Consider the following 56,475-nt stretch of genomic DNA (forward strand, 5'->3'; position numbering starts at 1 on the left):
CGGAGCAGCTGTTCGCCGAGTTCGGCTTCACCGTGGACAACGTGGTGGCCAAGGCGCAGGCGCTGCTGAAGTAAGCCGCCGGGCGCAAGCCGATAAAAAAGCCGGTCATCATGACCGGCTTTTTTTATGGGCGGAAATCGCGATTACGACGCGGCCTTGACGCTTTCGGCGCTGCGCAACCGGTCGTAAGCCGCCGCCAGCAACAGCACCAACAGCGTAGGCTGCAGCCAGACCAGACCCTGCTCGGCCAGCGGCAGCTTATCGAACCAGGTGGGCAGCAGGCCGCTGAAGCTTGAAGCCTTCAGGCCATCGGCCAGGCCGAACACCAGGCTGGTAGCGATCACCGGCGCGAAGACGCGTCTGGCGCTGCGCCAGCGGTTCTGGCTGAAGCTGAGCAACACCAGCGCGATGCAAGGCGGGTAGATCGCCGTCAGTACAGGCAGTGAGACGCGGATCAGATTGGCCAGCCCCATGTTGGAAACCAACATGGCGAAGAGGGCGAGGATGACCACCAGCGTGCGATAAGAGAGCGGCAGGTAGCGGGAGAAGAAGTCCGCGCAGGCGCAGGTCATGCCGACCGCTGTCACCAGGCAAGCGATGAACATCAGCACCGCCATAAAGACGCTGCCCAGATCGCCGAAGGTGTGCTGCACATAGGCGTGCAGGATTGCCGCGCCATCCTGAGCACCGCTGCCGACCAGGCTGCCGCTGCCGGCGCCGAGCTTGAACATGCAGATATAGACCAGCGTCAGGCCGACGCCGGCGATCAGGCTGGCCCACAGGGTGTAGCGCAGCAGCAGGCCGCTGTCGCTGACGCCGCGCGAGCGGGCGGCGGTGACGATAATCGAGCCGAACATCAGCGCCGACAGCGTGTCCATGGTTTGATAACCCTGCACGAAGCCGGTGGAAAACGCCGCGGCCTGATAGCTGCCGACGGCGGAGACCGGCGCACCGGCGGGCCACACCAGGGCGGCGATGCCGAGCGCGGCCAGCGCCAGAATTTTCAGCGGCGCCAGAATATGGCCGACGTTATCGAGCAAGCGGCCGGGATACAGCGACACAACCATCGCCAGGGTAAAGAACAGCAGGCTGTAGATGAACTGCGGCAGGTCGCCGTCGCCGGTGAAGGGCGCGATGCCGAGGGCGAAAGAAACATTGGCGGTTCGCGGGGTGGCGAACAGCGGGCCGAGCGCCAGATAGCAGACGGTCGCCAACAGCAGGCCGGCGGTGCGGCCGATGGGGCCGGTCAGCAGGCTGATGCTGCCGCCGACGCGCGCCAGCGCGATCACGGCGATCACCGGCAGAGCGACGGCGGTCACCATAAACCCGAGGGCGGCCGGCCACAGATGTTCACCGGACTGTAGCCCCACCAGCGGGGGGAAAATGATGTTGCCGGCGCCGACAAACAGGGCGAAGGTCATAAAGCCCAGGGCGATAATGTCTTTCGGGGATAAACTCTTGGTCATAACGGTATGGCACTGCCTGTATTCATGAAATAAACGGCCTGGCTGCGAAATGAAGCGCTGCAGAAGGAGGCGCGTGGGGCTGCGTACGCCCGCAAAAATTTTCGTCCGGCAGGATATAATAATTCGGCGACAAAAACCTGATTAATACAGCGCTGTTTATCCTGGCGTGAACCGGCTGCACAGAGGGATCATGGCGGCCGACCCGGCAGCGCGTTAGCGCGCCACCCTGTCTATCGACAGCGGAATTTCGATGTGCGGCTTGAAAGAGACGTGGCCGTCTTCGACCGGTTTACGGGGGAAAAAGATCGGCATATCGCGGGTCGAATGCCGGCTTTGTTCTGACGTTGCAGGGTCGCCATCGTACAGCGAATTCGCCTGCTGCGGCGTTCTCGCCTGGCCGAATAGTTTGCGACAGGAAGCGCCGTAAAGCCCGCGCCGCCGGGCGTGGGTATTGACTGAAAAACGTCCAACCTCACAAAACCGAAAGATAACAAGCAACGCCGTTGCCTCGTCGCAATTATTAACTGTATGTTAATTTTTGGTTTATTAAATGTGATCTGGGGATGGATGATGATGAAAAAAATCAGCGCTACCGTGGCTGCAATCACCTTACTGGGCTCCGTTTCCGCCTATGCGGCCTTCCCGGCGGGCTACCCCGCCGACTACCAGAAACTGGTCGACGGCGCGAAGAAAGAAGGCAAGGTGGTGATTTACTCGACCACCGACACCAAGGCGGCGGCGCCGCTGATCCAGGGGTTCGAGGCGTTGTATCCGGGCATCAAGGTCGAATACAACGACATGAACAGCACCGAACTGTATAACCGCTTTATCAGCGAGCAGGCGGCCGGCGGCACCAGCGGCGACGTGGTGTGGAGTTCGTCGATGGACACCATTTTGAAACTGGCGGGCGATTACGCGCAGGAATACGCCTCTCCCGAGCAGGCTCAACTGCCGAAATGGGCGGTATGGCAAGATAAGGTGTATGGCACCACCTATGAGCCGGTGGTGTTTATCTATAACAAACGCCTGATCCCGCAAGGCGATGTGCCGGATTCGCATGCGGCGCTGGCCAAGCTGATCGCCGGCCAGACGGACAAATTCAAGAAGAAAGTCACCACTTACGACATCGAAAAATCCGGCGTCGGCTTCATGCTGTCGGTGCAGGACTTCAAGGCCGATCCCAACTACTTCAAAACGCTGGCCGACGTGGCCAAGGGTGGCCTGGCGGTGCAATCCTCCACCGGCACCATGATGGAACGCGTTTCCTCCGGTGAAAACCTGATCGGCTTCAATATCCTCGGTTCATACGCCGAGGCCCGCGCCAAGAGCGATCCGTCGCTCGGCATCGTCTATCCGAAAGACTATACCCTGGTGCTGTCGCGCGTGAGCTTCATCAGCAAAGAAGCCGGTCACCCTAACGCCGCCAAGCTGTGGTTCGACTACGTGCTGTCGGAGAAAGGGCAAAATATTCTCGCCAATCAGGCTGATATCCCTTCGATCCGCAACGATGTCGAAGGCAAGAACGACATCGACGGCATGACCAAGCTGCTGGGCAACGCGCTCAAGCCGATCCCGGTCGACGACAGCCTGCTGGAGTATTTGCAGCCGGCCAAGCGTCTCGACTACATCAAACAATGGCGCGCGCCGCGGCGAAATAACAGGGACTGCATTCGGACGCGCGCCTGACGTACAGGCGCGCGCCCTTTGGTCGTCGTTTACAACCATAGGGAGCATTTATGCAAGCATGGCGCAGAAAGTGGCAGAGCCTGCCGCGCGGCCTGGTGGTGTTGATAACCGCGCTGGTTATCTATGTCCCCCTGTCGTTTATCATCATTCAAAGCTTCCTCTCGGCACCGTTTTTCTCTCCCTCCAAGGTCTTCAGCCTGGAGGCCTTCGAGTTCATCTTTACCGACCCGGATTTCTACAAGGCGCTGAAAAGCGGTTTTATTCTGGCATTCGGCCTGGTGATTATCGCCATCCCGCTCGGCGGTATTTTGGCCTTCCTGATGGTGCGCACCGATCTGCCGGGGCGGCGAATTATCGAACCGCTGATTTTGGTGCCGATCTTCGTGTCGCCGATGGTGCTGGGTTTCGGTTACGTGGTGGCGGCGGGGCCGGTAGGCTTCTTCTCGCTGTGGGCGGAGGCGCTGCTGGGCTTCGTGCCGTGGAACATCTATTCGATGGCCAGCATCGTGGTTATCGCCGGGTTGACGCACGTGCCCCATGCCTACCTGTACATCTCCTCGGCGCTGCGCAGCGTGGGCTCCGACGTTGAAGAAGCGGCGCGCACCGCCGGCGCTACGCCGCTGCAGGTGATGACCGCCGTCAGCCTGCCGATGGTGCGGCCGTCTATCCTGTACGCCGGGGTGCTGCTGTTCTTCCTCGGGCTGGAGGTGTTCGGCCTGATGCTGGTGTTGGGCGATCCGGAGGGCAACCTGGTGCTGGCGACCTACCTGTATCAGTTGACCAACAAGCTGGGCACGCCGTCTTACCACCTGATGGCGGCGGTAGCAGTGGTGCTGATCTGCATCACCATTCCGTTGGTGATGCTGCAGCGCAGGCTGATGCGTACCGCCAACCGTTTCGTCACCGTCAAGGGCAAAGCCTCGCAGGCGCGCGCGTTGCCGCTGGGCAAATGGCGCTGGGTGGCCGGCGCGGTGGTGATGTTCTGGCTGACCGTGACCATCGGCGTGCCGCTGATCGGCGTGGTGCTGCGCGCCTTTATCTCCAACTGGGGCGTCGGCGTGTCTGTCTGGGACGAACTGTCGATCAACACCTTCCGCACCATCTGGGCGCAGCCCAACCTGCTGCGCGCCATCGTCAACTCGATGGCGATCGGGGTGATCGGCGGGGCGCTGGCGGTCGCGTGCTATCTGTTTATCGGCATCGCGATGCACCGCAAGCCGGACGGCGCCACGCGCTTCCTCGACTACAGCGTGCTGGTGCCGCGCGCGGTGCCGGGGCTGCTGGCCGGTTTGGCGTTCCTGTGGGTGTTCCTGTTCCTGCCGATGTGGCTGGATAAATCGCTCAAGGAAGGCTGGCTGTCCGTGCTGCCGATGGCCGAATGGCTGCGCGAGAACGTGATCGTCTGGCTGCGTTCGCTGCGCAGCACCATCTTCAGCGTCTGGCTGGCCTACACCGTGGTGTGGATGGCCTATGGCCTGCGGCTGATCTCTTCCACGCTGCTGCAGGTGGGGCCGGAACTGGAGGAAGCCGCGCGCAGCGCCGGCGCCAGCCGCGGCCAGATCACCCGACACGTTACCATTCCGCTGTCGCGCTACGGCCTGATCGGCTCCTGGCTGCTGATGTTCCTGATCTTTGAACGCGAATATTCCACCGGGGTTTATCTGCTGTCTCCGGGCACGGAAACCATCGGCTCGATGCTGGTTTCCCTGTGGGCCGCGGGCGCCATCGATATCGTCGCCGCGCTGTCGTTCATCAATATCCTGCTGGTGGTGCTGGGGCTGGGGATCGCCTTGCGCTTTGGAGTGAAATTACATGATTGAACTTTCGGTAGAGAACCTGCATTTGACCTATGGCGACAACCCGGTGCTGAAAGGGGTGTCGATGGATCTGAAACGGGGCGAAGTGGTCTCGCTGCTGGGCCCGTCGGGCAGCGGCAAAACCACGTTGCTGCGGGCGGTGGCCGGGCTGGAGAAGCCGAGCCAGGGGCGAATCGTCATCGGCGACAGCGCGGTTTACAACGGCAGCGCGCGCAGCGAAATTCCCGCCGAAGAGCGCAACCTGGGGCTGGTGTTTCAGTCCTACGCCCTGTGGCCGCACAAAACGGTGTTTGAGAACGTCGCTTATCCGCTGAAGCTGCGTAAGACCGCCTCGGCGGAAATCGCCCAACGGGTACAGGCGGTGCTGGATCAGCTCGGGCTGGGGCATTTGGCCAAGCGTCATCCGCACCAGCTCTCCGGCGGCCAGCAGCAGCGGGTGGCGATCGGCCGTGCGCTGGTCTACAACCCGCCGGTGATCCTGCTGGATGAGCCGCTGTCCAACCTCGACGCCAAGCTGCGCGAAGAAGCGCGGGTATTTCTGCGCGAGCTGATCATCAAGCTCGGTCTGTCGGCGCTGATGGTGACCCACGATCAGAACGAGGCGATGGCCATTTCCGATCGCATCCTGCTGCTCAATAACGGCAAAATCGAACAGCAGGGCACGCCGCAGGAGATGTACGGTTCGCCCGCCACGCTGTTCACCGCCGAATTCATGGGCAGCAACAACCGGTTGCCTGGCAAGATCGTGGCGCTGGAAGATGGCCGGGCGCGCATCGAAGGTAAGGATTGGGCGCTGTGGGGCAAAGCGGGCGAAGGCGTGCAGGTCGGACAGGAGGGCACGGCGGTGATCCGCGTGGAGCGCGTGCGGTTGGGTGAAGATCCACAGGGTAATCAGCTTGAGCTGCCGTTGCTGACCAGCATGTATCTCGGCGATCGCTGGGAATACCTGTTCCGCACCGTGGCCGAAGATTTCGTGGTACGCGCCTATGGCCACGAGGCGCGCGATCAGGCGCTGTGCCGGCTCTCCCTGCCGGCCGAGCATCTGTGGATATTCCCGAAAGCTTAACCAGGACGCCCGCCGTTGCGGGCGCTCCTTTTACAAATCCAGCACCAGCCGGCTGCCTTTGGCGCGCGAGCAGCAGATCAACAGGGTCTGCTGCGCCGCGCGTTCTTCCTCGCTGAGATACTGATCGCGGTGATCGGCTTCCCCTTCGACGATGCGGGTTTCGCAGGTACCGCAAATGCCTTCGCGGCACAGGCACTCGACCCTGGCCGCCTTGCTGTTTTCCAGCGCCTGCAGGATGGTCATGTCTTGCGCCACTTCAAGCTCAATACCCGATCGAGCCAGCACCAGTGTAAAGGCGCCGCCCGCCGTGTCTTCGGCGGCAAAGGCTTCGCTGTGCAAGCGACCGGCATCGATACCCCGTTCGGCGGCGATCCGGTAGACCGCTTCGTTCAGCGCCGCCGGGCCGCAGACGTAGATATGGGCGCCGGGTTCCACATCGGCCAGCGTGCGCGCCAGATCCAACCGGCCGCCAAGGCTGGAGACATGGCAACTGACGTTGTCTGCGAACGGCGCTTGCATCAGCTGCTGCTGGAAGGCGTTGTGCTCTTCACTGTGGAAGCAGTAGTGCAGATGGTAGCGTTGGCCGCTGCGTTGCAGCTCATGCAGATGAGCCATAAACGGCGTGATGCCTATGCCGCCGGCGATCAGCACGTGATGTTGCGCTTCCGGCGCCAGCGCGAACAGGTTATTCGGGGTGCTGATGGTCAGCGTATCGCCGACCGCCAGCCGGTCATGCATGAAGTCGGAACCGCCTTTGGAAGGAGACTCGCGCCGAACGGCGATCTGGTAATGCTCGAGTTCGAACGGTGAGCTGAGCAGCGAATAGGCGTTGCTGTAGCGCTGCTCGCCGTCCTGCATTTGCACGATGATGTGGCTGCCGCCGCTGAAGGCGGGCAGCGGCCGGCCTTGCGGATCCGCCAGGGTAAAGCGCTTGACCCGTGCGGTGACGGTTTCGATGTCGACGATGCGGACATCAAGCATCTGATAGCTGGTCATTCATTGGCTCCAAAGCGCGGGCGTCCCCGCGCATGAAAAAGTTATACCGCCTGGCACAGGTATTTGAGCTCCAGATAGTCTTCGATGCCGTATTCGGAGCCTTCACGCCCCAGCCCCGACTGTTTCACCCCGCCGAACGGCGCCACCTCGTTGGAGATAAGCCCGGTATTGATGCCGACCATGCCGTACTCCAGCCGTTCCGAAACGCGCCAGATGCGCGCCGCATCGCGGGTGTAGAAGTAAGCGGCCAAGCCGTAAATGGTGTCGTTGGCCTGGCGGATCGCCTCGGCTTCGTCATCGAATATCACCAGCGGCGCGACCGGGCCGAAGATCTCTTCTTCCAGCAGCAGCGAGCCGGGCTGCACGTTGCCCAGCACCGTCGGGGTGAAGAAATTGCCGCCCAGCGCGTGCGGCGTGGCGCCGGTCAGCACCTGAGCGCCTTTGCTCAGCGCGTCATCGAGCAGCTCCAACACCTTATCGCGCGCCTTGCGATTGATCAGCGGGCCAATCTGTACGCCGGCTTCGAAGCCGTTGCCGACCTGCAGTGCCGCCACGCGGGCGACAAACTTCTCGGCGAACTGCGGGTAAACGCCGCGCTGCACGTAGAACCGGTTGACGCAGACGCAGGTCTGCCCGGCGTTGCGATACTTGGCGATCAGCGCGCCTTCCACTGCGGCATCGATGTCCGCATCGTCAAATACGATGAACGGCGCATTGCCGCCCAGCTCCAGCGACACTTTCTTGATGGTGTCCGCGCTCTGGCGCATCAGCAGCCTGCCCACCGGCGTGGAGCCGGTAAAGCTGAGTTTGCGCACCTGCGGGTGGCGGGTCAGCTCGGCGCCGATCGCCTGCGAGTTGCCGGTCACCACGTTGAACACCCCGGCGGGAATGCCGGCGCGCTCGGCCAGCTCGGCCATCGCCAGCGCCGAATAAGGGGTTTCGTTGGCGGGTTTGACCACCAGCGTACAGCCGGCCGCCAGCGCCGGCGCGGCCTTGCGGGTGATCATCGCCGCCGGGAAGTTCCAGGGCGTGATCGCCGCGCACACGCCGATGCCCTGTTTCAGCACCATCAGGCGTTTATCGCTGCTCGGCGAAGGAATGATGTCGCCGTTGGCGCGCTTGGCCTGTTCGGCGAACCATTCGATAAAGGAGGCGGCGTAGCGGATCTCGCCCAGCGATTCCGCCAGCGGTTTGCCTTGCTCCAGCGTCATCAGGTTGGCCAGATCCTGCTGGTGCTCCAGCATCAGTTCGAACCAGCGTCGCAACAGCTGCGCGCGCTGTTGCGACGGCAGCGCGCGCCAGCCTTCCAGCGCCTGCTGGGCGGCGTCGATCGCCCGTTGGGTTTCGGCCGTCGCCATGTTGGGCACGCTGCCGATGAGTTGGCCGGTGGCGGGATCGCTCACCGGCAGGGTTTCCTGGTTGTCGGCGTCGCGCCATTGGCCGTTGATATATGCCTGTTGGCGGAATAGCGCCCGATCGGAAATTTTCACAAGAACCTCACAAGTCAGGGGAAAGGGGCCCGCGGGCCCCGTCGCATCAAGGTTGATAAACCTGCGCCAGCAGGTTGTGGAAGTGGGCGATGCCGTGTTCGCTGACGCCGCTGCCGGCGCCGTCGGCCATGATGCGCCCCTGGCCGCGATAGCCGCGCGACTTCAGGCCTTTTTGCACGCTTTCCACCAGCCGCAAATCTTCCGGGCGGAACACGTCGCGGTACCAGTCGATCAGTTTGAGCTGTTCGTCGCTCAAATCGGTGTTGGTGAAGTAGATGTCGTAGTGCTGCAGGGTGGTTTCCGCATCGACCGGGAACTCATAGATCACCGTCATCATGCCTTCCAGCGGCGGCATGTTGAACATGGTGCACGGCCACAGCCAGATGCCGTGGAAGCTGGATTCTTTGCCCTCTTCAAACTTGAACGACTGCTCGGAGGGACGGGCGTAGCCGAACTGCAGCGTCCAGTTGCCGTGCAGGGTGTGCCAGTAGCGATCGACCTGCACCGAGTCGGCGAAACCGGGATGCGCCGGGCCGCAGTGGTAGCACTCGAGGTAGTTGTCGACGATGTTCTTCCAGTTGGCCGGGGTGCGGGTGACGAAACGCGCCGCCAGCTTGAGATCGTCGACCTGCGGGCAGGCTTCGCGCACTTTGGCGCCGAGGCCCGGCAGTTGGTCTTCCACCGTGCCGGCCTGCGAGTCCAGATTGACGTAAATAAACCCGGCGTACTCTTCAACCCGCACCGGCACCAGGTGCGAGTTTTCCTTATCGAAGTTCTGCACGTTTTCACAGTTGCGCGCGTGCGCCAGCTCGCCGTCCAGCTTGAACGCCCAGGCGTGATAAGGGCAGGTGATGACGTTCTTCGCCCGGCCGTCGCCCGCCAGCAGTTGGTGGCCGCGGTGCGGGCAGACGTTGTAAAAGGCGCGCAGCACGTTATCGCGGCCGCGCACCACCAGAATGTTTTCACCGATGATCTCGCGGGTGATGTAGTCGTTCGGTTGGGTAAGCTCGCTGCGGTGCGCCACGCAGATCCAACTGGTGGCGAACACCTGCTCTTTTTCGTGCTCGAACGCCGCCTGGTGGGTGTAGAACCGGGCCGGTATGGTGTAGGCCTCACGGGCGTCGGCGCAGAAATCTTTCGGTAAGGTAAATTCAGGGATCAGCGTGCTCATAAGTTAACCTTCCTCTTTTCTTATTGTCATTTCGCCATAGGGCGCGGTTGATACGACGATGGAGCGGAGAGTTCGCCGGCCGGCGGCGCTTCGGGCAGCGTTGGCGGGCTGCTTTCGATCAGGTGCGCCGGGATGGCCGCGTAGTCCTGCTTCAGCCAGCGGGCGAAACCGTAGGTTTTCACCAGCAGCACCAGCAGGAACGGCAGTGCGGTCAGGATCACCGTGGTTTTCATGGTGTCCAGCGAGGCGCCGGTAAACAGGATCGACAGCGGGATCAGGGTGATCACCACGCACCAGAACAGCCGCAGCATCGGGCTGGGATCTTGCCCCTCCTGCAGGTTGCGGGTGCTGGTGGCGGCCATGGTGTAGGCCACGGCGTCCATGTGCGAGGCCAGGAAAATGATCATGATGAACAGATAGGCGGCGAGGAACAGCTTGCCGAGCGGCAGCGCCGTCAGCAGCATCTGCACGGCGGTTTCGCCGCCCTGGGTGCTGAGGATCTCCGGCACGTTGAGCTGCCCGCTGATGAACTGGTGCATGGCGTAGCTTTCCAGCGAGCCGAAGAAGAACCAGCAGCCGAGGGTGCTGCCGAGCAGCAACGCCCAGATCACTTCTTTAATCTTGCGGCCGCGCGAGACGCGGGTGACGAACATCGCCACGCCCGGGGTATAGGAGATCCACCACAGCCAGTAGAACACCGTCCAGCTGCGGCTGAAGCTGCCGTCGCCCATCGGATCGGTGAACAGGCTCATCTGCAGAAAGTTTTGCGCCGTCAGGCCGATGGCGTTGATGGTGTTGTTGATGGTGAATTCGGTCGGGCCGACCAGCAGCACCAGCCCGGCGAAAGCGAATGCGCCCCAGCCGACCATTTTACTTAGGCGCTGCATGCCGCCGTCGATGCCGATGTAAGAGCTGAGACAGAAGATCACCGCCGCCAGCAGGATCACCGTCGCCTGCACCGCGAAGTTGTCCGGGATGCCGGTCAGCGCCGTCAGCCCGCGGGTAAAGGTGGAGGCGGTCAGCACCAGTGAAATGGTGAGGGCGCCGACGGTGGCGACCAGGAAGATCAGATCCACCGCCCGCCCGACCGGGCCGTTGGCGCGCACGCCGGTGATGGCGGAAATGATCCCCGACAGGCTGAGCCCTTTGTTCTTACGCACGTGGAAGTGATAGGCCATGATCAGCGAGGCGAGGGCGTAGGTCGCCCAGGCGCTCAGGCCCCAGTGGAAGAAGGAGTAGCTGATGCTGTATTCCAGCGCCTTCGGGGTGCGCGGCGCGATGTTCAGCCCCGGCGTCTGGTAGTAATACGCCCATTCCATCACCCCCCAGTACAGGGTGGACGAGCCCAGGCCAGCGCAGATGAACATGAACAGCCAGGCCAGCGTGGAGTATTGCGGTTTGCCTTCGCCGAGGCGGATATTGCCGTATTTGCTCAACGCCAGATACAGCACCACCAGCAGGGCGATCAGCACCAGGATTTGAATGGTTGAACCGAACAGCCGGGTGACGCCGTTGAAAATGGTGTTGGCGATAAGCGCGGATTGAGCCGGAAAGAGCATCAGGCAAAGGGCGATCAGCGCAATGCTGCACAGGCTGATGGCGATGAGCGTGACATCCTTTTTGGGATTGCTCTGCATGGGAGTGAACTCCTGTTATCGGTGGTGGGCCGGTGCGCAAAGCGTAGGGTGCGCCCGGGCCTTATTGGCTTGAACCATTTGTTTTGTTACACCGCGAGGAGCAAACGGCCCGGTAGGTCGCTACCGGGAATATTCACTCTTCATTAACATTTTCGAGTGTGCACAAATTACAGGAGGGCCACAATTAGGGCATCTGTAAAAGGATAAAACACAGTATGTAAACAATTTGTTGTGATCTTGACCGGGGTATTGGCGTGCCTTCTGCGGTGGTTTTCAACGGATTTGCGGCAGCGATCGAAGCGGAAAAACGGACGTGGCAAAGCAGGGCGCGGAAGGGCGCCCTGCACGGGAAAATCTGCGGCGTTCAGCGTTGCAGCAGGGCGGCGATCGCCTGGCCGACTTGCTGGGTGGAGGCGTCGCCGCGCATGTCCGGCGTGCGCGGCCCGTCGGCGATAATGCGCTCAATCGCCTGCAGGATGCCGTCGTGCGCCTGGCGGTAGCGGGCATCGCCGTCGCCGAGGAAGTCCAGCATCATCGCGCCGCTCCAGATCATGGCGATCGGGTTGGCGATGTTTTTGCCGAAAATGTCCGGCGCCGAGCCGTGCACCGGCTCGAACAGCGACGGGAAGTTGCGCTCCGGGTTCAGGTTGGCCGAGGGGGCGATGCCGATGGTGCCGGTGCAGGCCGGGCCGAGATCCGACAAAATATCGCCGAACAGGTTGGAGGCGACCACCACATCGAAGCGTTCGGGGTTCAGCACGAAACGCGCGCACAGAATATCGATGTGCTGTTTGTCCCAGGTGATATCAGGGTATTGGCGCGCTATCTCCGCCACGCGCTCATCCCAGTACGGCATGCTGATGGCCATGCCGTTGGACTTGGTGGCGGCGGTCAGGCGTTTGCGCGGGCGCTGTTGCGCCAGCTCAAAGGCGTACTTCAGGATGCGGTCCACGCCCTGACGGGTGAAGACCGATTCCTGGATCACCATCTCGCGTTCGGTGCCTTCGAACATCCGTCCGCCGAGCGAGGAGTATTCCCCTTCGGTATTTTCGCGCACCACGTAGAAATCGATATCGCCCGGCTGCTTGTTCGCCAGCGGGCAGGGCACGCCGGGAAACAGCCGCACCGGACGCAGGTTGACGTACTGTTCGAAGTCGCGCCGGAATTTCAGCAGCGAACCCCACAGCGAGATATGGTCGGGCACCGTGTCCGGCCAACCGACGGCGCCGAAATAGATGGCGTCGAAGCCTTTCAGTTGCTCGAACCAGTCGTCCGGCATCATCTGGCCGTGGTGCTGGTAGTAGTCGCAGCTGGCCCACTCGAAGGTGGCGAATTCCAGCGACAGATCCCAGCGCGCCGCCGCCGCCTGCAATACTCGTATGCCTTCCGGCAACACTTCCCGCCCGATCCCGTCCCCGGGGATGGCGGCAATCTTGTAAGTTTTGCTCATACAGAGGTCTCATTTGTAGGTAGGGGAGATTGACAACACTGTTATCCTATAATTGACTAACTGTTAATCAATCCTGAAAACGGTGAAACATAAAACACGAATCATGAACAATATGCCGATCCTGAGTGACCTGCGGGTGTTCGTGCTGGTGGCGCGCCGCGCCGGGTTTGCTGCCGCCGCCGAAGAGTTGGGCGTTTCGCCGGCCTTTATCAGCAAGCGCATCGCGCTGTTGGAGAAGACGCTGGACGTGTCGTTGCTGCACCGCACCACGCGGCGGGTGGCGATCACCGAAGACGGCGAGCGCATCTACGAATGGGCGCAGCGCATTCTCAACGATGTCGATCAGATGATGGACGAGCTGTCCGAAGTGCGCCAGGCGCCGCAGGGCATGCTGCGAGTGGTCAGCAGCTTCGGCTTTGGCCGGCGTTTCGTCGCGCCGGCGCTGTCGGCGCTGGCGCGGCAGTATCCGCAGCTGGAACTGCGGCTCGACGTTTCCGATCGGCTGGTGGATCTGGTCAGCGAAGGTTTCGATCTGGATATCCGCATCGGCGACGATATCGCCCCCAATCTTATTGCGCGCAAGCTGGCGGACAACCAGCGCATCCTGTGCGCTTCGCCGGCGTACCTGCAGCGCCACGGGGCGCCGAAAAACCCGGCGGAGCTGGCGGGCCGTTCCTGTCTGGTGATCAAAGAACGCGATCATCCGTTCGGGCTGTGGCGGCTGCAGGGGCCGAGCGGTGAAGAAACGGTAAAGGTGACGGGCGCGCTGGCGTCGAACCACGGCGAGATCGTGCATCAGTGGTGCCTGGACGGGCAGGGCGTCGCGCTGCGTTCCGCCTGGGACGTGAAAGAGAACATCGACAGCGGCCGACTGGTGCACATCCTGCCGGAGTATTATCAGCCGGCCAATATCTGGGCGGTGTACGTTTCCCGGCTGGCAACGTCGGCGAAAGTGCGGGTGACCGTCGAATTTCTGCGCGACTATTTTCGTGAGCACTACGGCGAAACGGTGCCGGCGAGTGAAAATCCGTCGCGGTCTTAAGGCCAAAAATGTGCGCCAGATCATCTTATGCTCGTAAAATTCCCGTCCGTTACCTGAGGAACTGTCGCACGTGTTCCTTTTGCCAAAACTTTGGTTTATGCTCAGCTGAAGCGTTTCAGTTGAAGCACTCTTCGACAGAAATGCCGATGTGACGGCGGTGAAAAACCGCTGAAGCGCGGGAATAATGCAAACTCGGCGATTCACAGCGGGCGGTACGATCCACTACTCTATGCGGGTTAGTGAGACAACCAGTCAGCGCCGGGCGGCGCCGGTGAGTCAACCCGGCGTGGACGGCCCTTTTTCAGGAGCAGCATGACCATCCGCATAGCGATAAACGGCTTTGGCCGCATCGGCCGCAGCGTATTGCGCGCACTGTACGAATCGGGCCGACGGGCGGAAATCTCCGTGGTGGCGATCAATGAGCTGGCGAACGCCGAAGGCATGGCCCATCTGCTGAAGTACGACTCCAGCCATGGCCGCTTCGCCTGGGATGTGCGGCAAGAGTGCGACACGCTGAGCGTCGGAGACGACGCGATTCGCCTGTTGCACCAACCGGCGGTGGAGCAGTTGCCCTGGGGCGAACTGGGCGTCGACGTGGTGCTGGACTGCAGCGGCGTGTACGGCAGCCGGGCGGATGGCGAGGCCCATCTGGCGGCGGGGGCGAAGAAAGTGCTGTTCGCCCATCCGGGCGGCAACGATCTGGACGCCACCATCGTGTTCGGCGTCAACCATCAGACGCTGCTGGCGGAACATCGCATCGTGTCCAACGCCTCGTGCACCACCAACTGCATTATTCCGGTGATCAAGCTGCTGGACGACGCCTACAGCATCGAGTCCGGCACCGTGACCACCATTCACTCGGCGATGAACGATCAGCCGGTGATCGACGCGTATCACGCGGATTTGCGGCGCACCCGCGCGGCGAGCCAGTCGATCATTCCGGTCGATACCAAGCTGGCCGCGGGCATCACCCGCATCTTCCCGCAGTTTTGCGATCGCTTCGAGGCTATCTCGGTGCGCGTGCCGACCATCAACGTGACGGCTATCGATCTTAGCGTCAGCGTGAGCGCCGCGGTGAAGGTGGCGGAGGTCAACCAGCTGTTGCAAAAGGCCGCACGGGAATCATTTCGTGGTATAGTTGACTACACGGAATTACCATTGGTCTCGATCGATTTTAACCATGACCCGCACAGCGCTATCGTCGACGGTACGCAGACCCGGGTCAGCGGGCAGCACCTGATAAAGACCTTGGTCTGGTGCGACAATGAATGGGGCTTTGCCAATCGGATGTTGGATACAACACGGGCAATGGCCGCCAGCGGTTTCTAGTACGGCGGCGCCGGCGTGATTGGCGCGCTGCTCAGGCAATTTTATAGAGATTCAATAAAGAGGGTTCACCATGTCTGTAATTAAGATGACCGATCTGGATCTGGCGGGTAAACGCGTACTGATCCGCTCCGATCTGAACGTGCCGGTAAAAGACGGTAAAGTGACTTCCGACGCGCGTATCCGCGCTTCCCTGCCGACTATCGAAGCTGCGCTGAAGCAAGGCGCCCGCGTGATGGTAACCTCCCACCTGGGTCGTCCTACCGAAGGCGAGTACAACGAAGAATTCTCCCTGCTGCCTGTGGTCAACTACCTGAAAGATCACCTGAAATCCCCAGTGCGTCTGGCGAAGGATTATCTGGATGGCGTCGACGTCGCCGAAGGTGAACTGGTGGTGCTGGAAAACGTCCGTTTCAACAAGGGCGAGAAGAAAGATGACGAAACCCTGTCCAAGAAATACGCGGCGCTGTGCGACGTGTACGTGATGGACGCGTTCGGCACCGCGCACCGCGCGCAGGCTTCCACCCACGGCGTGGGCAAGTTCGCGCCTGTCGCCTGTGCCGGCCCGCTGCTGTCCGCCGAGCTGGAAGCGCTGGGCAAAGCCCTGGGTAACCCGGCCCGTCCGATGGTCGCCATCGTGGGCGGTTCTAAAGTCTCCACCAAACTGACCGTGCTGGATTCCCTGTCCAAAATCGCCGATCAGCTGATCGTCGGCGGCGGCATTGCCAACACCTTCGTGGCGGCGCAGGGCAACAACGTGGGCCAGTCCCTGTACGAACCGGATCTGATCCCGAACGCGCAGAAACTGCTGGAAACCTGCGACATTCCGGTGCCGACCGACGTGCGCGTGGCGACCGAGTTCTCTGAGACCGCGACCGCGACCGTGAAGCAGGCCAACGAGATCCAGGACAACGAGCAAATTCTGGATATGGGCGACGTCTCTGCCGAGCGTCTGGCCGTTATCCTGAAGAACGCCAAAACCATTCTGTGGAATGGCCCGGTTGGCGTATTCGAGTTCCCTAACTTCCGTAAGGGCACCGAAATTGTCGCCCGCGCGATCGCCGATAGCGACGCTTTCTCTATCGCTGGCGGCGGCGACACTCTGGCAGCCATCGATCTGTTCGGTATCGCTGACAAAATCTCCTACATCTCCACCGGCGGTGGCGCATTCCTGGAATTCGTTGAAGGGAAACCGCTGCCTGCAGTCGTGATGCTGGAAGAGCGCGCTAAGCAGTAATTCAGACAACGGGAGGCGAAAGCCGCCCGTTTGTTTTATACCGCGCGGCAAATGCTGCGCGGCGTGAAAACATCGATTTACATCCATCTACGGCCGACGAAACAGGACAAAGTAACATGTCTAAAATTTTTGATTTCGTAAAACCGGGTGTCATCACGGGTGATGACGTTCAGAAAGTCTTCGCAGTTGCTAAAGAGAACAACTTTGCGCTGCCAGCGGTAAACTGCGTGGGTACCGACTCCATCAACGCAGTGCTGGAAGCCGCGGCTAAAGTGCGCGCGCCGGTCATCGTTCAGTTCTCCAACGGCGGCGCCGCATTCATCGCCGGCAAAGGCGTGAAGACCGATGTGCCTCAGGGCGCAGCGATTCTGGGCGCTATCTCCGGCGCACACCACGTTCACCAGATGGCTGAACACTACGGCGTGCCGGTGATCCTGCACACCGACCACTGCGCGAAGAAACTGCTGCCATGGCTGGACGGCCTGCTGGACGCCGGCGAGAAACACTTCGCCGCTACCGGCAAACCGCTGTTCTCTTCCCACATGATCGATCTGTCTGAAGAGTCTCTGGAAGAAAACATCGAGATCTGCAGCGCCTACCTGAAGCGCATGGCCAAAATCGGCATGACGCTGGAAATCGAACTGGGCTGCACCGGCGGTGAAGAAGATGGCGTGGACAACAGCCATATGGACGCTTCCGCTCTGTACACCCAGCCGGAAGACGTGGCTTACGCGTACGAAAAACTGAACGCCATCAGCCCGCGCTTCACCATCGCTGCATCGTTCGGTAACGTGCACGGCGTGTACAAGCCAGGTAACGTTAAGCTGACTCCAACCATCCTGCGCGATTCTCAGGATTACGTGTCCAAGAAATTCAACCTGCCGCACAACAGCCTGAACTTCGTGTTCCACGGTGGTTCCGGTTCTACCGACGCAGAGATCAAAGAGTCTGTGGGTTACGGTGTGATCAAGATGAACATCGACACCGACACCCAATGGGCGACCTGGGACGGCATCCTGCAGTACTACAAAGCGAACGAAGCTTACCTGCAGGGCCAGCTGGGCAACCCGAAAGGCGCCGATCAGCCTAACAAGAAATACTACGATCCACGCGTATGGCTGCGCGCAGCGCAAACCAGCATGGTGACGCGTCTGGAGCAGGCCTTCAAAGATCTGAACGCGGTAGACGTTCTGTAATCTTCGGCACCTGTTGCATGATGTACAAGGCTCCCTCCTGCGGGGAGCCTTTTTCGTTTTCAGCCCAGCAGGCCGGCGCCGACATTGATCGACAGGCCCAGGATCAGCATGTTGAACACGAACGAAATAACCGACTGCACGAGCGCGATTTTGCGTACCTCCGCGGCGCCGACCGCCACGTCGGCAGTTTGCGACGCGACCGCGATGGTGAAGGAGAAGTAGGCGAAATCCAGATAGGTGGGATCGGCGAGATTGCCGGGGAACAGCAGCGGCAAAGGATCCTGCTGTGCGCCCTGGCGATAAAACTGATGAGCATAGTGCATGGTGAAGGCGGTCGGCAGCAGCAGCCAGGAGACCGCCAGCGTGGCGCCGGTCAGGAGCAAATGCAGCGTTTTCAGAGAGCCGGCCACCTGTTTGGCGCTGCTCAATTCAAACAGGATCGCCAGTAAGCTGACCAGGCAGCCGAGGCTGACTAACGCCAGCACCATGCTGGCGCTTTCGTCCTGCCGCCGGGCGATTTGGCGAATGTGCTGCGGCGTGCTGACCAGCATCAGCCGCCAGAGAAACAGCAGGTAGAGCCAGGCCAGCGTATTCCAGCCGATCATCAAGCGTTGCAGCAGCGAGAGCTGGGCGGGCAGCAGCAGAAAGCACAGCAGCCCGGCGCCGACGGAAAACAGCAGCCTGGGCCGCACTTGCCAATAGTGTTTGAGCGAAGAGCGAATGTGCATGAAGAACGGATCCCTTGTCGTGAAATGGCCAACGCGCTGTTCTCAGCATAGAAGAAGCGGCCGGCGGTTTCGGCTATTTTTAATGCTGATGGTTGGCATGAGCCTTTAATGTTGGTTACCCTTAGGCGTGGTTTCCTACTGGCCGCCGAGGCCAGTGTATTTTTGCGAGTTTCTCCCGTTAGGGACTGAGTTAGGACGACACGAATGAAAGATTTGAATGTAGTAGACGGCATCAACGGTGCCGGCGACTGGTTGGTGAAGAATCAGGATCTGTTGATCCAGTACGCGGTGAATATCGTCGCCGCCATCGTTATCCTGATCATCGGTTCGATCGTGGCCCGCGTGGTCGGCAATGCGCTGAACCGCGTGATGAAGCTGCGCGGCATCGACGCCACGGTGGCCGACTTCCTGTCGGCGATCGTGCGTTACGGCGTGCTGGCGTTCACCTTTATCGCCGTGCTGGGGCGCGTCGGCGTGCAGACCACCTCGGTGATCGCGGTGCTGGGTGCCGCCGGTTTGGCCGTCGGCCTGGCGCTGCAAGGCTCGCTGTCCAACTTCGCCGCCGGCGTGCTGCTGGTGATCTTCCGTCCGCTGCGCGTGGGTGAATATGTCGATCTGGGCGGCGTGGCCGGTACCGTCGATCAGGTGCAGATTTTCTCCACCACCCTGCGCACCGCCGACAACAAAACCATCGTGGTGCCGAACGGTAAAATCATCGCCGGCAACATCATCAACTACTCCCGCGAACCGAACCGCCGCGTGGATATCGTGGTGGGCGTGGCCTACAACGCCGATATCGACGTGGTGAAGAAGGTGCTGGGCGACGTGATCGCCGCCGACAAACGCATCATGCACGCCAAAGGCGTGACCGTGCGTCTGAACGAGATGGCGCCGTCCTCGCTGAACTTCGTGACCCGTTCCTGGACCACCAATGCGGAATACTGGAACGTGTACTTCGATCTGATGGAAAACTTCAAGCGCGCGCTGGATGCCCACAACATCGGCATTCCGTTCCCGCAGATGGATGTGCACCTGTATCGTACCGAAGACGCTTCCGCCAAGGCGGAATAACACAGAAGGGGGCCTTGCCCCCTTTTTTACTGCAGGCCGAGACGCTGCCGATGGCGTCTCGGCCTTTTATTTTCCGCGAGGTCAGATGCCCGCAGCCGGTTCGGTGAGCGGCGTGCGGCGGCGCAGGCTGAGGCGATAGAGCAGGAAGATGGCGGCGGCGCCCAGCAGCGCCGGCAGCGCCAGCCAGAGGAAGAACACTTCCGTCGAGCCGGCGGCGGCCATCATCCAGGCGCCGAGCATCGAGCCGACAATTGAGCCGAAGCGGCCATTGGCCATGGCCCAGCTGACGCCGGTGACGCGGGCTGCGGTCGGATAAAGGGTGGCTGAAACCAGGTTCAGGCCGTTTTGCGCGCCGGCCACGCCGAAGCCGATCAGGAACACGACGGCGGCCAGCGTGTAGACGTCGCCCATCAGATACCCGGTCGCGCCGATCACCAGCGCGGCGCCCAGGTAGGAGACGGCCAGTACGCGGTAAGGCCCGATCCGATCCATCAGCAGCGCCATCAGGATGGCGCCCAGGGTGCCGCCGAGCGGCACCATCGCGCCGATACGCGAGGCGTGGGCGATGTCGTAACCGGCGTCTTTGAGCAGGGTCGGCAGCCAGCTGGTGAGCAGGTAGAACACGAACAGCGAACAGAAGAACGCCGCCCACAGCAGCAGGGTGCGTACGGCGCGGCCTTCGATAAACAGGTGTGATATCGGCGACCTGGCCTGCGCCGGGCGCTCGTCATCGACGATGGTTATCCCCGTCCAACGCTGGCCGGTGATGCGTTCGACCACCCGTCGCAGCCGATCGGCATGTTTGGCGCTGGCGGCCATAAAGCGTACTGATTCGGGCATCTGCCAGGCCAACAACGGCAGCAGCGCCAACGGCGCGATGCCACCGACCAGCAGCAGGCCGCGCCAGCCGAACGCCGGGATGATCTGCCCGGCCAGCAGGCCGCCCAGGGCTAACCCGGCGGTAAAGCCGCTCCAGCTCAAGGTGACCATCAGCATGCGGCGGCGCGCCGGTGAGTACTCCGAGCTGAGGGTGATGCAGGTCGGTATCGCGCCTCCGAGGCCAATGCCGGTGATGAAGCGCAGCAGGGTCAGGGATTCGATCGAATGCGTATAGGCCGAAGCCAGAGTACAGCCGCCAAACACCAGTACCGCGACGAGCAGCACGCGTTTGCGGCCGAGGGCGTCGGCGATCGGCCCGAACAGCAGGCTGCCGATCAGCAGGCCGAACAGCCCCGCGCCGAAGGCGGGAGAGAGCTGAGCGGGCAGCAGATCCCACTCTTCGCGCAGTGCCGGCGCGATATAGCCGATGATGGCGGTATCAAAGCCATCCAGCAGGGCAATGAGGAAACACAGGGTCAGGATCAGGATTTGGTAGGGGGAGATCCTGGCGCGATCGATGATTTCGCTGATGCGAGCGGTATTTGGGCTCATGGTTATTCCACTGTTATTCGGCTGGTGTGGGCTGGCTGAGGGCTGTTCAGGCCAGGCCTGAACCAAAACCGCTGTGGCTGGCATCGCGTAGAAATCCGAGTATACACCAGAGCGGGGGCGTTGCGGGGAGGGGGAATTGCTGATAATCGCCCGCCGCAGGAGGTGTCTGTGGCGGGCGCAGGCAAGGTTATTTGGCTAACAGCTCTCGGCGCACGATCTCGGCGCCTGCGCTTAACGCATTCAGCTTGCCGCGGGCGACCTGACGAGGCAGGGGAGCCATGCCGCAGTTGGTCGACGGATAGAGTTTGTCGGCATCGACAAACTGCAGCGCTTTGCGCAGCGTGTCGGCCACTTCCTCCGGCGTCTCAACGGCATGATTCGCTACGTCGATGGCGCCGACCATCACCTTTTTGCCGCGGATCAGTTCAAGCAGATCCATGGGCACGTGCGAGTTATGGCACTCCAGCGAGATGATATCGATGTTGGACGTTTGCAGTTTCGGAAACGCCTCTTCATATTGTCGCCATTCCGAGCCCAGCGTCTTTTTCCAGTCGGTATTGGCTTTAATCCCATACCCATAGCAGATATGCACGGCGGTTTCACACTTAAGCCCTTCAATGGCTCTTTCCAGGGCGGCGATACCCCAGTCATTCACCTCGTCAAAGAACACGTTAAATGCGGGCTCATCAAACTGAATAATGTCGACGCCTGCGGCCTCGAGCTCTTTGGCTTCCTGATTGAGGATCTTCGCGAACTCCCAAGCCAATTTCTCGCGGCTTTTATAGTGGTTGTCATAGAGTGTGTCGATCATGGTCATCGGCCCCGGCAGGGCCCATTTAATCGGCTGTGTGGTCAGCTGGCGTAAAAATTTGGCGTCTTCAACGAAAACGGGTTTTTGACGCGAGACCGCCCCCACGACCGTCGGCACGCTCGCCTCATAGCGATTGCGGATTTTAACCACTTCGCGTTTTTCGAAATCGACGCCGCTGAGATGCTCGATAAACGTCGTGACGAAGTGCTGACGGGTTTGTTCGCCATCGCTGACGATATCGATGCCGGCCTGTTGTTGCTCTGCCAGTGACAAACGCAGAGCGTCCTGTTTCCCTTCGATGAGTTCTTCATTCTGCAATTTCCAGGGCGACCACAGGGTTTCCGGTTGGGCCAGCCAGACCGGTTTGGGCAAGCTGCCGGCGGTCGATGTGGGGAGCAATATTTTCATGATAGGTGACCTGTATTTAAGTGAATCAAAGCGCGTAGTGAGCAGACCATTGCTCAAGAATAGGCTTGTAGGGTTTGATAAATTGCTCTTCCGTAAATTTCCCCTGCTCAATCGCTAACTGGCTACGCTCTTCGCGATCGTAAACAATCTTGGTTAATGAATGATCCTGGTTATTCAGGCTTGGCTGATAGCATTGCCCCGCCGCCGAATTGGCATTGTAAATTTCAGGCCGATAGATTTTCTGGAAGGTCTCCATCGTGCTGATGGTGCCGATCAGTTCCAGATCGGTGTAATCGCTCAGCAAATCCCCGGGGAAATAAAACGCCAGGGGCGCAACGCTATTTTTCGGCATGAAATAGCGCACCTGCAGGCCCATTTTTTTAAAATACCGGTCGGTCAATGAAGCGCCGTCTTGCCGATACTCGTCGCCCAAGACCGGGTGTTGATTGCCCGTCCGATGGTAGGTGTCTTTGCTGGATACGCTGAGGCAGATCACCGGCGGTTTGCTGAAATTTTCATGGTATTCGTTTGAATTGACGAAGTGCTTAAAGATATTGCCGTGCAAATCGCCGAAATCATCCGGAATGGTAAATTCCGCCGCGTTTTTATTGTGCGCCGGCAGCAAGACGCTAAAGTCGTAATCGCGCACGTAAGACGAGAAATTGTTCCCGACGATGCCCTCGATACGCTTTTGCGTTTTTTTATCGATGATGTTGGTTTTCAGGATTTCGATAACCGGAAAGCTGGCGCCCTGATCTTCGATGCGCATCTCAACCGAGATGATTTCCAGCTCGACAGAGTAGCGATCGGCCTTGGGGTTATCCCAATAGGCTAATGCATTAAAGCGATTGTCGATCATCACCAACGTGTTGCGCAGGTTCTCCCGGCGGTTTTTCCCTCTGGCCAAATTAGCAAAGTTGGTGGTGATACGCGTATTTTCAGAAGGGTTATAATCTTCGTCGAAAGAACTGCTCTTAATCGTAAAGGTAAAGTCTGTATTCATCGTCTTATAGCATCCTGTTATATGATATGAAGGCTGGATTTATCCATTTCTTTCAATGGCTTGTTTTTCTATTTTTTTTATTCAGCCGATTTCATATTGTCTGTCGTTAATGAGGTCTATTTTTGCCAGAGTCCCTGGGGGAGTGAAAGAGACTTAATTTCATTACCACATGAGCGGTATTCATGATCGGGCGTTCGGGCCGTTTTACCGCCGTTGCTCTGCGGCGCAAACCGCCGGTGGGTTTGGCCGGCAACCTGGTGCAGCCTGAAAAATTACGGGTATAATCCCTCCATGATCCCACGGCTTCAGACACGAACATGACAAAACTCACCTTACAAGAGCAGATGCTCAAAGCGGGCTTGGTAACCAGCAAGAAAATGGCCAAAGTCCAAAGAACGGCTAAAAAATCACGCGTTCAGGCCCGTGAGGCCAGAGAGGCGGTGGAAGAGAATAAAAAGGCGCAGCTTGAGCGCGATAAGCAGTTGAACGAGCAGCAAAAGCAAGCCGCGCTGTCCAAAGAATACAAGGCGCAGGTGAAGCAACTGATCGAGATGAATCGCATCGTGCTGGCGAAAGGCGATATCGGTTTTAACTTTACCGACGGCAACCTGATCAAAAAAATCCTGGTGGATAAGGCGACGCAGACCCAACTGATCAATGGCCGCCTCGCCATTGCGCGTTTGCTGATCGAGAACCGGGAAGAGTGTGAATACGCGATTATCCCCGCGAGCGTCGCCGATAAAATCGCGCAGCGCGATGCGGGCAGCATTGTGTTGCACAGCGCGCTGAGTCAGGAAGAGCAGGATGAAGACGATCCGTACGCCGACTTTAAAGTGCCTGACGATTTGATGTGGTAAGCCGCGTTCAGAACGGCGCGGCGTGACGAGCGGTTATCCGCTCTCCGCTGATGGGGTGCACAAAGTCCAGTTCGCTGGCGTGCAGCATCAGCCGTGGCGTCTGTTCGGTGCCCGGCAGCAGGCGTCCGCCGTAAAGATCGCAGCCTAAAATAGGGTGGCCCAATTGCCAGCTGTGAATACGCAGCTGGTGGGTGCGCCCAGTCTCTGGGGTAAGCTGCACCCGCGTCAGCGGCAGCGAGATCCCGCCTTCCGTTTCACGATAAAAACGCTCGACGACCCGATAGCGGGAGCGGGCGGGCTTGCCGTGAAGGGCGCAAATCGACATCAGCGGGAACAGCGCCGGATCTTTGGCGATCGCCGCGTCTATCACCCCTTCGTCATCCGCCACATGGCCGCAGAGCAGCGCGCTGTAGACTTTACCGACGGTGCGCTCGCTGAACTGCCGGCAGAGCGCGGCATTGACGGCCTTATTGTGGGCTACCACCATCAACCCGGACGTGCCGAAATCCAGGCGGTGCGCCAGTGTGCATCCGGGGAAGATCTGCACCAGCCGATAGTGCACCGAGTCGAGATTTTGCGGATTTTTGCCCGAAAGGCTGAGCAACCCGGCGGGTTTATTGATCAGCGCCAGATGATCGTCCTGATAGAGGATCTCTATCTGGTCATGACAGGGCGGGGCGATGAAGGTATCGGTAATCGTAGACATCGGTCGGCCGGCTGGAGGGGAGAGGGGCGGATGATAGCGAATTTTTCGCCGATGGGCGAATCTGGCGGCGCTGGCCTGGCGCCCACAGGGTATTAGCATCTCTGATACTTGATTAGAAACATCAATTTCACCTAATGATCGCTTCCTCGTATGATGCGCGTGTTGACCGATACGCGCCCACGTCCGGCGCCTTTTATCATTCGAGGAATTTCCCATGCTAGCCGTCTTCCTGCAGGGCTTTGCCCTGAGCGCCGCCATGATCCTGCCGCTGGGCCCGCAGAACGTATTCGTGATGAATCAGGGCATTCGCCGTCAGTATCATCTGATGATCGCCTCATTGTGCGCGCTGAGCGATATCGTGCTGATCTGCGCCGGTATTTTCGGCGGCAGCGCGTTGCTGACCCGCTCGCCGCTGCTGCTGGCGTTGGTGACCTGGGGCGGGGTGGCGTTTCTGCTGTGGTACGGCTGGGGCGCGTTCCGTTCCGCCTTCAGCCCGCAACCGGCGCAGGCCGCGGCGCAAGAGCTGGCGCAGAGCCGCTGGCGCATCGTGGTCACCATGCTGGCGGTTACCTGGCTGAATCCGCACGTCTATCTGGACACCTTCGTGGTGCTCGGCAGCCTGGGCGGACAGCTGACGGCGGACGTGCGTTCCTGGTTCGCGCTTGGCGCGGTCAGCGCGTCGGCGGTGTGGTTCTTTGGCCTGGCGCTGCTGGCCTCCTGGCTGGCGCCGTGGCTGAACACCCAGCGGGCGCAGCGCATCATCAACGCGCTGGTCGGTCTGGTGATGTGGGGCATCGCGCTGCAGCTGGCCTGGCAGGGGGCAAATTTATAAGAATTTGTCACTAATCCGAATTCAAAACGCCGTGCGATATGCTACGTTTGATGCCAGGAAACCGGCGGTTCTCGCAGGGAAAAGCCGGCGATCAGAGACAGCCTGTCATTAAGGAGACACTGTGAAGCTAAAAGCATTGGCTATGGCCGCAATGGTCGGATTAGGGACGCTACCGATGGCGCTGCAGGCGGCTGAATTGCCTGAAGGGCCGCACGTCGTCACCTCCGGCACCGCCAGCGTGGACGCCACGCCGGATATCGCCACTCTGGCGATCGAAGTGAGCGTTTCCTCCAAAGACGCCGCCCAGGCGAAGAAGCAGGTAGACGAGCGCGTGGCGCAGTACTTTGATTTCCTGCAGAAAAACAACATCGAGAAGAAAGACATCAGCGCCGCCAACCTGCGCACCCAGCCGGAATACGATTACCTGAAAACCGGCGAGTCGGTGCTGAAGGGCTACCGGGCGGTGCGTCAGGTGCAGGTTACCCTGCGCCAGTTGGACAAGCTGAACGAGCTGCTGGACGGCGCGCTGAAATCCGGCCTGAACGAGATCCGCGCGGTGGAGCTGGGCGTCGCCAAGCCGGATGTGTATCGCGAGCAGGCGCGGCAAAAAGCGATCGAGAACGCGACTCAGCAGGCCGAATCCCTGGCCAAGGGCTTCCACGCCAAGCTGGGGCCGGTGTACAGCATTCGCTACCGGGTCGCCAACTACCAGCCGATGCCGGTGGCGCGGATGTATAAGGCGGCCGGCGCGGCGGCGGAAAACGACGCGGCGCAAACCTATGAACAGCAAAGCATTCACTTCGACGATCAGGTGGATGTGGTGTTCGAGCTGCAGAGCAACGCCGCGCAGTAAGGGTGTTGTCATGAAGAAAAGGTTCGCTGCGGCGAACCTTTTTTCGTTTTAATCCTGGCGCAGCACCTGGTGACCGTGCTCCAGCAACGCGTCGGTCACTTTACGCATCATGCGGCTCTCCGGCGCGAAGCGGTGCCAGTACAGCATGCGGCGCTGGTACAGCCCCGGCGTCAGATCGATCAGTTCGCCGGATGCCAGCTCCTTTTCGATCTGCAGATGTGGGATCATACAGCAGGTGGTGCCCTGACGGGCCAGCTGCACGAAGGCTTCCGATGAGTTCACGATGTGGCAGGGCACGCTGCCCGGCGACAGATCGAAGTTCTGCTGCAGAAATGCCTGGTGCATGTCGTCGAGATGATCGAAGGCCACCGCCGGCGCTTTCAACAGCGCGGAGCGGGTGACGCCGTTCGGGAAATAGCGCTCGGCGAAGCCGCTGGAGGCCACGAACAGGTAGTCCAGCGCCCCCAGACGATCCACCAGGCAGCTCGGCAGCGGCTGCGGCTGAATACTCACCGCGCCCACCACCTCACCGCGGCGCAGCCGCTCCTGGGTGCGGGTTTCATCTTCCACCTGCAGATTCAGACGAATGGGGGAGTCCGCCAGCACCGGCTTCAGCGCCGGCAGCAGCCAGGTCGCCAGACTGTCGGCGTTGACCGCCAGCGACAGCAGCAGCGGCGTATCGACGCCGGTGTCGTTGCCCAGCCACTCTTCTTCCAGCAGCTCCACCTGATGCAGCAGCGCCAGCAGCTTTTGCCCCTGTTCGGTCGGGCGCGGCGGCACGGTGCGGACCAGCAGCGGTTGGCCGAACAGGTTTTCCAGCTGTTTGATGCGTTGGGATACCGCCGATTGCGTGATGCAGAGTTTTTGCGCGGCGCGCTCGAAGCCGCGCTCACGGATCACCGCGTCCAGCGCTTGCAGCGTACGATAGTCTGGGCGTTTCATCGGAAAGATATCCCTTAAATTAGAATGATACCGGCACTATGCCACATTTTGCGTGCGGCGCAGGTGGAAAAATCACGCCCCCAGCTCGCCGCCAAGCGGGTAAAAATGCGGGCTGCGGTAAATAAGTGTGATCCTGCCGGCGTGAAAAACAGCGTTTTACCCTATAATACGCACACGTTTTCGTACAGAGGCAAAGGACATATTATGACGCAGGATGAACTGAAAAAAGCGGTGGGCTGGGCGGCGCTGGAATACGTGACGCCGGGCACCATCGTCGGGGTGGGCACCGGCTCTACCGCCGCCCACTTTATTGACGCGCTGGGCTCCATCAAGCACCAGATTGAAGGCGCGGTGTCCAGCTCAGACGCCTCCACCGCCAAGCTGAAAAGCCTCGGCATCCATGTGTTCGACAGCAACGAAGTGGACTCGCTCGATATCTACGTGGACGGCGCGGACGAAATCAACGGCCACATGCAGATGATCAAAGGCGGCGGCGCGGCGCTGACGCGCGAGAAGATCATCGCCGCCATCGCCAAGAAATTCATCTGCATCGTCGACGCCAGCAAGCAGGTGGACGTGCTGGGCAAATTCCCGCTGCCGGTGGAAGTGATCCCGATGGCCCGCTCCTATGTGGCGCGCGAGCTGGTGAAACTGGGCGGCCTGCCGGAGTATCGCCAGAACGTAGTGACCGACAACGGCAACGTGATCCTCGATGTGCATAACCTGAGCATCACCGACGCTATCGCGCTGGAGAACAAGATCAACGGCATCGCCGGCGTGGTGACCGTGGGGCTGTTCGCCAACCGCGGCGCGGACGTGGCGCTGGTCGGCACCCCGGAAGGCGTGAAAGTGGTCAAATAAGCCTCTGCGGCCTGTGGCCCGGCAGTGCCGGGCCGCATATTTCTTCGGTTAAAACATCTTTTCTGAAAAGCGGCAAATTTGGTGACTTATGTCACATTGTGAAAACTGACTCCCCAAAGCTTCTGCCGAAAACTTTCCCTATGGCATTTTCTGCCGTAAACCGCCATCAACGCTGCGCCTTGTCCTGCCGGGCAGGCAATCGTTTGTATTGCCGCCTGCGTTATTTTTGTTATGTTGGATGGGAGCTGTGTCGTCACAGCCGCTTCTGAAGTCTGAACATAGGGTCGGGTAAATGGCAAAAGTATCATTGGAGAAAGACAGGATTAAATTCCTGTTGGTGGAAGGGGTTCATCAGAGCACGGTCGATAATTTGCGTGCCGCCGGTTATACCAACATCGAATACCACAAGGGTGCGTTAGACACCGAATCGCTGAAGGCCTCCATCCGCGATGCGCACTTCGTCGGCATCCGATCGCGCACGCATCTGACCGAAGAGGTGTTCGCCGCCGCAGAAAAACTGGTGGCGGTGGGCTGCTTCTGCATCGGCACCAACCAGGTTGACCTGAAAGCGGCGACCAAACGCGGCATTCCGGTCTTCAACGCCCCGTTCTCCAATACCCGATCCGTGGCCGAAATGGTGCTGGGCGAGCTGCTGTTGATGCTGCGCGGCATTCCGGCCGCCAACGCCAAGGCGCACCGCGGCGTGTGGCACAAACTGGCCGTGGGCTCCTATGAAGCGCGCGGCAAAAAACTGGGCATCATCGGCTACGGCCATATCGGCACCCAGCTGGGCATTCTGGCCGAAGGGCTGGGCATGAAGGTGTTCTTCTACGATATCGAGAACAAGCTGCCGTTGGGCAACGCGCAACAGGTGCGTCATCTGTCCGATCTGCTCAATATGAGCGACGTGGTGACGCTGCACGTGCCGGAAACGCTGGCGACCAAGAACATGATGGGGGCGGAAGAGCTGGCGCTGATGAAACCGGGCGCTATTCTGATCAACGCCTCGCGCGGCACCGTGGTGGATATCCCCGCGCTGTGCGACGCGCTGGCCAGCAATCACCTGGCGGGGGCGGCGATCGACGTCTTCCCGGAAGAACCGGCGACCAACAGCGATCCGTTCAACTCGCCGCTGTGTGAGTTCGATAACGTGCTGCTGACGCCGCACATCGGCGGTTCCACTCAGGAAGCGCAGGAAAACATCGGCGACGAAGTGGCCGGCAAGCTGGCGAAATATTCCGATAACGGTTCGACCCTGTCGGCGGTCAACTTCCCGGAAGTGTCGTTGCCGGCGCATGGCCCGAACGCCAGCCGTCTGCTGCACATCCATGAAAACCGTCCGGGCGTGCTGACGCAGATTAACCAGATCTTCGCCGAAGAGGGGGTTAACATCGCCGCGCAGTATCTGCAAACCGGGCCGGAAATTGGCTATGTGGTGATCGACATCGAAGCGGAAACCGCGCGCGCCGACGCCGCGCTGCAGCGCATGAAGGCCATCGACGGCACCATTCGTGCCCGTCTGCTGTTCTGATTCGGCGGTTCGCCGCAACGAAAAAGGCCGGAGCGATCCGGCCTTTTGCTATTTGGGCTCCCGCCACGCCCAGCTGCAGAGCGGGGTGAGGATTTCCGGCAGCGGGATATCCCAGTGCTCGGTCGGCAGGTGCTCCACCTGCTGGCAATCATGGGCCAGGCCGATGGGATAGGGGCCGCCGCTGCGCCAGTTTTGCAGGGTGCGATCGTAAAAGCCGCCGCCCATGCCCAGACGCTGACCGGTATGATCGAATGCTACCAGCGGCGTCAGCACCACCTCCAGTTCACCCAGCGGCAACACCTGGCGCACATCGAGACGCGGCTCGAGAATATTGAAGCGATTGCGCACCAGCGGCGTTTCCGGCGCATAGCGCAGGAACAACAGGTGTCCCGGGCTGAACGGATGCAGCACCGGCAGGTAAACCCGTTTGCCGAGCGTCCACAGACGCTCGATCAGCGGCCCGGTATCGAGTTCGCCGTCAAACGACAGAAAGACCGCGATGCTGTGCGCCGCTTGAATGCGTGCGTGTGCGGTGAGGCGTTCGGTTATCTTTTCTGCGGCAAAGCGTTGCTGCTCGGGCGTAAGCTCGCGCCGACGTTGGCGGATGAGTTGACGAATGGCTTGGCGCTGCTGCGCGAATTGGGATTGAAAAGACATCGTATCAGGCTTGCTCAGTGTGGCGTTCAGCACACAAAACCGCTGAGAAGGGGAATCTCCGAGATGCCGTCGCAGGCTGTAACCCTTGAACCCATGGTTCAAGGTGAACGTGCCGTCGCAATCTTAAGGCTTCTCGGCGCACCGAGCGTGCTCACCGATCGCGGAGCAACACATTCTGTTTGTACTAAATATCGGCTCAGGGGACTGGCCCGCTGGCGAACATCTCAGAGAAATTTTGTACTCGTTGCCGAAAACTTGGCTTTCAACAACTTAAGTTATTCGAATTGTGCATCCTGACGTTCAGAGATGCGACCTTGTTCAAGCAGCGCTTGTTCAATGGTCTGCTGCAGCATCCGTATGCGTTGTTCCATATTGGACGCATAGTCACGGGTTTTCAACCGTTCTTGAGCAAGTTCGTGACAGACGTTCAATGCCGCGATGAAAACCAGTTGCTCAGTATTGGAGACTCTAGTGCGAACTTTAAGATCTTGCAACCGTTGGTTAAGATCGTCCGCCGCCATATTCAACGCATCTTGTTGTTCTGGCGGGCAATTGACTCTTAACGAGCGGCCAAAAATTTGAATATCTACCGGTTGTGCAGACATGCCACCTTCCTGCCTAAATTTCGCGCCAGCCTTGTCCGCCCGGGCCGGGCCGTCAAAGCGGGCGCCACTATATATACCTCGGTACCAAGATACAACCCCTTTTTCAGTACCTGGTTGTAATCTACTGTGGCGGACATTGCCAGTCAAAAAAGGGTTTCAAAATGCGTATTTACCGCACTTTCGTCACCCGCCGGCGCAGTGTGAAACCTGCCACATCGCGATTATAACTAGCCACTGAGGTGTCGCGCTTATCTGGTATAGCGACGGACCTTGGTGGTAGCATAACACGAACTTATCCTGCCAACGATGACGAATGCGCATGTCTATACAGAATACATTTCCAAGTTACCAATCTTTGACCGTGGCCCTCAACCAGCAGTCGGTGGCGCTGACCGCGGCAGAAATGCACGGCCTGATCAGCGGCCTGCTGTGCGGCGGCAGCCGTGACGCCGGCTGGCAGGCGCTGGTGCACGATCTGACCAACGAAGGCGTCGCCTTCCCGCAGGCGCTCAGCCAACCGTTGCAGCAGCTGTATGAAGCGACGCGTGACACGCTGGAAGATGACGAATTCCTGTTCCAACTGATGCTGCCTGAAGGGGAGATCGTCAGCGTGTTCGATCGCGCCGACGCGCTGGCCGGTTGGGTCAACCACTTCCTGCTCGGGCTGGGCATGATGCAGCCGAAGCTGGCTCAGGTGAAAGACGAAGTCGGTGAAGCGATCGATGATCTGCGCAATATCGCGCAGCTGGGCTACGACGAAGACGAAGATCAGGAAGAATTGGAACAGTCGTTGGAAGAAGTGGCGGAGTATGTGCGGGTCGCCGCCATCATGTGCCACGGCGAATTCACCCGTCACAAACCGACGGCGCCGGAAAATATCAAACCGACGCTGCACTAAACGTTCTATCGCCTCTCCGCCGGCGTGCGGATGGCATGATTTCAGGAGAAGGTAATGACTCAGCAGGAATTCAACAACCGCCGCCAGGCGCTGTTGGCGAAAATGGCGCCGGCCAGTGCGGCGGTTATTTTCTCTGCGCCGGAAACGACGCGCAGTGCAGATTCAGACTATCCCTACCGGCAGAACAGCGATTTTTGGTACCTGACCGGCTTCAATGAGCCGGAAGCGGTGCTGGTGCTGATTAAAAGCGATGAAACGCACAACCACAGCGTGTTGTTCAACCGGGTGCGCGATTTGACGGCGGAAATCTGGTTTGGCCGCCGCCTGGGGCAAGACGCCGCACCGGCAAAGCTGGGCGTGGATCGCGCGCTGCCGTTCGATGAAATCAATGACCAACTGCACCTGCTGCTCAACGGTCTGGACGTGGTCTACCACGCGCAGGGCGAATACGCCTATGCCGATCAGATCCTGTTCAGCGCGCTGGACAAGCTGCGCAAGGGGTTCCGCCAGAACCTGCAGGCGCCGGCCACCGTTACCGACTGGCGGCCGTGGCTGCACGACATGCGGCTGTTCAAGTCGCCGGAAGAGCTGGCGGTGATGCGCCGCGCCGGTGAGATCAGCGCGCTGGCGCACACCCGCGCGATGGAAAAATGCCGTCCGGACATGTTCGAATACCAGCTGGAAGCGGAAATTCATCATGAGTTCACCCGCCTCGGCGCCCGTTACCCGTCTTACAACACCATCGTCGGCAGCGGCGAAAACGGCTGTATCCTGCACTACACCGAGAACGAGAGCCAGATGCGCGATGGCGATCTGGTGTTGATCGACGCGGGCTGCGAGTACCAGGGGTACGCCGGCGACATCACCCGCACCTTCCCGGTCAACGGCAAGTTCAGCCGGCCGCAGCGCGCGGTGTACGACATTGTGCTGGCGTCGCTGCAGCGCGCTTTGGAACTGTTCAAACCCGGCACCAGCATTCGCGAAGTCAATGACGAAGTGGTGCGCATCATGGTGGTCGGGCTGGTGGAGCTGGGCGTATTGAAAGGTGAAGTCGACCTGCTGATCGCCGAGCAGGCGCACCGTCAGTTCTTCATGCACGGGCTGAGCCACTGGCTGGGTCTCGACGTGCACGACGTTGGCCACTACGGCACGCCGAGCCGCGATCGGCTGCTGGAGCCGGGCATGGTGCTGACCGTGGAGCCGGGGCTGTACATCGCGCCGGATGCGGACGTGCCGGCGGAGTACCGCGGCATCGGCATCCGCATCGAGGACGATATCGTGATCACCGCCGACGGCAATGAAAACCTGACCGCCACCGTGGTGAAAGACGCCGATGCCATCGAGGCTTTGATGGCGGCGGCAAGGTCGTAGCATGAGCGTTATTATCGTTGGCGGCGGTATGGCGGGCGCGACGTTGGCGCTGGCCATTTCGTCGCTCACTCAGGGAAGAATGGCGGTGGATCTGGTCGAGGCGACCCGGCCGGACGACCGCAGCCATCCGGGCTTTGACGCCCGCGCCATCGCACTGGCGCAGGGCACCTGCCAACAGCTGGTGCGCATCGGCGTTTGGCCGGCGCTGCGCGATTGCGCTACGCCGATCACTCAGGTGCACGTCAGCGATCGCGGGCACGCCGGGTTTGTGAATCTGCAGGCGCAAGATTATCAGGTCGATGCGCTCGGCCAGGTGATCGAACTGCACGACGCCGGGCAGCGGTTGTTCGCGCTGCTGGCCAAGGCCCCCGGCGTTACGCTGCACTGCCCGGCGCGGGTGGTGGACGTGATTCGCACCGCAGAGCGGGCGGAAGTGCTGCTGGACAACGGCCAGCGTCTGCGCGGGCAATTGCTGGTGGCGGCCGATGGCTCGCGCTCTGCGCTGGCGCAAGCCTGCAATATGCAGTGGCGGCAGGAGGACTATCCGCAGTTCGCCACCATTGCCAACGTCACCACGGCGGAAGATCCGCAGGGGCGCGCCTTTGAGCGCTTTACTCGCTATGGGCCGCTGGCGCTGTTGCCGATGTCGCAGGGGCGCAGTTCACTGGTATGGTGCCATGCGCGCGAAGATCGCGCCCAGGTGGATGCCTGGGACGACGAGCGGTTTATCGCCGAGCTGCAACAGGCCTTCGGCTGGCGGCTGGGGCGTATCCTCAAAGCCGGTAAACGGCACAGTTACCCACTCGGTCTGCTGACCGCCGATCGCCATGTCAGCCACCGGCTGGCGCTGGTGGGCAATGCGGCGCAAACGCTGCATCCTATCGCCGGGCAGGGGTTCAACCTTGGCCTGCGCGACGTGATGTCGCTGGCGGAAACGCTGGCGGAAGCGGCAGACAGCGGCGAAGACGCCGGCGGTTACGCACTGCTGAGCCGTTATCAGCAGCGGCGGCAAAACGATCAGCGGGCGACGATCGGCGTGACCGACGGGTTGATTCATCTGTTCGCCAACCGTTATGGCCCGCTGGTGATCGGCCGCAATCTGGGGCTGATGGCGATGGAACGTTTGCCGGCGATACGCGATGCCTTCGCCAAGCGTACGCTGGGCTGGGTGGAACGTTAGAGACATGGTCGGGCGCTTTAACGCGCCCAAAGCGCGGCGCGGCAAGGCGTCGCGCGTTATTTAAGGAAATCGAGCAGCATGCAATCATTTGACGTGATTATCGCCGGTGGCGGTATGGTGGGGTTGGCGTTGGCCTGCGGCCTGCAGGGCAGCGGGCTGCGCGTGGCGGTGCTGGAGCAGCGCCAGCCGGAGATGGCGCCGCCGTCGGAACAGCCGGCCCTGCGCGTCTCCGCCATCAATGCCGCCAGCGAGCGGTTGCTGCAGCACATCGGCGTGTGGGACGACATTCTCCAGCTGCGCGCCAGCGCCTATAACGCGATGGAAGTGTGGGATCGCGACAGCTTCGGCAAAATCGCCTTCCACGGCGACGAGTGCGGCTTCAGCCATCTCGGCCACATCATCGAGAATTCGGTGATCCAGCAGGCGCTGTGGAAACGCGCCGAAAGCCTGTCGGACATCACGCTGATTACCCCGGCCGCGCTCAAGCAGGTGGCGTGGGGCGAGAACGACGCCTTCGTCACGCTGGAGGACGGCCGCATGCTGACCGCCCGGTTGGTGATTGGCGCCGACGGCGCCCAGTCGTGGCTGCGCCAGCATGCCGATATCCCGCTCACCTTCTGGGATTACCGCCACCACGCGCTGGTGGCCACCGTTCGCACCGAAGAACCGCATCAGGCGACGGCGCGGCAAATTTTCCACGGCGACGGCATTCTGGCGTTCCTGCCGTTCAGCGATCCGCATTTGAGCTCTATCGTCTGGTCGGTGACGCCGGAAGAAGCCGAAAGGCTCAAACGGCTGGAACCGGCGCAGTTCAACCGCGAACTGGCGATGACCTTCGACATGCGCCTGGGGGCTTGCAGCCTGGAAAGCGAACGGCTGGCCTTCCCGTTGACCGGCCGCTATGCGCGCAGCTTCGCAGCGCACCGCCTGGCGCTGGTGGGCGATGCGGCGCATACCGTGCATCCGTTGGCCGGCCAGGGCGTTAACCTGGGCTTCATGGACGCCGCCGAGCTGATTTCCGAACTGCGCCGCCTGCAGCGGCAGGGCAAGGATATCGGCCAGCACCTCTATCTGCGCCGTTATGAGCGCCGCCGCAAACATGGCGCGGCGGTAATGCTGGCCAGCATGCAGGGTTTCCGCGAACTGTTCGACGGCAATCATCCGGCCAAAAAGCTGCTGCGCGACGTGGGCCTGCGGCTGGCGGACAGCCTGCCGGGCGTCAAACCGAAGCTGGTGCGTCAGGCGATGGGCCTGAACGATCTGCCCGAGTGGCTTGCCTGATCCCTTCCTTCTGCGGGCCCGCATCGGGCTCGCGCTTCCCGCCTTATTCCATCGCTTTTCCTTATATAACCCTTCATTTGAAATAATCTAATTTCAGCCGCTTTTTATCATTACTTTTTCTAATTCCATGTTCGGTTATCAAAAGTCCGGATCCCATGTGAGGCCATAGGTTTGTTATATAAGTTCGGTGTTTTGCCGCTTTAATTGTTAATTTTGTGCCTTAAGGCGCATTTTTCCAGTGAAAAACTCTGCACACTAGCCCGGCGTTTTACTGCCCCGGAACGGCGATGAGCCTATTTTAACTTATGGTTAATGTGGTCGTTCGGTGATAAGTTCGAGGGAAAGGTATCGTTTGCGTCACGGCGGTTGCACGCAGTTTTCGCCCGTCCCGGCGCAGCATTTGTGTTGAGCAGTCAGTGCGCCATGGCGATCGGGCCGCGAGCCAGGCTCCGCCGCATTGCGTGGCAGCACCCTAACTTCTAGCGACGAGTGGAAAGAGGGAAAAGATGGCAAAGCAAACCCCACTGTACGACCAGCACGTGGCGTGCGGTGCGCGCATGGTAGACTTTCACGGCTGGATGATGCCGCTGCACTACGGCTCGCAGCTCGATGAGCACCACGCGGTGCGTCAGGATGCCGGCATGTTCGACGTGTCTCACATGACCATTGTGGATCTGCACGGCGCCCGCACCCGCGAGTTCCTGCGCTACCTGCTGGCGAACGACGTCGCCAAACTGACCCAACCCGGCAAAGCGCTGTACACCGGCATGCTGAATGCCTCCGGCGGCGTGATCGACGACCTGATCGTTTATTTCCTCACTGAAGACTATTTCCGCCTGGTGGTGAACTCCGCCACCCGCGACAAAGACCTGGCCTGGATCGAAGAGCACGCCGCGCCGTATGGCGTCGCGCTGACGGTGCGCGACGATCTGGCGCTGATCGCGGTGCAGGGCCCGCAGGCCAAAGAGCGCGCCGGCACCCTGTTCACCCCGGAGCAAAAAAGCGCGGTCGAAGGCATGAAGCCATTCTTCGGCGTGCAGGCCGGCGAGCTGTTCATCGCCACCACCGGTTACACCGGCGAGGCCGGCTATGAGATCGCGCTGCCGAAAGAGCAGGCGGCGGATTTCTGGCAAAAATTGCTGGCCGCGGGCGTCAAGCCGGCCGGTCTGGGCGCGCGCGACACCCTGCGCCTGGAAGCGGGCATGAACCTCTACGGGCAAGAGATGGATGAAGGCGTTTCGCCGCTGGCCGCCAACATGGGCTGGACCATCGCCTGGCAGCCGGAAGATCGCCGTTTCATCGGCCGCGAAGCGCTGGAACAACAGCGCGAGCAGGGCACCGAGCAACTGGTCGGCTTGATCATGACGGAAAAAGGCGTATTACGTAATGAGCTGCCGGTGCGTTTCACCGACGCGGCGGGGCAAATCCACGAAGGCGTGATCACCAGCGGCTCGTTCTCTCCGACGCTGGGCTTCAGCATCGCGCTGGCGCGCGTGCCGGCCGGCATCGGCGAGCAGGCTATCGTGCAGATCCGCAACCGTGAAATGCCGGTCAAAGTGACCAAGCCCGGTTTCGTTCGCGCCGGCAAGCCGCTGACAAATTGATTTTTTATTGATTGATTCTTTTATTTCTTCGAAGGAGTAACCGGCGATGAGCAATGTGCCAACAGAATTGAAATACGCATCCTCCCACGAGTGGGTTCGTGCAGAAGGTAACGGCGTTTACACCGTAGGCATCACCGAACATGCGCAGGAGCTGCTGGGTGATATGGTGTTTGTCGATCTGCCGGAAGTGGGCCGCAGCGTCGCCGCCGGTGAAGATTGCGCCGTGGCGGAATCCGTCAAGGCGGCATCGGACATTTACGCGCCAATCAGCGGCGAAATCGTGGCGGTGAACGGCGAGCTGGAAAGCTCTCCGGAACTGGTGAACAGCGAACCTTACGGTGACGGCTTCCTGTTCCAGATTAAAGCCTCCGACGAAGGCGAGCTGGCGAACCTGCTGGACGCCGCGGCTTATCAGGCCTCGATCGACGAGTAATCGTGACCACGCCCCAGGCCTTTCGGCCGGGGCGTTTTAGTTACCGTTCAAGCTATATCCCGTATCACGCAAGCATTCAGGAATTTGTAGCAATGACTCAGACACTCAGCCAACTCGAACACAGCGAAGCGTTCATTGAACGCCACATCGGCTCTTCTGCGGAACAACGCCAGGAGTTGCTGGCAGCGGTGGGCGCTCGCTCGCTCAGCGCGCTGATCCAACAGATTGTGCCGGCGGACATTCAGCTGCCGGGGCCGCCGCCGGTCGGCGACGCGGCGACCGAACATCAGGCGTTGGCTGAGCTGAAGGCGATCGCCTCGCAGAATCAGCGCTACAAATCCTATATCGGCATGGGCTACAGCGCCGTGCTGACGCCGCCGGTGATCCTGCGCAACATGCTGGAAAACCCGGGCTGGTACACCGCTTATACCCCCTATCAGCCGGAAGTGTCGCAGGGCCGTCTGGAAGCGCTGCTGAACTTCCAGACCGTGACCCTCGATCTGACCGGTCTGGATCTGGCCTCCGCTTCGCTGCTGGATGAAGCGACCGCCGCCGCCGAGGCGATGGCGTTGGCCAAACGCGCCAGCAAGCTGAAAGACGCCAATCGTTTCTTCGTGGCTGACGACGTGCATCCGCAGACGCTGGACGTGGTGCGCACCCGCGCCGAAACCTTCGGCTTCGACGTCATCGTCGATAAAGCGGAAAAAGTGCTGGAGCTGGACGGCGTGTTCGGCGTGCTGCTGCAGCAGGTGGGCACCACCGGTGAACTGCACGACTACAGCGCGCTGCTGGCCGAACTGAAATCACGCAAAATCATCACCAGCGTGGCTGCCGACATCATGGCCCTGGTGCTGCTGACCGCGCCGGGCAAGCAGGGCGCCGACGTGGTGTTCGGCTCCGCGCAGCGCTTCGGCGTGCCGATGGGCTACGGCGGCCCGCACGCCGCCTTCTTCGCCTGCCGCGACGAGTTCAAGCGTTCGATGCCGGGCCGCATTATCGGCGTTTCCCGCGATGCTGCCGGCAACACCGCGCTGCGCATGGCGATGCAGACTCGCGAGCAACATATCCGCCGCGAGAAAGCCAACTCGAATATCTGTACCTCGCAGGTGCTGCTGGCCAACATCGCCAGCCTGTACGCGGTGTATCACGGCCCGCAAGGCCTGCAGCGCATCGCCGGGCGCATCCATCGCCTGACCGACATTCTGGCCGCCGGGCTGCAGAAGGCCGGCCTGACGCTGCGTCACCACACCTGGTTCGACACCCTGACCGTCGAAGTGAAGGACAAGGCCGCCGTGCTGGAGCGCGCGCTGAGCTTCGGCATCAACCTGCGTACCGACATTCACGGCGCCGTCGGCATCACGCTGGATGAAGCCACCTCGCGTGAAGACGTGCAAACGCTGTTCGCACTGCTGGCCGGCGACAATCACGGTCTGGACATCGACGCGTTGGACGCGGCGGTGAGCAAAAACAGCCAATCGATCCCGGCCGCCATGCTGCGCCAGGATCCGATCCTGACCCACCCGGTATTCAACCGCTATCACAGCGAAACCGAGATGATGCGTTACATGCATCGCTTGGAGCGCAAGGATCTGGCGCTGAACCAGGCGATGATCCCGCTGGGTTCCTGCACCATGAAATTGAACGCCGCGGCGGAAATGATCCCGATCACCTGGCCTGAATTCTCAGAGTTGCATCCGTTCTGCCCGCCGGAGCAGGCGGCCGGTTACCAGCAGATGATTGGCCAACTGTCCCAGTGGCTGGTGCAGCTGACCGGCTATGACGCGGTGTGCATGCAGCCGAACTCCGGCGCGCAGGGCGAATACGCCGGCCTGCTGGCGATCCGCCGCTACCACGAAAGCCGCAACGAAGCGGGCCGCCACGTCTGTCTGATCCCGAGCTCGGCACACGGCACCAACCCGGCCTCCGCCCAGATGGCGGGCATGAGCGTGGTGGTGGTGGCCTGCGACAAGAACGGCAACATCGATCTGCACGATCTGCGCGTCAAGGCGGAGCAGGCAGGCGAAGAACTCTCTTGCATCATGGTGACCTACCCGTCGACCCACGGCGTGTATGAAGAAACCATCCGTGAAGTGTGCCAGATCGTGCATCAGTTCGGCGGTCAGGTGTATCTGGATGGCGCCAACATGAACGCCCAGGTGGGCATCACCACGCCAGGCTACATCGGCGCGGATGTGTCGCACCTCAACCTGCATAAGACCTTCTGTATCCCGCACGGCGGCGGCGGCCCGGGCATGGGCCCGATCGGCGTGAAAGCACACCTGGCGCCGTTCGTGCCGGGCCACAGCGTGGTGCAGATCGACGGCGTGACCACCCAGCAGGGCGCGGTCTCCGCGGCGCCGTTCGGCAGCGCCTCCATCCTGCCTATCAGCTGGATGTACATCCGCATGATGGGCGCGGAGGGCCTGAAGCAGGCCAGCCAGATGGCGATCCTGAACGCCAACTACATCGCCACCCGTTTGAAAGACGCGTACCCGATTCTGTATACCGGCCGCGATCACCGCGTGGCGCACGAATGTATCCTCGATATTCGTCCGCTGAAGGAAGAGACCGGCATCAGCGAAATGGACATCGCCAAGCGCCTGATCGACTTCGGTTTCCACGCCCCGACCATGTCGTTCCCGGTGGCGGGCACGCTGATGGTCGAGCCGACCGAGTCGGAAAGCAAGGTGGAGCTGGATCGCTTTATCGATGCGATGCTGGCGATCCGCAGCGAAATCGACCGCGTCGCCAAGGGCGAATGGCCGCTGGAAGACAACCCGCTGGTGAATGCGCCGCACGTGCAGGCGGAGCTGGTCAACGACTGGCAGCATCCGTACAGCCGCGAACTGGCGGTGTTCCCGGTGGCCGGCGTACGCGAGAACAAGTACTGGCCGAGCGTTAAGCGTCTGGACGACGTGTACGGTGACCGTAACCTGTTCTGCTCTTGCGTGCCGATGAGCGATTACGAATAACACGTTCGGCAAAGTTTGTGTTCGGGGGACACCGCATCATGCGGTGTCCCTTTTTATTTTATAGCGGCCTATTCTTTCCTTTACGTTCCCACGATTTGAGGAGTCACCATGCAAGCGGCAATCGTAACAGCGCTGGGGCAACCCCCGGTTTTCGGCACCTTTGAGGAGCCTCAGGCGCAGGCGAATGAAGTGCCGATCGACGTTCTGGCGGCCGGCATCAAACAGCTGGATCGCGCCACCGTCGCCGGCACCCACTATTCCAGCCCGAAGCAATTGCCGATCGTGCCCGGCACCGACGGCGTTGGCCGTACGGCGGACGGGCAACGGGTGTACTTCGCCTCTTTCCGTCGCCCTTACGGCGCGATGGCAGAGCGCAGCGTCGCGTCCTGGACGGTGCCGGTGCCGGCGACGGTGGACGACGCCATGGCGGCCGCGCTGATCAATCCGGCCTTCGCCGCCTGGCTGCCGCTGCGCTGGCGGGCGGATCTGCAGCCCGGTGAAACGGTGCTGATCATCGGCGCCACCGGCACCTCGGGCAAGCTGGCGGTCGCGGCGGCGCGTCAGGCGGGGGCCGGACGCATTGTTGCCGCCGGCCGTCGACTGAGTGTGTTGGAGGCATTGGGTGTAGACGCCACGGTGGATCTGAGCCAGCAGGGCGAGGCGCTGACGCAGGCCTTCGCGGCGGCGGCGGGGCCGGGCGGTTATCAGGTAATCGTCGATTACATCTGGGGCCCGGCGACTGAAGCGCTGCTGGCGACGCTCAATGATCACGATCTCTCGTCTTACGCCGGCGGACGCGGCATTCGCTTGGTCAATGTCGGTTCGATGGCCGCGCCGGACATCCGGCTGCCGGCTGCGGTGTTGCGCAGCAACCAGCTGCAGATCCTCGGCAGCGGCACCGGCAACTTCCCGCCGATCCCGGAGATGCAGCGCTACGCGACCGAGATTTTGGCGCTGGCGGCGACCGGAGCGCTCACTATCGAGACGCAGGAGCACGCGTTGGCGGAGATCGCCGAGGTGTGGGATCTGAACAAGAAAAGCGACGTGCGTTCGGTGATGCGCATCGCCCGTTAACCCCGGCCGCTAGCGGCAAGGGCAGACCAGGTGAATGTCTTCCGGCTCACGGGCGAACAATTCGGTATCCGGCTGTTCGATGAGCCGGCAGCCCTGCGCCAGATAGAAGTCTACGGTGCTTTTATTGGGGATGGAGGAGACATACAGCCCGGCGGCGCCGTCTTGCGTCGCCTGACGCAGGCAGAGCTGGAACAGCTGCCTGCCTAACCCCTGGCCGCGTTTGTGCGCGCTGACGTAAAAGAACAGCAGCTGGCGCAGATCCCGCTGTGGGCCGCGCGGCTCGGTATCCAGCGCCGCCGCCGCCACGATCTCCTCGCCTTCGAACAGCGCGAAGAACGCGCCGCCGCGATCGAAGCACGCTTCGTGGATTGGCGTATAGGTTTCACGATCGTGCGGATCCCAGCCGCGCACGTCGTAGTACTCCGCATAGGATTGCAACTTGCCGTCCTGCAGGCGATACAGTGTGTCGATAATTTCGCTGCGGTCGATATCCCATAGCCGGTCGAGTTGCTGCCGTTGCAGCAGAACAGGGGCAATCATGGTCGTGGTTCACTCTCAGTCTGTGGCCGATAACTTTCCGGCAAATCGATGATGAAGCCGATGCCGCGATCGTCAAGGCCTTCGGTAACGCGCAGCTGCGCGCCGATTTTGTCGGCCAGGTTTCGGGCGATGGCCAATCCGAGCCCGCTGCCGGTTTGCTGCGTGCCGGGCACGCGGTAAAAGCGTTCAAACAGGCGGGAATGGTGTTCTTCGCTCACCCCCGGGCCGTTATCGCGCAACGTAATATAGCAGCCGAGCGGCGCCAGCGAGCGGATATTAGCCTCGATGCGGCTGCCGGGCGGCGCGTACTTGAGCGCGTTATCCAGCAGGTTGGTGAAGATGGCGATCAGCGCATGGCGGTCGGTACTCACCACCACATCCTCGCTGCCGTCGAGCGACAGTTCGACATCTTTCTCCAGCGCATAGGGGACGTGCTGTGCGATGCATTTGCCGATCTCCGCATAGATGTCCACCGCCTCAATCTTCAGCGGAAAATCTTCCGCCTCCAGCTTGGCCAGGTTGATCAGCTGGCGTGACAGCGACGCCGCGCGATCCAGCCCTTGCTGCATGTCGCCGATGATTTCTCGGCGCTCCTGTTGCTCGCTGACCTGGGTCAGCAAATGCAGCTGCGCCAGCACGGCGGCGATCGGCGTGCGCAGCTCGTGCGCGGCGTCGGCCATAAAGCGTTTCTCGCGCTGATTGGCCGCGTCGATGCGCGCCATCAGTTTGTTGACCTCCATCACCACCGGCCGGATTTCCTGATACTGCTCGCTGACGTTGAGCGGCGACAGGTTGCCCGGCTGACGATCGGAAATGGTGCGGGCGATCTGGCGCAGTGGCCGCAGGCTGAAGTAGGCGGTAAACAGCAAGGTAATGATGATCGCCGCCAGAATGCCCAACAGCGGTACGGCGGTGCTTTCCGCCGGATTGCCGAATATCGTGGTGCGATCGTTGAAAGATTCGCCGACGATCACCCGGTACTGGCGCTTTTCGCTCCAGCTACCGGCAAGGTGCCAGTTGGCGCCGGCGTAATTGACGGAGCCGGACAGCACCGAAGGCGGCAGGCGCAGCGGTTCTTCCTGCGTTTGTGAGCAGTAAAGCACCCGGTTATCCCGATCGTAAACCACGAACAGCGGATGATAGTCGAATTGATCCTGCATGCCATTATTGATGGAATCAATGTACATGCTTTCGATGGTTTTGATGATGCCGCGGTAATCGATATTATCGGTGCCGGTTTCATCGAGAATATTGGCGATGCCTGCGGCGACGATGCGTTGCTGGTTATCGAAATATTTCTCCATGTCGGGGTAATACCAGTACTTCACCCAGGCGACGAGGATCCCCCACAATAATAAAATGGCCAGGACCTGGAAAATAATGGTGCGCATAAAGAAGGATTTGAAACCGATCATCCCGCTACTCTTTCTTCAGCAAATAGCCAATGCCGCGTACGGTAATGATTCTTTCTTTACCAATCTTGCGGCGTAAATTATGCATGTGTACTTCCAGCGAGTTGCTTTCCACGCTATCGCCGTGGCCGAACAGCCGCTGTTCCAACACCGCTTTGCGCACCACGGTGCCGGCGCAGCGCATCAGTTCGTGCAGCAGGTGATACTCTTTTTTCGACAGCATCAGCAGTTCGTTATCCAGCATGACCTGATGGTTGACCGGATCGAGATACAGCGCGCCGAGGCTCCAGGTTTGAGACGCGAAGCCCGCCATGCGCCGGTTGACCGCTTTGACGCGCGAGATGAGTTCGGGCAGCGCGAAAGGTTTGGCCAGAAAGTCGTCCGCGCCGGAGTCGAGGCTGTTCACCAGGCTCTCGATGCGATCGCGGGCGGTCAGGATGATGATCGGGATATTTTGTCCGGCGGCGCGCCAGGCGATCAGCTTCTGCAAACCGTCGCCGTCCGGCAGCGTGAGATCCAACAGCATCAAATCGAACCCGCCGGGTGAAAGTTTATTTTCCGCGTCGGTGAGCAGGCGCACCCAGCACAAATTAAAGCCGGCCAGCTCCAATGCTCGGCACAGCGCCTTGCCTAATTGCAGGTCGTCTTCCACCAACAGTATGTTCACGTTATTTCCGCTGAGAGCCTTGAGTCGCGATTATCTAACTATAACGCTGACGGGAAGACAACGAGGAAAACCGCTCTGCCTGCGCGTTCTTAAGCAAACCTTAATCTGGCTTTAATCTCGCGTTAAGGGAGCGGGGGGGAATTTCAGTTATTTTGCTGCCATTCGAAATCATGGCTGAGGGGGCGAAACATGCAGACTGAAGGTTTCCCGAACGCGGGCGCCTCGCGGCGGCTGATGTATTCAGGCGTGGCGATACTGCTCGTTCTGTTGATGCTGTCTTTTCGCGGTGATGCGCAGAGCCATAGCCACGGCGGCCATCATGCTTCCGCTTTGCAGCGGGTGCATCAGGCGGCGGCGACGGACGCTTACGGCTGCGCCAAGTCGCGCATTAAAAAGCAGCTGCGCCGCCTGGCTCAGCTTTGAAGCGTTTTTTAGGGCGCCGCTCTATACTCTGACGGGCAAACGGAAGGCCTGTGCGCAGGCCGTTGTCGACATCGCCAACCAGAGAAAAAATACGATGATGAAAGTGGCATTGGTGACCGGCGCAAGCCGGGGAATTGGCCGCGCGACTGCGTTGCTGCTGGCCCGGCAGGGCTATGCGGTGGGCGTGAATTACCTGCGCGACGAAAGTGCGGCGCGGCAGGTGGTGGCGGAGATTGAGGCGCAGGGCGGCAAGGCGCTGGCGCTGCAGGCCGACGTGGCCGATGAAGCGCAGGTGATGGCGATGTTCAGGGCGCTGGATGCCGGGCTGGGCACGCTTAGCGCGCTGGTCAACAACGCCGGCATTCTGTTCCGGCAGGCGAACATTGAACAGTTGACCGCCGAGCGCATCAATAAGGTGCTCGGCACCAACGTCACCGGGTATTTCTTGTGTTGCCGCGAGGCGGTGAAGCGCATGGCGCAGCGCCATGGCGGGCAGGGCGGCGCTATCGTCAATGTGTCTTCCGCCGCTTCCCGTTTAGGCGCGCCGGGGGAATATGTGGATTATGCCGCCTCGAAAGGCGCCGTCGATTCGTTGACCATCGGGCTATCGCTGGAGGTGGCGGCGCAGGGCATCCGCGTCAACGGCGTGCGGCCTGGGCTTATCTATACCGAGATACACGCCAGCGGCGGCGAACCCGGCCGGTGGATCGCGTGAAGTGCAGTTTGCCGATGCAGCGCGGCGGCCAGCCGCAGGAAGTGGCGGAGGCGATCGCCTGGCTGCTGTCTGACGCCGCGTCTTACGTGACCGGCACCTTTATCGAGGCCGCAGGCGGGCGTTGAACGTATCCGGAGAATTTTGACATCCCTTCGGAGGTGATGTATTTTGATTAAATAACAACCAAAATGTAGTTACAAAAATGTATGTTTATTTTGAATGGAATCAGGATAAAAATCACAGTAACCAGCGCAAACACCGTGTCAGTTTTGAGATAGCGCAACGGGTTTTTCTGGATCCCAACCATTTGGCTGTGCTGGAAAGGATCGAGGATGGAGAAGAACGTTGGCAAACGATCGGTATAGTCGGATCCTGTTTGCTATTGCTGGTGGCACATACGACGATCGAAACGGATGTCGAAGGCGATACAGTAGAGATCGTGCGTATCATTTCAGCACGCAAGGCCGATGCCAAAGAGAGAGGGGAAGATATGAAGCGCAAAAATTCCGCCAAAAATCTGGCCCATAGGGTACTCCCGCCGTTGACGGAGGAGCAGAAAGCGCAAATTGCTTCACTGAGTGCGTTGCCGGACGAGGGAATCGATTATGCCGATGCGCCGGCGCTGGGGGAAGAAACGTGGCAGACTGCGGTTCAGGGGCGTTTTTATAAGCCGATGAAAGTATCAAAAACCATCCGAATCGATGCGGATGTGTTGGCTTGGCTTCAGCGACCAGGCAAAGGCTATCAGAAACGCCTGAACGCCGTGTTGCGTGAGGCGATGTTGAAAGAGCATGAGCACGAGGAATAATGTGTGTCAGGCGGCTAACGATCCGGTGAGATTCTCACCGGATTTTTTTTGCTGTTTTTTCAGGTAATGCGTTATCAACGCCGGCTGTCTCCTTGCGGCGCTCGGTCAAAACCACACAAACGGTCATTAACGGTCATGCCGCGGAACGTGGAATTGTGACCGTTTACCGTTTCTCTCCTGTCTGTCTCAGGCGGTCGCGCATTATAACTGTCTGTTACTCCACACTTTCGTAATTATTCATTTCATTTCCTTCCCGATTTTTTTGACAACTATCACAGCGCGATCGTTGACCGATCGCGGGGCGATGCGCTTTGCGTCTGCGCGCAAAACGCGGCGCGGCAAATCGATATCGTAATCATCGTCGTGGAGGAGAAAAGAAACATGCTGCCTGTAGAACGTCATCGCTTTATTACCGAAGTCTTGAGCCAGCGCGGCCGCGTGATGGTGCAGGAGGTGGCGCAGCTGTGCCACATCTCTATCGAGACGGCGCGGCGTGATCTGGCCCTGCTGGAACGGCGCGGCCTGCTGCTGCGCAGCCACGGCGGCGCGGTCTTCGTCGAGCCGCCGGCGGTGGAAAAAACCTATGTGCCCGCCGAGATAGATCAGGGGGAGTCCTTCCGCCAGCGCAGCAATGAGTCGCCGGAGCAGAAGACGCGCATCGCCAAACGCGCGCTGGAGTTTATCGCGCCCGGGGATTGCCTGCTGCTGGACAGCAGCTCCACCAGCTGGTTTTTGGCGCGCCAGCTGCCGGATATCTCGCTGGTGGTGCTGACCAACTCACTGCACATCATCCAGACGCTGGCCTGCAAGGCCAACGTGCGCACCATCGGGCTGGGGGGCGAGTATTCCGCCAAGTACGAGGATTTTATCGGCGTGCTGGCGGAGCAGATGCTGAAAGAGTTCGTGATCAACAAGCTGTTTTTCTCCTGCCACGGCATTTGCCAGGACGGCGGCATCCGCGAGAGCAATGAGCACCATGCGCGGCTGAAGCAACAGATGCTGCTGGCCTCGGAGCGCAAGTTCCTGCTGGTGGACAGCAACAAGTTCGGCCGCCGCTCGTTCGCCCGCATTTGCCATTACCGGGAAATAGATACGCTGATCACCGACAGGCTTGGCGATGACGAGTTTCGTCAGGAATTGGCCTGGAACAACGTCGATGTGATTGAAGTTTCACCCGCCGCGAAAAGGGCGGCGCGATAACAACAACGAAAACCTTTTATTACAGCCAACACTTGTGGAGAGAGAACAATGAAAAAATCCGTACTGGTCGGTCTGTTTGCCTCGCTGCTGCTGTCGGTCTCCGCGCAGGCGGCGGACAAGCTGAAAATGGGCGTGGTGGTGAAGATCGGCGGCATTCCCTGGTTCAACGCCATGGAGGCCGGCATCAAAAGCGAGAGCGCCAAACGCGGCATCGACGCCTGGATGGTCGGGCCGACGGCGGCGGATCCGGCGCTGCAGGTGCGCGCCATCGAGGATCTGATCGCGCAGAAGGTGGACATCATCGGCGTGGTGCCGAACGACGCCCGGGTGCTGGAGCCGGTGCTCAAGCGCGCGCAGGAGGCGGGCATCAAGGTGATCGTGCACGAGTCCCCCGGCCAGAAGTACGCCGACTGGGATTTTGAGCTGGTGGACGCCTCGCAGCACGGGGTCAACCACATGAAAGCGCTGGCCGCCTGCATGAAAGAGCAGGGCAAGTACGCGGTATACGTCGGCAGTCTGACGGTGCCGCTGCACATCACCTGGTCGGACTCGGCCATCAATTACCAGAAGCAGCACTACCCGAACATGCAGCTGGTGGGCGACAAGTTCGGCGTGGGGGAATCGCTGGATGACAGCGTGCGCACCACCAACGATCTGATGGCCAAATATCCCGATCTGAAAGGCGTGCTGGCGTTCGGTTCGCAGGGGCCGATCGGCGCCGGGCGCGCGGTGCTCAACCGCGGCAAAAGCAACGATATTTGCGTCATCGGGCCGTTCAGCCCGGGCCAGGGCGCTTCGCTGGTCAATCGCGGCGCCATCAAGGGCGGTTATATCTGGAACCCGATGGTGGCGGGCGAAGTGTTCGTGCGCATCGCCGACATGATGCTCAAGGGCGAAAAAATCACCGATGGCATGACCATCGAAGGCATGGGCAAGGTGCAGGTGGATGCGCAGCAGCACACCATTCTCGGCAACGCCACCGAAAGCCTGGATAAGCAAAACCTGCCGAAGCTGGTGAAGATGGGGCTGTAATCATGGCGATTTCCGGCAATACGGCAACGCGGGGCGCGCCGCTGATCGAACTGCAACAGCTGTCGATGACCTTCGGCGGGCAGCGCGCGCTGAACGATATTTCATTGGCGCTGATGCCGGGGGAGGTGCACTGCCTGGCCGGCACCAATGGCTGCGGCAAGAGTACGTTGATCAAGGCGATCGCCGGCGTGTATCAACCGGATGACGGTAGCCGCATTACCTTCGATGGGCAAACCTTCGGCCGGCTATCGCCGGATCAGGCGCGCGCCTTCGGCATTCAGGTGATCTATCAGGATCTGTCGCTGTTTCCCAACCTGACGGTGGCGGAAAACATCGCCTTTGAGCACAACCTGCGCGGGCTGTTGGGATGGCACCGCCCGGCGAGGCTGCGGCGCACCGCCGAGCGCCTGCTGCAGGAGCTGAATTTCAATCTCGATCTCGACAAACCGGTGGCGGAACTGCCGATCGCCCAGCGCCAGCAGGTGGCGATTTGCCGCGCGCTGGTGGCGCAGGCACGGCTGGTGATCATGGATGAACCGACCGCCTCGCTGACCCGCACCGAGGTCAATCAGCTGCTGCGCACGGTGGATTATTTGAAAGCGCAGGGCATCTGCGTGGTGTTCGTCAGCCACCGGCTGGACGAGGTGCTGGAGATCTCCGATCGCGTCACGGTGATCCGCGACGGCAACAAGATCGGCACCTGGCCGGCGGCGGAGATCACCGGCGATCGCCTGACCGAATTGATGACCGGCCTGACGCTGGACTATCGCCTGAAGTCACCGAGCATGAATAAGGATCGGGTGATGCTGGAGGCGGATCGTCTCAGCCGCGCCGGGCAGTATCACGATGTCAGCTTCCGCCTGCATCAGGGCGAGGTGCTCGGGCTGTGCGGACTGCTCGGCTCCGGGCGCACCGAGCTGGCGCTGAGCCTGTTCGGCATGACCCGGCCGGACAGCGGCAAGCTTTACCTCGACAGTAAACCGGTGCGCTTTCGCGGCCATGAGGACGCGATCAAAGCCGGCATCGGTTATGTCTCGGAGGATCGCCTGACGCTGGGGCTGGTGCAGCAACAGTCGGTGGCGGACAACGCGGTGCTGACCATTCTCGATAAGCTGCGCGGGCGTTTTCGCCTGATCGACGATTACCGCAAGAATCGCATCGTCGCGGAGTGGATCGCCAAACTCGGCGTGCGGGTGGCGGATCCGGATCAGGCGGTTTCGACGCTGTCCGGCGGCAATCAGCAAAAGATCGTGCTGGCCAAGTGGGTGCTGACCCAACCGCGGATCCTGATCCTCGACTCGCCGACCGTCGGTGTCGACGTCGGCGCCAAGGCCAGCATCTACCAACTGATTCATCTGCTGGCGCAGGAGGGGATAGCGATTCTGCTGATCTCCGACGAGGTGCCCGAGGTGTATTACAACTGCGATCGGGTGCTGCACTTTAGCGGCGGCAGCGTGATCGGCGAGTACCTGCCAGAGCAGGTGAGCCAGCAGCAGCTGGCGGAGGCGGTTAATGCGTAGATTCAGTCTGAAACCGCGCGGCAACGAAGGCTACCTGGCCTGGGTGCTGCTGCTGACGGTCATCGTCTTTTCGCTGCTCAGCGATCAGTTTTTGACGGTGCAAAACCTGCTCGATCTCAGCGAAAGCTACGCGGTGAGCGGCATATTCGCCCTCGGCCTGTTCGTGGTGCTGGTGACCGGCGGCATCGACATTTCCTTCGCCGCAGTCGCCTCGGTGGTGCAGTACCTGATCGCCACGCTGGCGACGCATTACGGCCTGGTCAGCCCGGCGGGCAGTATTTTGCTGGCGTTGGCGATCGGCGCCGCGCTCGGCATGGTCAACGCGCTGTTGATCTACTGCCTGCGCATCGTCTCGATCATCGTCACCATCAGCATGCAGGCGTTGTTGTTCGGCATGCTGATGTGGCTGACCAACGGCCGCAGCCTGTACGCATTGCCGGACTGGTGGACGCTGCCGCGCAGCGTGCTGCCGTTCCAACTGGGTGAGCAGAGCTATCAGCTCGGTTTGCCGACGCTGGTGATGCTGGCGGTGGCGCTGCTGACCTGGCTGCTGCTGAACAAAACGCACCTCGGGCGCCAGCTGTTTGCCGTGGGCGGGGATGCGGAATCGGCGCGGCGCATCGGCATTCGCGTCGGCCTGCTGCATCTGTTCGCCTATGGCTATCTGGGCGCGATGGCGGCGATTGGCGGTCTGGTGCAGGTGTATCGCATGGGGGAAGTGGTGCCCAACGCGCTGGTGGGCGGCGAGCTCGACGTGCTGGCGGCGGCGGTGCTGGGTGGCGCCAGCCTGAACGGCGGCAAGGGCAGCGTTGTCGGCACGCTGATGGGCGTGTTCCTGATCGGCGTGCTGAAAAACGGCCTCAACCTGATCGGCGTGTCCAGCTACTTCATGAACGTGGTGATCGGTCTGGTGATCGTCGCGGCGATCACCGTCACTCACTACAAGAAACGCAAAGAAACCGACGTTGGTTTCGCCTGAGGAGCGCTTGATGGGCAACAACCTGAAATTTCGTCTGGACGGGGCCGCCGTCGGTTTGCTGGCCTTGCTGCTGGTGGTGGTGCTCGCCTTCAGCCTGCTGATGCCGGGGCGCTTCTTCAGCGGCGCCACCTTCACCAGCGTGGCCTTCCAACTGCCGGAACTGGGCCTGCTGACGCTGGCGATGTTCATTCCGATCCTCAGCGGCGGCCTGAACCTGTGCATTATCGCCAGCGCCAACCTGACCAGCCTGCTGATGGCCTGGCTGTTCATCAGCTACCTGCCGGCGGACGCCGGGCTGGGTTTGCAGGCGCTGTGGCTGGCCTTGGCGCTGGCGGCGGCGATGCTGCTGGCCGGGCTTATCGGCGCGGCGACCGGCGCACTGGTGGCCTACGTCGGCGCGCACCCGATTCTGGTGACGCTGGCCACCATGACCACGGTCAACGGCATCGGCATCTACCTGACGCGCGGCGCAGCCCTGAGCGGCATGCCGGAGATCGTGCGGTTTATCGGCGCCGAGAGCGTGCTGGGCGTGCCGGTGCCACTGTGGATCTTCCTGGCGGTCGCCGCCTTGCTGGCGCTGTTCCTGCAGAAAACCCGGCTCGGCAAATGCATCTACATGAGCGGCAGCAACATCAACGCCACCCACTTCAGCGGCGTGAATACCCATCGGGTGCTGATCGCCATTTACACCCTCTCCAGCCTGCTGTGCGTCATTGCCGGGCTGGTGATGATGGCGCGCTTCAACTCGGCGCGCATGGGCTACGGCGACTCTTACCTGCTGCTGACGGTGCTGGCGATCATTCTGGGCGGCACCGATCCGTTCGGCGGTTTTGGCCGGGTCAGCGGCGTGGTGCTGGCGCTGATCGTGCTGCAGGTGATCGCGACCGGTTTGAATCTGATGAACGTCAGCCCGCATTTCAGTCTGGCGATGTGGGGCGCCGTGCTGATCGCGGTGCTGGCGCTGAAGTTTTTCCGGCATCGCTATCGGCAGCGGCGGGCGATGCGCCGCAGCGCGGCCCAGGCCAGAACCGCGGCGGGCCACTGATCCTTTTCCCTTTTGCGCAGGATAACGCTAATGAAATACCAGATTTCGCCTTCACTGATGTGCATGAACCTGATGGATATCCGCCAGCAATTGGCGGTGCTGAACCGCCGCGCCGATATGCTGCATATCGACATCATGGACGGGCATTACGTTAAAAACATCACGCTGTCGCCGTTCTTTATCGAACAGATCCGCCCGCACACTTCGTTGTTGCTGGATGTGCATCTGATGGTGGAGAATCCGACCGATTTTATCGAGCCAATCGCCCGCGCCGGCGCGGACTTTATCTGCCCGCACGCTGAAACCATCAACCGCGACGCGTTTCGGGTGATCAATCAAATCCGCGCGCTGGGCAAAAAAGTGGGGGTGGTGCTGAACCCGGCCACGCCGGTGGAGTTTATTCGCCACTACCTTCACCTGCTGGACAAGGTCACCGTCATGACCGTCGATCCGGGCTATGCCGGGCAGCCGTTCATTCCCGAAATGCTGGAAAAGATCCGCCAATTGCGCGACCTGAAAAGCCAACAAAATCTGCGCTATCTGATCGAGATCGACGGATCCTGCAACCAGCGCACTTACCGCGATCTGATGGGCGCCGGTGCAGAAGTGTTGATCGTCGGCAGCTCCGGGCTGTTCAATCTCGATCCGGATCTGGAGACGGCATGGGAAAAAATGCTGGATCAGATGCGGCAGGCGGCCTGAGGCGGGGGACATGATGCGGTATTTTCTTGGCGTTGACGTCGGCGGCACCAATACCCGCCTGCTGTTGATGGATGATGAAGGTGAATTCAGCGGTTACCGCAAGATAGCGACCGCCGACTGGGCGCGGCAGGCCGATCCGCTGGCGGCGTTGGGCCGGCTGATCGCCGGACATTGCCAAGATCGTCAGGTGGCGCAGGTGATGCTGGGGCTGCCGGGGATCCTCAGCCGCGATCGCTCGCGGGTGCTGTCGCTGCCGTTTATCCCGGCGCTGGACACTCAGCCGGTGGCGGCGCTGTTGGCCGATTTGCTGGCGCTGCCGGTGCGAATGGACAAGGACGTCAATCATCTGCTGTGGTGGGATCTGCAGCAGCTGCCGGCGTTGCCGCAGGTGGCGGTCGGGCTGTATCTGGGCACCGGCATGGGCAACAGCCTGTGGCTGAACGGCGATTTTTACCACGGCGCGCACGGCGCCGCCGGCGAGCTGGGGCACATTCCCTGGCCGGGCCATCAGGGCGAATGCCCGTGCGGTAAACGGGGCTGCGTCGAGAGTCTGACGTCCGGTCACTGGCTAACTGGCTGGGCGCGCGCCAACGCGGCGCAAACGCCGTTCGACCGGTTGTTCGAACGCCACGGCGATCATCCGGAGCTGCAGTGCTTCGTCGAGCGATTGGCGCAGACCATCGCCGTCGAAATGAACGTGATCGACCCCCAGCGCCTGATCCTGGGCGGCGGCGTGATCGCCATGCGCGGTTTTCCGCTGGCGCGGCTGGAGCAGGAGATCCGCCGTCATCTGCGCGCGCCGCAGCCGGCGCAGGGGCTGACGATCTCCGTCAGCCGCCTCAGCGATGAAACCGGCAGCAAAGGCGCCTGTCTGGCCGCCCGGCGCCACCTCCAATTGAGCAGGGAGTACCCGCAATGAAAGGCAAAGTCTGCGTGTTCGGTTCGTTCAACCTGGATATCGTCGCCGGCATGGCGCGCTTTCCGCAGCCCGGCGAATCGCTGATCGCCCGCAACAGCATGATGGGGGCGGGCGGCAAGGGCGCCAACCAGGCGACCGCCGCGCTGCGCGCCGGGGCGCGGGTGCATTATATCGGCAAGGTGGGGCGCGACGACTTCGGCACGTTCGCCCGGCGCCACCTCGCCGCCGCCGGTTTCGATGCGGTGACGCTGTTCTCTACCAGCGATTGCCCCACCGGCAATGCGCTTATCTACGTTGCCGGCGAGGATGCGGAAAACATGATCGCCGTCGATCCCGGCGCCAATCTGACGGTCAGCGAAGACGAGGTGCGTCAGTGCCGGCCGGCGATCGCCGCGGCGGATATTCTGCTGACTCAATTGGAGAACAACCTGCCGGCGATCGAGCAGGTGATCGCCATTGCCCGCGAAGCGCAAACGTTCATCATACTCAACCCGGCGCCGTTTCAGCCGGTGCCGGACAGCCTGTTGGCGCAGGTCGATCTGCTGACGCCCAACGCCACCGAGTGCACGTTGCTGACCGGCGTGCCGGTGCGCGATGTGGCTTCGGCGCGCCAGGCGGCGCAGGTGTTGCACGCCAAGGGCATTCGTTTGCTGATCGTGACGTTGGGCACGCAGGGGGCGTTGTTCTCGGACGGGGAAAACAGCGAGCTGATCCCGGCGTTTCCGGCACAGCCGAAAGACACCACCGGCGCGGGCGATGCGTTTAACGGCGCCCTGGCGGCGCAGCTGGCGAATCAGGTGCCGTTAGCCGAGGCGGTGCGCTTTGCCGCCGCCTATGCGGCGGTCTGCGTGGAGCGCGCCGGTGCGGCGGGATCGATGCCGAGCTATGACGAGGCGCTGGCGCGCCAACGGGCGTTTGCTTGACGATAACGGGCTGCGGCGCGGAGGCGGCAGCCCGGTTCCCTTATTTCAACCAGCCTTTGCGCTGCGCGTCCCGCAGATGTTGCTCCAGGTGGCGCCACAGCTCGGGATGCACGTCGGCGATCGCCGCATTGCGCGACAGAACCTGCTCCAGGCTGATGCCGTTTTCCACCCAGCTCTGGCCTTCGTTGTGCAGGTTCATCAGCATCGGCATGGTGCGATCCAGCAGCAAGGCGAAGCGGGCATCGGCGCTTTCGCCCTCTTCATACTCCTGCCATAAAGCGGTGAAATACTCGCGCTGTGTCTGCGGCAACATGCCGAACAGACGACGTGCCGCCGCCACTTCCTGATCGTGGATCGCCGCGCGGGCGGCCAGATCGTAGACCAGTACGTCACCGGCGTCGATTTCCACGATGTCATGCAGCAGCGCCATCTGGATCACGCGCTGAATGTCTACGTCATCACCGGCGTACGGGGCCAGGCTCATGGCGGCGATGGCGAAGTGCCAACTGTGTTCGGCGGAGTTTTCCTGGCGCTGGGTGCCCAGCACTTTGGTGCGGCGTTGCACGCCTTTCAACTTATCGATTTCCATCAGGAACTGGATGGCCTGGGTCATTGAACCGAAATCTAACGCGGGTACAGCGGATGACATGGTGTAAACCTCAAGGTGGGTGGGTTGAAGCCTGACGATTGTAGACCACTGGGCAGGGGATTTCGATGGTTACACGCGTTCACATTTTTATTTTAGCGTACACGTGTACACTGGAATTATTCTCAGTTAAGCTGCTTTGCGTTAATTTCGAACAAAGCAGGGCATTTTGAGGGGTTGCGCGTTATGGGGAAAACGGACGTAGTGAAAGCCGGGACCAATAAGATTGTCGCCGCGGCTTATCCGTGGGCGGAAGAGATCGCCAACAGCATCAGCCACGGCATCGGGCTGGTGTTCGGCATCGTCGGCCTGGTGTTGCTGTTGGTGCAGGCGGTGAATACCGGCGCCGATGCGACGGCCATCACCAGTTACAGCCTGTACGGCGGCAGCATGATCCTGCTGTTTCTCGCTTCCACACTGTACCATGCGATTCCGCATCAGAAGGCCAAGCATTGGCTGAAAAAGTTCGATCACTGCGCCATTTATCTCCTGATTGCCGGCACTTACACACCGTTTTTGCTGGTGGGGCTGGATTCGCCGCTGGCGAAGGGATTGATGGCGGTAATCTGGGGGTTGGCGCTGCTCGGCGTGCTGTTCAAACTGGCCTTCGCCCACCGTTTTGAAGCCCTGTCGTTGGTGACCTACCTGACGATGGGCTGGCTGTCGCTGATCGTGATTTATCAGTTGGTCACGCGGCTGGAGGCCGGCGGCGTCACGCTGCTGGCGATCGGCGGGGTGGTCTATACCCTGGGCGTGATTTTCTACGCTTCCAAGCGCATTCGCTTTGGCCACGCCATCTGGCACGGCTTCGTGCTCGGTGGCAGCGCCTGCCATTTCATGGCGATCTATCTGTACGTCTAAGCGTTGCCGCTACGTCTGAATGCGTATTGAACTGGCGCCTCTTTTGTTTTAAAAAAGAGGCGCTTGCTTCTTTCGGGTATCCAGCAAGCCCGTTCCTTCATTTCTGAGCCCGCATACCGTTTCTTTAACCTCTGTTCAGGACTCACCAAGATGATCGTTCGCTTATCCAAAGCGCTGCTGGTCTGCGCTATCGCCTTGTTCGCTTCGCTGGTCGCCTTCGGCAACATCACCGACTACGGCTCCAACTTCGCCTTCGTGCGCCATGTCTTTATGATGGACACGATTTTCCCCGACGCCACCATCGGCTATCGCTCGATACAGACGCCGTGGCTGCATCACGCCGGTTATATTTTCATCATTGCGCTGGAAAGCCTGACCGCGCTGCTGTGCTGGA

At 60.8% G+C, this 56,475-nt stretch carries 52 protein-coding genes, 1 other RNA gene and 3 pseudogenes (1 of these 56 only partly in view); 36 read left to right on the plus strand and 20 right to left on the minus strand.

Annotated elements, in window-relative coordinates; genetic code table 11:
- Positions 1-74: pseudogene (locus ITX55_RS24235) on the plus strand (transketolase); the annotation flags it as partial.
- Positions 75-143: 69 nt separating this feature from the next.
- Here ITX55_RS24235 and brnQ read toward each other — a convergent pair.
- Together brnQ and ITX55_RS17390 are read right to left on the minus strand one after the other, a co-directional pair.
- Positions 144-1,466, minus strand: coding sequence for a branched-chain amino acid transport system II carrier protein (brnQ, locus tag ITX55_RS17385; RefSeq protein WP_108681947.1), 1,323 nt, complete (start codon positions 1,464-1,466; stop codon positions 144-146).
- A gap of 213 nt (positions 1,467-1,679) precedes the next feature.
- Positions 1,680-1,964 carry a hypothetical protein gene (locus ITX55_RS17390; RefSeq protein WP_108681945.1) on the minus strand — a complete coding sequence of 95 codons (285 nt, stop codon included), beginning with the start codon at positions 1,962-1,964 and terminating at the stop codon, positions 1,680-1,682.
- 72 nt (positions 1,965-2,036) lie between these two features.
- Here ITX55_RS17390 and ITX55_RS17395 point away from each other — a divergent pair, with 72 nt between their 5' ends.
- From ITX55_RS17395 to ITX55_RS17405, 3 genes are read left to right on the plus strand one after another with little or no spacing between them, the layout of a single operon-like run.
- Positions 2,037-3,152, plus strand: a complete 1,116-nt coding sequence (locus ITX55_RS17395) for an ABC transporter substrate-binding protein (protein WP_223085238.1) — start codon at positions 2,037-2,039, stop codon at positions 3,150-3,152.
- Positions 3,153-3,202: 50 nt separating this feature from the next.
- Complete coding sequence (locus ITX55_RS17400; RefSeq protein WP_025304187.1) at positions 3,203-4,972, plus strand: iron ABC transporter permease; 1,770 nt, start codon at positions 3,203-3,205, stop codon at positions 4,970-4,972.
- Positions 4,965-6,035 (plus strand): ABC transporter ATP-binding protein, encoded by a 1,071-nt coding sequence (locus tag ITX55_RS17405; protein ID WP_147881090.1) that lies wholly within the window; start codon positions 4,965-4,967, stop codon positions 6,033-6,035. Before ITX55_RS17400 ends, ITX55_RS17405 begins: the two co-directional genes overlap by 8 nt.
- A gap of 30 nt (positions 6,036-6,065) precedes the next feature.
- On the opposite strand, the gene ITX55_RS17410 is transcribed toward ITX55_RS17405, so the two are convergent.
- The 5 genes from ITX55_RS17410 to ITX55_RS17430 form a co-directional block, all read right to left on the minus strand.
- Positions 6,066-7,031 (minus strand): PDR/VanB family oxidoreductase, encoded by a 966-nt coding sequence (locus ITX55_RS17410; protein ID WP_223085239.1) that lies wholly within the window; start codon positions 7,029-7,031, stop codon positions 6,066-6,068.
- 41 nt (positions 7,032-7,072) lie between these two features.
- Entirely contained in the window at positions 7,073-8,521 is a 1,449-nt protein-coding gene (locus ITX55_RS17415; protein WP_370632704.1) for an NAD-dependent succinate-semialdehyde dehydrogenase, read from the minus strand.
- A 46-nt stretch (positions 8,522-8,567) separates the two neighbouring features.
- A complete protein-coding gene (locus ITX55_RS17420) occupies positions 8,568-9,692 on the minus strand; it encodes an aromatic ring-hydroxylating dioxygenase subunit alpha (protein WP_216474594.1) in 1,125 nt (374 codons plus the stop codon).
- A gap of 26 nt (positions 9,693-9,718) precedes the next feature.
- Positions 9,719-11,329: a BCCT family transporter gene (locus ITX55_RS17425; RefSeq protein WP_033644733.1), complete on the minus strand. Its 1,611-nt coding sequence runs from the start codon at positions 11,327-11,329 to the stop codon at positions 9,719-9,721.
- 364 nt (positions 11,330-11,693) lie between these two features.
- A complete protein-coding gene (locus ITX55_RS17430; RefSeq protein ID WP_182073804.1) occupies positions 11,694-12,779 on the minus strand; it encodes a tartrate dehydrogenase in 1,086 nt (361 codons plus the stop codon).
- Positions 12,780-12,861: 82 nt separating this feature from the next.
- Between ITX55_RS17430 and ITX55_RS17435 the strand changes: the two genes are divergently transcribed.
- The 4 genes from ITX55_RS17435 (at position 12,862) to fbaA (ending at position 17,580) form a co-directional block, all read left to right on the plus strand.
- Positions 12,862-13,821: a LysR substrate-binding domain-containing protein gene (locus ITX55_RS17435; RefSeq protein ID WP_273974485.1), complete on the plus strand. Its 960-nt coding sequence runs from the start codon at positions 12,862-12,864 to the stop codon at positions 13,819-13,821.
- 312 nt (positions 13,822-14,133) lie between these two features.
- Positions 14,134-15,150: an erythrose-4-phosphate dehydrogenase gene (gene epd / locus ITX55_RS17440; protein WP_004931582.1), complete on the plus strand. Its 1,017-nt coding sequence runs from the start codon at positions 14,134-14,136 to the stop codon at positions 15,148-15,150.
- Between the two features lie 70 nt (positions 15,151-15,220).
- Positions 15,221-16,384, plus strand: coding sequence for a phosphoglycerate kinase (gene pgk, locus ITX55_RS17445; protein WP_025160206.1), 1,164 nt, complete (start codon positions 15,221-15,223; stop codon positions 16,382-16,384).
- Between the two features lie 116 nt (positions 16,385-16,500).
- Positions 16,501-17,580 (plus strand): class II fructose-bisphosphate aldolase, encoded by a 1,080-nt coding sequence (gene fbaA, locus ITX55_RS17450; protein ID WP_025304179.1) that lies wholly within the window; start codon positions 16,501-16,503, stop codon positions 17,578-17,580.
- 59 nt (positions 17,581-17,639) lie between these two features.
- On the opposite strand, the gene ITX55_RS17455 is transcribed toward fbaA, so the two are convergent.
- Positions 17,640-18,308: a DUF1345 domain-containing protein gene (locus ITX55_RS17455; protein ID WP_096242579.1), complete on the minus strand. Its 669-nt coding sequence runs from the start codon at positions 18,306-18,308 to the stop codon at positions 17,640-17,642.
- Positions 18,309-18,512: 204 nt separating this feature from the next.
- Here ITX55_RS17455 and mscS point away from each other — a divergent pair, with 204 nt between their 5' ends.
- Positions 18,513-19,379: a small-conductance mechanosensitive channel MscS gene (gene mscS / locus ITX55_RS17460; protein ID WP_015378992.1), complete on the plus strand. Its 867-nt coding sequence runs from the start codon at positions 18,513-18,515 to the stop codon at positions 19,377-19,379.
- 81 nt (positions 19,380-19,460) lie between these two features.
- Here the strand turns inward: mscS and ITX55_RS17465 are convergent, their stop codons facing one another.
- The 3 genes from ITX55_RS17465 to ITX55_RS17475 all read right to left on the minus strand — a co-directional run bounded on the left by ITX55_RS17465 (position 19,461) and on the right by ITX55_RS17475 (position 23,032).
- Positions 19,461-20,810 (minus strand): MFS transporter, encoded by a 1,350-nt coding sequence (locus ITX55_RS17465; protein WP_223085240.1) that lies wholly within the window; start codon positions 20,808-20,810, stop codon positions 19,461-19,463.
- Positions 20,811-20,997: 187 nt separating this feature from the next.
- Entirely contained in the window at positions 20,998-22,029 is a 1,032-nt protein-coding gene (locus ITX55_RS17470) for a methionine synthase (RefSeq protein WP_033644741.1), read from the minus strand.
- A 25-nt stretch (positions 22,030-22,054) separates the two neighbouring features.
- Positions 22,055-23,032, minus strand: a complete 978-nt coding sequence (locus ITX55_RS17475) for a DUF1852 domain-containing protein (RefSeq protein ID WP_033652185.1) — start codon at positions 23,030-23,032, stop codon at positions 22,055-22,057.
- Positions 23,033-23,349: 317 nt separating this feature from the next.
- Between ITX55_RS17475 and ITX55_RS17480 the strand changes: the two genes are divergently transcribed.
- Positions 23,350-23,889 (plus strand): DUF2058 domain-containing protein, encoded by a 540-nt coding sequence (locus ITX55_RS17480; protein ID WP_033644743.1) that lies wholly within the window; start codon positions 23,350-23,352, stop codon positions 23,887-23,889.
- A 7-nt stretch (positions 23,890-23,896) separates the two neighbouring features.
- Here the strand turns inward: ITX55_RS17480 and ITX55_RS17485 are convergent, their stop codons facing one another.
- A complete protein-coding gene (locus ITX55_RS17485) occupies positions 23,897-24,595 on the minus strand; it encodes an RluA family pseudouridine synthase (RefSeq protein ID WP_108681933.1) in 699 nt (232 codons plus the stop codon).
- A gap of 214 nt (positions 24,596-24,809) precedes the next feature.
- Between ITX55_RS17485 and argO the strand changes: the two genes are divergently transcribed.
- Both argO and ITX55_RS17495 read left to right on the plus strand, forming a co-directional pair.
- Complete coding sequence (argO, locus tag ITX55_RS17490; protein WP_004931603.1) at positions 24,810-25,427, plus strand: arginine exporter ArgO; 618 nt, start codon at positions 24,810-24,812, stop codon at positions 25,425-25,427.
- Positions 25,428-25,548: 121 nt separating this feature from the next.
- Positions 25,549-26,280, plus strand: coding sequence for an oxidative stress defense protein (locus tag ITX55_RS17495; RefSeq protein ID WP_108681931.1), 732 nt, complete (start codon positions 25,549-25,551; stop codon positions 26,278-26,280).
- A 48-nt stretch (positions 26,281-26,328) separates the two neighbouring features.
- Here ITX55_RS17495 and ITX55_RS17500 read toward each other — a convergent pair whose 3' ends face one another.
- Complete coding sequence (locus ITX55_RS17500; protein WP_004931613.1) at positions 26,329-27,222, minus strand: LysR family transcriptional regulator ArgP; 894 nt, start codon at positions 27,220-27,222, stop codon at positions 26,329-26,331.
- 204 nt (positions 27,223-27,426) lie between these two features.
- Here ITX55_RS17500 and rpiA point away from each other — a divergent pair, with 204 nt between their 5' ends.
- Complete coding sequence (gene rpiA / locus ITX55_RS17505) at positions 27,427-28,083, plus strand: ribose-5-phosphate isomerase RpiA (protein WP_025304157.1); 657 nt, start codon at positions 27,427-27,429, stop codon at positions 28,081-28,083.
- A 292-nt stretch (positions 28,084-28,375) separates the two neighbouring features.
- A complete protein-coding gene (gene serA, locus ITX55_RS17510; protein WP_025304156.1) occupies positions 28,376-29,614 on the plus strand; it encodes a phosphoglycerate dehydrogenase in 1,239 nt (412 codons plus the stop codon).
- Between the two features lie 48 nt (positions 29,615-29,662).
- Here serA and ITX55_RS17515 read toward each other — a convergent pair whose 3' ends face one another.
- From ITX55_RS17515 to zapA, 3 genes are all read right to left on the minus strand, one after another.
- Positions 29,663-30,271, minus strand: a complete 609-nt coding sequence (locus ITX55_RS17515) for a 5-formyltetrahydrofolate cyclo-ligase (protein ID WP_047573761.1) — start codon at positions 30,269-30,271, stop codon at positions 29,663-29,665.
- 51 nt (positions 30,272-30,322) lie between these two features.
- A non-coding RNA gene (gene ssrS, locus ITX55_RS17520) (6S RNA) lies at positions 30,323-30,505 on the minus strand.
- A 41-nt stretch (positions 30,506-30,546) separates the two neighbouring features.
- Complete coding sequence (gene zapA, locus ITX55_RS17525; protein WP_004931621.1) at positions 30,547-30,876, minus strand: cell division protein ZapA; 330 nt, start codon at positions 30,874-30,876, stop codon at positions 30,547-30,549.
- Between the two features lie 319 nt (positions 30,877-31,195).
- Between zapA and ITX55_RS17530 the strand changes: the two genes are divergently transcribed.
- The 8 genes from ITX55_RS17530 (at position 31,196) to ITX55_RS17565 (ending at position 41,689) form a co-directional block, all read left to right on the plus strand.
- On the plus strand, positions 31,196-31,774 hold the full coding sequence (locus ITX55_RS17530; protein WP_004931622.1) for a YecA family protein: 579 nt from the start codon (positions 31,196-31,198) through the stop codon (positions 31,772-31,774).
- Between the two features lie 54 nt (positions 31,775-31,828).
- The gene (gene pepP / locus ITX55_RS17535) at positions 31,829-33,145 is read left to right on the plus strand and encodes a Xaa-Pro aminopeptidase (RefSeq protein ID WP_108681929.1); all 1,317 of its coding nucleotides are present in this window, start codon (positions 31,829-31,831) and stop codon (positions 33,143-33,145) included.
- A gap of 1 nt (position 33,146) precedes the next feature.
- Positions 33,147-34,325 carry a 2-octaprenyl-6-methoxyphenyl hydroxylase gene (gene ubiH, locus ITX55_RS17540; protein WP_042785326.1) on the plus strand — a complete coding sequence of 393 codons (1,179 nt, stop codon included), beginning with the start codon at positions 33,147-33,149 and terminating at the stop codon, positions 34,323-34,325.
- Between the two features lie 78 nt (positions 34,326-34,403).
- Positions 34,404-35,606, plus strand: a complete 1,203-nt coding sequence (ubiI, locus tag ITX55_RS17545; RefSeq protein WP_072627038.1) for an FAD-dependent 2-octaprenylphenol hydroxylase — start codon at positions 34,404-34,406, stop codon at positions 35,604-35,606.
- A 506-nt stretch (positions 35,607-36,112) separates the two neighbouring features.
- On the plus strand, positions 36,113-37,210 hold the full coding sequence (gene gcvT / locus ITX55_RS17550; protein WP_108681927.1) for a glycine cleavage system aminomethyltransferase GcvT: 1,098 nt from the start codon (positions 36,113-36,115) through the stop codon (positions 37,208-37,210).
- 46 nt (positions 37,211-37,256) lie between these two features.
- Entirely contained in the window at positions 37,257-37,643 is a 387-nt protein-coding gene (gene gcvH, locus ITX55_RS17555) for a glycine cleavage system protein GcvH (protein ID WP_025304150.1), read from the plus strand.
- Between the two features lie 92 nt (positions 37,644-37,735).
- Positions 37,736-40,615 (plus strand): aminomethyl-transferring glycine dehydrogenase, encoded by a 2,880-nt coding sequence (gene gcvP, locus ITX55_RS17560; protein WP_015378983.1) that lies wholly within the window; start codon positions 37,736-37,738, stop codon positions 40,613-40,615.
- Between the two features lie 108 nt (positions 40,616-40,723).
- Complete coding sequence (locus ITX55_RS17565) at positions 40,724-41,689, plus strand: zinc-binding alcohol dehydrogenase family protein (RefSeq protein ID WP_108681925.1); 966 nt, start codon at positions 40,724-40,726, stop codon at positions 41,687-41,689.
- 9 nt (positions 41,690-41,698) lie between these two features.
- Here ITX55_RS17565 and ITX55_RS17570 read toward each other — a convergent pair whose 3' ends face one another.
- The 3 genes from ITX55_RS17570 to ITX55_RS17580 are packed head-to-tail and all read right to left on the minus strand — an operon-like array spanning position 41,699 to position 44,308.
- On the minus strand, positions 41,699-42,226 hold the full coding sequence (locus tag ITX55_RS17570) for a GNAT family N-acetyltransferase (RefSeq protein WP_052133788.1): 528 nt from the start codon (positions 42,224-42,226) through the stop codon (positions 41,699-41,701).
- On the minus strand, positions 42,226-43,644 hold the full coding sequence (locus ITX55_RS17575) for an ATP-binding protein (RefSeq protein WP_042785321.1): 1,419 nt from the start codon (positions 43,642-43,644) through the stop codon (positions 42,226-42,228). Before ITX55_RS17575 ends, ITX55_RS17570 begins: the two co-directional genes overlap by 1 nt.
- Before the next feature lie 4 nt (positions 43,645-43,648).
- Complete coding sequence (locus ITX55_RS17580; RefSeq protein WP_033652176.1) at positions 43,649-44,308, minus strand: response regulator; 660 nt, start codon at positions 44,306-44,308, stop codon at positions 43,649-43,651.
- A 189-nt stretch (positions 44,309-44,497) separates the two neighbouring features.
- Here ITX55_RS17580 and ITX55_RS17585 point away from each other — a divergent pair, with 189 nt between their 5' ends.
- The 12 genes and pseudogenes from ITX55_RS17585 (at position 44,498) to rbsK (ending at position 54,574) form a co-directional block, all read left to right on the plus strand.
- Positions 44,498-44,731, plus strand: a complete 234-nt coding sequence (locus tag ITX55_RS17585; protein ID WP_033644758.1) for a hypothetical protein — start codon at positions 44,498-44,500, stop codon at positions 44,729-44,731.
- Positions 44,732-44,828: 97 nt separating this feature from the next.
- Positions 44,829-45,571 (plus strand): annotated as a pseudogene (locus tag ITX55_RS17590) (SDR family oxidoreductase).
- 77 nt (positions 45,572-45,648) lie between these two features.
- Positions 45,649-45,974, plus strand: a pseudogene (locus tag ITX55_RS24110) (BrnT family toxin).
- Between the two features lie 55 nt (positions 45,975-46,029).
- Positions 46,030-46,254, plus strand: coding sequence for a BrnA antitoxin family protein (locus ITX55_RS24115; protein WP_370632708.1), 225 nt, complete (start codon positions 46,030-46,032; stop codon positions 46,252-46,254).
- Between the two features lie 381 nt (positions 46,255-46,635).
- On the plus strand, positions 46,636-47,454 hold the full coding sequence (locus tag ITX55_RS17600) for a DeoR/GlpR family DNA-binding transcription regulator (protein ID WP_033644759.1): 819 nt from the start codon (positions 46,636-46,638) through the stop codon (positions 47,452-47,454).
- 48 nt (positions 47,455-47,502) lie between these two features.
- On the plus strand, positions 47,503-48,486 hold the full coding sequence (locus ITX55_RS17605) for a substrate-binding domain-containing protein (RefSeq protein WP_223085242.1): 984 nt from the start codon (positions 47,503-47,505) through the stop codon (positions 48,484-48,486).
- Positions 48,487-48,488: 2 nt separating this feature from the next.
- Positions 48,489-50,006 (plus strand): sugar ABC transporter ATP-binding protein, encoded by a 1,518-nt coding sequence (locus ITX55_RS17610; RefSeq protein ID WP_223085243.1) that lies wholly within the window; start codon positions 48,489-48,491, stop codon positions 50,004-50,006.
- The gene (locus ITX55_RS17615; RefSeq protein ID WP_047026644.1) at positions 49,999-50,985 is read left to right on the plus strand and encodes an ABC transporter permease; all 987 of its coding nucleotides are present in this window, start codon (positions 49,999-50,001) and stop codon (positions 50,983-50,985) included. The genes ITX55_RS17610 and ITX55_RS17615 overlap by 8 nt, the downstream gene beginning before the upstream one ends.
- A gap of 10 nt (positions 50,986-50,995) precedes the next feature.
- Positions 50,996-52,030, plus strand: a complete 1,035-nt coding sequence (locus tag ITX55_RS17620) for an ABC transporter permease (protein WP_223085244.1) — start codon at positions 50,996-50,998, stop codon at positions 52,028-52,030.
- 30 nt (positions 52,031-52,060) lie between these two features.
- Positions 52,061-52,732, plus strand: coding sequence for a D-allulose 6-phosphate 3-epimerase (gene alsE / locus ITX55_RS17625; protein ID WP_033644765.1), 672 nt, complete (start codon positions 52,061-52,063; stop codon positions 52,730-52,732).
- Between the two features lie 10 nt (positions 52,733-52,742).
- Positions 52,743-53,651 carry an allose kinase gene (gene alsK / locus ITX55_RS17630; RefSeq protein WP_223085245.1) on the plus strand — a complete coding sequence of 303 codons (909 nt, stop codon included), beginning with the start codon at positions 52,743-52,745 and terminating at the stop codon, positions 53,649-53,651.
- Positions 53,648-54,574, plus strand: coding sequence for a ribokinase (gene rbsK, locus ITX55_RS17635; protein WP_223085248.1), 927 nt, complete (start codon positions 53,648-53,650; stop codon positions 54,572-54,574). Before alsK ends, rbsK begins: the two co-directional genes overlap by 4 nt.
- Before the next feature lie 40 nt (positions 54,575-54,614).
- Here rbsK and ITX55_RS17640 read toward each other — a convergent pair whose 3' ends face one another.
- Complete coding sequence (locus ITX55_RS17640; protein WP_033644771.1) at positions 54,615-55,223, minus strand: HD family hydrolase; 609 nt, start codon at positions 55,221-55,223, stop codon at positions 54,615-54,617.
- Positions 55,224-55,406: 183 nt separating this feature from the next.
- Between ITX55_RS17640 and ITX55_RS17645 the strand changes: the two genes are divergently transcribed.
- Both ITX55_RS17645 and ITX55_RS17650 read left to right on the plus strand, forming a co-directional pair.
- Positions 55,407-56,081: a hemolysin III family protein gene (locus ITX55_RS17645; RefSeq protein ID WP_033644772.1), complete on the plus strand. Its 675-nt coding sequence runs from the start codon at positions 55,407-55,409 to the stop codon at positions 56,079-56,081.
- 150 nt (positions 56,082-56,231) lie between these two features.
- Positions 56,232-56,475: the start of a DUF2165 family protein gene (locus tag ITX55_RS17650; protein ID WP_033644774.1), read on the plus strand. It continues 254 nt past the right edge of the window; the window shows 244 of its 498 coding nt (coding positions 1-244); its start codon is at positions 56,232-56,234; the stop codon falls past the right edge of the window.

It is taken from the genome of Serratia sp. EWG9 (assembly GCF_019913725.1).
GTDB lineage: Bacteria > Pseudomonadota > Gammaproteobacteria > Enterobacterales > Enterobacteriaceae > Serratia > Serratia ureilytica.

Excerpts from the sequence above, each read along its gene's own strand:
- alsE (WP_033644765.1), top strand. The coding sequence starts at position 52,061 with ATGAAATACCAGATTTCGCCTTCACTGATGTGCATGAACCTGATGGAT.
- ITX55_RS17425 (WP_033644733.1), bottom strand. The coding sequence starts at position 11,329 with ATGCAGAGCAATCCCAAAAAGGATGTCACGCTCATCGCCATCAGCCTG.
- zapA (WP_004931621.1), bottom strand. The coding sequence starts at position 30,876 with ATGTCTGCACAACCGGTAGATATTCAAATTTTTGGCCGCTCGTTAAGA.
- ITX55_RS17645 (WP_033644772.1), top strand. The coding sequence starts at position 55,407 with ATGGGGAAAACGGACGTAGTGAAAGCCGGGACCAATAAGATTGTCGCC.
- ITX55_RS17400 (WP_025304187.1), top strand. The coding sequence starts at position 3,203 with ATGCAAGCATGGCGCAGAAAGTGGCAGAGCCTGCCGCGCGGCCTGGTG.
- ITX55_RS17515 (WP_047573761.1), bottom strand. The coding sequence starts at position 30,271 with ATGTCTTTTCAATCCCAATTCGCGCAGCAGCGCCAAGCCATTCGTCAA.
- ITX55_RS17615 (WP_047026644.1), top strand. The coding sequence starts at position 49,999 with ATGCGTAGATTCAGTCTGAAACCGCGCGGCAACGAAGGCTACCTGGCC.
- pgk (WP_025160206.1), top strand. The coding sequence starts at position 15,221 with ATGTCTGTAATTAAGATGACCGATCTGGATCTGGCGGGTAAACGCGTA.
- serA (WP_025304156.1), top strand. The coding sequence starts at position 28,376 with ATGGCAAAAGTATCATTGGAGAAAGACAGGATTAAATTCCTGTTGGTG.
- fbaA (WP_025304179.1), top strand. The coding sequence starts at position 16,501 with ATGTCTAAAATTTTTGATTTCGTAAAACCGGGTGTCATCACGGGTGAT.
- ITX55_RS17475 (WP_033652185.1), bottom strand. The coding sequence starts at position 23,032 with ATGAATACAGACTTTACCTTTACGATTAAGAGCAGTTCTTTCGACGAA.
- ITX55_RS17465 (WP_223085240.1), bottom strand. The coding sequence starts at position 20,810 with ATGAGCCCAAATACCGCTCGCATCAGCGAAATCATCGATCGCGCCAGG.
- ITX55_RS17395 (WP_223085238.1), top strand. The coding sequence starts at position 2,037 with ATGATGAAAAAAATCAGCGCTACCGTGGCTGCAATCACCTTACTGGGC.
- brnQ (WP_108681947.1), bottom strand. The coding sequence starts at position 1,466 with ATGACCAAGAGTTTATCCCCGAAAGACATTATCGCCCTGGGCTTTATG.
- ITX55_RS17480 (WP_033644743.1), top strand. The coding sequence starts at position 23,350 with ATGACAAAACTCACCTTACAAGAGCAGATGCTCAAAGCGGGCTTGGTA.
- ITX55_RS17565 (WP_108681925.1), top strand. The coding sequence starts at position 40,724 with ATGCAAGCGGCAATCGTAACAGCGCTGGGGCAACCCCCGGTTTTCGGC.
- ITX55_RS17575 (WP_042785321.1), bottom strand. The coding sequence starts at position 43,644 with ATGATCGGTTTCAAATCCTTCTTTATGCGCACCATTATTTTCCAGGTC.
- ITX55_RS17430 (WP_182073804.1), bottom strand. The coding sequence starts at position 12,779 with ATGAGCAAAACTTACAAGATTGCCGCCATCCCCGGGGACGGGATCGGG.
- ITX55_RS17585 (WP_033644758.1), top strand. The coding sequence starts at position 44,498 with ATGCAGACTGAAGGTTTCCCGAACGCGGGCGCCTCGCGGCGGCTGATG.
- rbsK (WP_223085248.1), top strand. The coding sequence starts at position 53,648 with ATGAAAGGCAAAGTCTGCGTGTTCGGTTCGTTCAACCTGGATATCGTC.
- ITX55_RS17640 (WP_033644771.1), bottom strand. The coding sequence starts at position 55,223 with ATGTCATCCGCTGTACCCGCGTTAGATTTCGGTTCAATGACCCAGGCC.
- ITX55_RS17485 (WP_108681933.1), bottom strand. The coding sequence starts at position 24,595 with ATGTCTACGATTACCGATACCTTCATCGCCCCGCCCTGTCATGACCAG.
- ITX55_RS17410 (WP_223085239.1), bottom strand. The coding sequence starts at position 7,031 with ATGACCAGCTATCAGATGCTTGATGTCCGCATCGTCGACATCGAAACC.
- ITX55_RS17420 (WP_216474594.1), bottom strand. The coding sequence starts at position 9,692 with ATGAGCACGCTGATCCCTGAATTTACCTTACCGAAAGATTTCTGCGCC.
- gcvP (WP_015378983.1), top strand. The coding sequence starts at position 37,736 with ATGACTCAGACACTCAGCCAACTCGAACACAGCGAAGCGTTCATTGAA.
- pepP (WP_108681929.1), top strand. The coding sequence starts at position 31,829 with ATGACTCAGCAGGAATTCAACAACCGCCGCCAGGCGCTGTTGGCGAAA.
- ITX55_RS17470 (WP_033644741.1), bottom strand. The coding sequence starts at position 22,029 with ATGAAAATATTGCTCCCCACATCGACCGCCGGCAGCTTGCCCAAACCG.
- alsK (WP_223085245.1), top strand. The coding sequence starts at position 52,743 with ATGATGCGGTATTTTCTTGGCGTTGACGTCGGCGGCACCAATACCCGC.
- epd (WP_004931582.1), top strand. The coding sequence starts at position 14,134 with ATGACCATCCGCATAGCGATAAACGGCTTTGGCCGCATCGGCCGCAGC.
- ITX55_RS17405 (WP_147881090.1), top strand. The coding sequence starts at position 4,965 with ATGATTGAACTTTCGGTAGAGAACCTGCATTTGACCTATGGCGACAAC.
- ITX55_RS17610 (WP_223085243.1), top strand. The coding sequence starts at position 48,489 with ATGGCGATTTCCGGCAATACGGCAACGCGGGGCGCGCCGCTGATCGAA.
- ITX55_RS17530 (WP_004931622.1), top strand. The coding sequence starts at position 31,196 with ATGTCTATACAGAATACATTTCCAAGTTACCAATCTTTGACCGTGGCC.
- ITX55_RS17500 (WP_004931613.1), bottom strand. The coding sequence starts at position 27,222 with ATGAAACGCCCAGACTATCGTACGCTGCAAGCGCTGGACGCGGTGATC.
- ITX55_RS17455 (WP_096242579.1), bottom strand. The coding sequence starts at position 18,308 with ATGCACATTCGCTCTTCGCTCAAACACTATTGGCAAGTGCGGCCCAGG.
- ubiH (WP_042785326.1), top strand. The coding sequence starts at position 33,147 with ATGAGCGTTATTATCGTTGGCGGCGGTATGGCGGGCGCGACGTTGGCG.
- gcvT (WP_108681927.1), top strand. The coding sequence starts at position 36,113 with ATGGCAAAGCAAACCCCACTGTACGACCAGCACGTGGCGTGCGGTGCG.
- ITX55_RS17620 (WP_223085244.1), top strand. The coding sequence starts at position 50,996 with ATGGGCAACAACCTGAAATTTCGTCTGGACGGGGCCGCCGTCGGTTTG.
- mscS (WP_015378992.1), top strand. The coding sequence starts at position 18,513 with ATGAAAGATTTGAATGTAGTAGACGGCATCAACGGTGCCGGCGACTGG.
- rpiA (WP_025304157.1), top strand. The coding sequence starts at position 27,427 with ATGACGCAGGATGAACTGAAAAAAGCGGTGGGCTGGGCGGCGCTGGAA.
- argO (WP_004931603.1), top strand. The coding sequence starts at position 24,810 with ATGCTAGCCGTCTTCCTGCAGGGCTTTGCCCTGAGCGCCGCCATGATC.
- ubiI (WP_072627038.1), top strand. The coding sequence starts at position 34,404 with ATGCAATCATTTGACGTGATTATCGCCGGTGGCGGTATGGTGGGGTTG.
- gcvH (WP_025304150.1), top strand. The coding sequence starts at position 37,257 with ATGAGCAATGTGCCAACAGAATTGAAATACGCATCCTCCCACGAGTGG.
- ITX55_RS17605 (WP_223085242.1), top strand. The coding sequence starts at position 47,503 with ATGAAAAAATCCGTACTGGTCGGTCTGTTTGCCTCGCTGCTGCTGTCG.
- ITX55_RS17600 (WP_033644759.1), top strand. The coding sequence starts at position 46,636 with ATGCTGCCTGTAGAACGTCATCGCTTTATTACCGAAGTCTTGAGCCAG.